This window comes from Methylibium rhizosphaerae (assembly GCF_006386545.1).
Taxonomy (GTDB): domain Bacteria; phylum Pseudomonadota; class Gammaproteobacteria; order Burkholderiales; family Burkholderiaceae_C; genus Pseudorivibacter; species Pseudorivibacter rhizosphaerae.
This window is the reverse complement of the sequence record NZ_SWAR01000024.1, coordinates 1-54,239: the sequence shown is the minus strand read 5'-3', so window position 1 is coordinate 54,239 and position 54,239 is coordinate 1. Positions and strand designations below refer to the sequence as shown.

Here is a 54,239-nt window from a genome sequence, read left to right as displayed (position 1 = left end):
ATGAACTGCTCGGCGTGCAGGTACAGGATCCGTGCGTCGGCCCGGTCGGCCAGCAGGGCGTTGCCGACTGCATGGATCAGGTGGGTCTTGCCCAGCCCGACGCCGCCGTAGATGAACAGCGGGTTGTACATGGCGCCCGGGGCGCCGGCCACATGCAGCGCGGCGGTGCGGGCCATCTGGTTGGCGCGGCCGGGCACCAGCGTGTCGAAGGTGAGGCCGGGGTTCAGCCGGTTCTGGTTCTTGGCCGGGCTGCCGTTGAGGTGCAGTGCCGGCGCCTGCGGCGCTGCCGACGTCGGCATCGACAAGGCCTGTGCCGCGCTCACCGGCTGATGGTGGTTGCCGGCCGGTGTCGCCGGACGGGGCAGCATCTCGCGCGGGGCGAGGGTCAGCTCCAGGCGCACCGGCTTGCCGGCCAGCTCGGCCAGCACCGACTCGATGCGCGGCGCGTACTGCGTGCGGATCCAGTCGAGCTTGAAGCGATTGGGCACGCGCACCGAGGCCACGGCCACGTCGCCCCGATCGCTCACGTCGGCGGCGGGCAGTGGCCGGATCCAGGTGTTGAATTGCTGTTCGGGCAGCTCGGTAGCAAGGCGCTCGCAACCGCGCAGCCACAAGTCTTCGCTCATGTTGTGGACAAGTTCTTCTCGGAGCGGCGGGATTCTACGTGCGCGCCGCCCGGGGAAAGCGGGGTTATCCACAGTTTTTTGTAGAGGGTCAAGACCCCAAGAGACCCGCAATCCGTGGTGTAAGTCGTTGACCAGAAAGGGGGTTTTTGGTGTAATCGCGGGTTTCCCGCAGGGGCGGCTTCAAAGCCTTCGAACAGGCCATGGAGCGTTTTCGAGCCTTGCGGGAATCGTCAAATAGGCGCATTGCAGCGCTGCCGGCCCTCGGCAGATGAGCTTTCCGCGCTTGAGGATCCAACATGAAACGCACTTACCAGCCCTCGAAGGTTCGCCGCGCCCGTACGCACGGTTTCCTCGTCCGCATGAAGACTCGCGGCGGCCGCAAGGTCATCGCTTCGCGCCGCGCCAAGGGCCGCAAGCGTCTGGGCCTGTAAGGCCTGGTTCGGTGCGAACCGAGCCGCTTGCCGATGTTTGCCCGGCCGCAGTCTGGGCTGACCAGCCTTGTTGCGCCGTCGGACTTCCAACGGGTACTGGCCACACGGCCGGTGGCCCGCAGTCCGCACTTCAGCCTCCATCACACCGTGTCTGAGGCCAAAGAGTTGTCAACAGGCACGGCAAGCCCGGCCGCCGGGGCTGTGGAAATTCAGCCCGGCGCTGCTGCGCAGCCATGCTGGCGGCTTGGTCTCGTCGTGCCCAAGCGTCAGGCTCGTCGCGCCGTCACGCGCAACCTGGTCAAGCGCCAGGCGCGCGAAGCCATGCGCCAGCATCTGAGCCAATTGCCGCCCGGCGACTGGGTGGTGCGCCTGCGCGCGCCGGTTGAACGGCAGCAGTTTCCCAGCGCCGCCTCCGCGGCGTTGAAGCTTGCCGTGCGCGGCGAACTCGCCAGCCTCTTCGCCGCAGCGATGGCCCGGCGGCCAGGCTGAAGCAAAAGCCCGCGCTATGCCCCGGTTCAAGCTCTGGCCTCGCCAAGCCTTGATGTGGCCGGTGCGGGCGTATCGCTTCTTCCTGAGCCCCTGGCTCGGGTCGGCCTGCCGCTTCGAGCCGACCTGCTCGGTCTACGCATTGCAGGCGCTGGAGCACCACGGCGCGCTGACCGGCAGCTACCTCGCGACGGCGCGGCTGCTGCGCTGCCACCCCTGGTGCAACGGCGGTCTCGACCCCGTGCCGGCGGCCGCGCCGAAGCTCTTTTCCCGCTTCATCACCGCGTCGCCTGGCGCGGTCAAGCTCCCCTCTCCTTCTCAAGAGTCGTCGTCATGACCGATATGCGCCGCACCGTGTTGTGGGTGGTGTTCACGATGTCGCTGTTCCTGCTGTGGGACGGCTGGAACAAGCACAACGGCAAGCCCTCGTTCTTCAACCCGGCGGCGCCGCGCCCGGCGGCCAGCGCGCCGGCCGATCCCGGTGCGGTCGGCGGCGTGCCGGCTCCCAGTGCCACCGCCCCTGCGCAGCCCGGCGCCGTGCCGGGCGCCGCCGCGGCACCGGCTTCTTCAGCCAAGGTCACGCTGACCACCGACCTGCTGGCCGCCACCTTCGACAGCCAGGGTGGCAACCTCGTGCGCCTGGAACTGCTGCAGCAGAAGGACCAGAACGACCCGGGCAAGAACGTCGTGCTGTTCGATCGTTCGCCGCAGCGCAGCTATTTCGCGCAGTCCGGCCTGATCGGCCCGGGTGCCCTGCCGAACCACCTGACGGTGATGAACGTGGTGCCCGGTGAAACGACCCTGAAGGACGGTGCCGGCAGCGTCAGCGTGAGTTTCGAGTCGCCTGAGCTGAGCGGCGTGAAGCTGCGCAAGACCTACACCCTCAAGCGCGGCGAATACACCATCGATGTGGCGCACGAGGTGGTGAACAACGGCACCGCCGCCGCATCGCCGCAGCTGTATGTGCAGCTGGTGCGCGACGGCAACCCGCCCCCCGGCGAGTCCAGCTTCTACAGCACCTTCACCGGCCCGGCCGTCTACACCGACGTGGCCAAGTTCCAGAAGGTCGAGTTCAAGCACATCGAGAAGGGCGACGCCGACTTCCAGAAGCAGGCCGACAACGGCTGGATCGCGATGGTGCAGCACTACTTCGCATCGGCCTGGCTGCTGCCGCAAGGCCCGCGCGAGTTCCGCACTGCGAAGGTGAGCGACAACCTCTACTCGGTGGCGATGGTGCTGCCGGCCAAGTCGGTTGCGCCCGGCGCCACCGAGAAATTCGAGGCGCGCCTGTTCGCCGGCCCGCAGGAAGAGAAGAAGCTCGAAGCGCTCGCCCCCGGCCTCGAACTGGTGAAGGACTACGGCTGGTTCACCATCCTGGCCAAGCCGCTGTTCTGGCTGCTCGACAAGCTGCACGGCGTGATCGGCAACTGGGGCTGGGCCATCGTCGCGCTGGTGGTGCTGCTGAAGGTCGCCTTCTACTGGCTCAATGCCAGCGCCTACCGCTCGATGGCCAAGATGAAGGCGATCAACCCGCGCGTCATGGAGCTGCGCGAGCGCCTGAAGGACAAGCCGCAGCAGATGCAGCAGGAAATGATGCGCATCTACCGCGAGGAGAAGGTCAATCCGATCGGCGGCTGCCTGCCGATCATGGTGCAGATCCCCTTCTTCATTGCGCTGTACTGGGTGTTGCTGTCGAGCGTCGAGATGCGCAACGCGCCCTGGATCGGCTGGGTCACCGACCTGTCGGTGAAGGATCCGTACTTCATCCTGCCGCTGGTCATGACTGCGTCCACGCTGCTGCAGACCTGGCTGAACCCCACGCCGCCGGATCCGGTGCAGGCCAAGATGATGTGGATCATGCCGCTGGTGTTCTCGGTGATGTTCTTCTTCTTTCCGGCCGGCCTCGTGCTGTACTGGGTCACCAACAACCTGCTGTCGATCGCGCAGCAGTGGTTCATCAACAAGCGGCTGGGCGTGAGCTGAGCCCGAGCGGGTGACGACCACCCCCTCGAGTGCGCGAAGCCTGCGCCAAAAGTCACGCGACCCCCGCGCCTGTGGGGGCGAACGGCGTTGCGCGTGCCGGCCCGTACGCGCAGCATGGAGTCAGCGGGGCCGACCCGGGGGGCGCAGCAGTCAAACGCGACGCACTCGGCTCTGGAGGTTGTCCCGGAACGTCGCTGCTGCAGCGTCCTCCAGACGTGATCAGTCACGACCGGGCACCTCCCTCCGCGCCATCTTCGGCTGCGGCGCATCGCTGACAATCCGGCGATGCTGCCGCGCCACCACGATCCCATCGTTGCCGTTGCCACCGCTCCCGGGCGCGGGGCCGTGGGCATCGTGCGCGTGTCGGGCCGCGACGTCTCGCCCGTCATCGAGGCGGTCTGCGGCCAGCCGCTCAAGCCGCGGCAGGCGCACTACCTCGCATTCCGCGACGCGCAGGGCGAAGCCATCGACCAGGGCCTCGCGCTCCACTTCCCTGCCCCGAACAGCTACACCGGCGAAGACGTGCTCGAGCTGCAGGCGCACGGCGGGCCGGTGGTGCTGCAGCTGCTGCTCGCGCGCTGCCTGGCGGCCGGCGCAGGCATGGGACTGCGGCTGGCCGAGCCCGGCGAGTTCACCGAGCGGGCCTTCCTCAACGACAAGATCGACCTGGCGCAGGCCGAGGCGATCGCCGACCTCATTGAAGCGAGCACCGAGGCGGCCGCGCGTTCGGCCAGCCGATCGCTCGCAGGCGCCTTTTCGAAGGAGATCGAATCGCTGCGCGACCGGCTCATCGAGTTGCGCATGCTGGTCGAGGCCACGCTCGACTTTCCCGAAGAAGAGATCGACTTCCTCGAGAAGGCCGACGCACGCGGCCGCCTCCGCCGGGTGGCGTCGCAGCTCGATGCGGTGCTCGACCGCGCCCAGCAGGGCGCGCTGCTGCGCGAGGGCATCCACGTGGTGCTGGCCGGCCAGCCCAACGTGGGCAAGAGCTCGCTGCTCAATGCGCTGGCCGGCGCCGAGCTCGCGATCGTCACGCCGATTCCCGGCACCACGCGCGACAAGGTCAGCGAAACCATCCAGATCGAAGGCGTGCCGCTGCACGTGATCGACACCGCCGGCCTGCGCGAGGCCGGCGACGAGGTCGAGCGCATCGGCATCGCGCGCAGCTGGGCGGCCATCGAGGCGGCCGACGCGGTGCTGTTCCTGCACGACCTCACCCGGCTGGGCCAGCCCGACTATGAAGCGGCCGAACGCGACATCGAACGGCGGCTGCCGCACGGGGTGGCGCAGCATGCCCGCATCGTGCACGTCTACAACAAGGCCGACGCGCCCGAGGCCGCCGAGCCGCCCTCGCCGGCCGAAGGCGAGCAGTCGGTGCGCCTGTCCGCCAAGACCGGTGCCGGCCTGGCGGAGCTGCGCCGCTGCCTGCTGGCCATTGCCGGCTGGCATGCCGCACCCGAAGGCGTGTTCATCGCGCGCGCCCGCCATGTGCAGGCGCTGCAGGCGGCCCGGCTGCATCTGCAGGAGGCGCAGGCCCGCCTGGCGGAAGCCGACGCCGCTCTCGACCTTTTGGCCGAGGAGCTGCGCCTGGCGCACAACGCGCTGGGCGAGATCACCGGCGCGTTCTCGGCGGACGACCTGCTCGGCGAGATCTTCTCCCGCTTCTGTATCGGCAAGTAAGGCCGGCGGTTTTCGTGCAGGAAGCCACGACGACCGGAGTTCGCCGAGTGATCAGCGGGCCGATCCGGGCACGCCGCTTGTTGTGGGCCGCACACGCGATGCCCATAATTGGGAACAAATTCACACAGCGGCCCGCGCCTCTCCGCGGCGCCGCGACACTCGAGATCGACACGATGGAACTCAACGAACTCGTCCAGGCGGTGCAGTCGCTCAATGCGGAAGATGCCTTTCGCGGGCGGCTCGACGCCCAGCAATGGAAGACGCTGGCGCAGTACCTCACGCGCCACGAGATCCGTGCCGGAGACCTGCTCATCAAGCAGGGCGACAACGACCGTACCGTGTACTTCCTCGGCCAGGGTTCGCTGCAGGTGTTCACCACCGGCGGCCCTCCCGGGTCCAGCCGCATCGCGATCCTGCGCACCGGCTCCATCTGCGGCGAGCCGGGGCTGTTCGCCGACGGGCCACGCACCGCCAACGTCGAGGCCATGACGCCCTGTGTGGTGTGGGCGCTGCGCCTGCCGCGCTTCGAGGAACTGGCCGCCCGCGTGCCGGCCGTCGCGCTCGAAGTGGCGCGTGCCTGCGCCGGCGTCATGGCGGTGCGCATGCGCGCCAACATGTCCAAGCAGATGCCGATTTCTTGACCACCCCCGTAGCGCCTGCGGCGCTCCCCCTCTAGGGGGCGACGCTGGTGGACCGGCAAAGCCGGATCCACGGCGTCCACTCCGATCGACAAGGGCCGCGTTGCGGCCCTTGTCTCTCTTCATTCGGGGTCAGTGGCCTTCGAAGCTCACGAGCGTGAACAGCGGCAGTCCTGCCGCACGGAGCCTGTCCGAACCGTGCAGCTCCGGCAGGTCCACGATCGCGGCGCCCTCGATCACTGTCGCGCCCAGCCGCTGCAGCAGGCGCATGCCGGCCATCATGGTGCCGCCGGTGGCGATCAGGTCGTCGATCAGCACCACGCGGTCGCCGGGTTTCACCGCGTCGGTGTGCAGCTCCACCGTGGCGCTGCCGTATTCCAGCTCGTAGGTCTCTTCGACCGTGGTGAAGGGCAGCTTGCCCTTCTTGCGGATCGGCACGAAGCCGATGTTGAGTTCGTAGGCGAGCACCGAGCCGATGATGAAGCCACGTGCATCCAGCCCGGCGATCACGTTCGGCCGCACGTCGAAGTAGCGGTGCACGAACTCGTCGATCAGCACGCGGAACACCTTCGGGTTCTGCAGCAGCGGCGTGATGTCGCGGAACTGCACACCCGCCTCCGGCCAGTCGGGCACGGTGCGGATGTGCTGCTTGATGAATTCGCGAGGATGCTGGTTCTTGGCCATGGCGGTCTGCCTCTTGCGCCAGTGCGCGCAAACCCCGGGATTCTGGCCTGTCCGCCCGGTGCGCGTCAGCCGGGCATCAACCGTGAAGCAGCCGCGCTTCCGCCAGCAGCAGCGCCTCGGGCTGGCCGGCCAGCACCAGCGTGTCGCCCTCGGCCAGCTCGAACTCGTGGTGAGGCTTCACGACGCGGCCGTTGGCGCGGCGGATCGACATCACGTTCACGTCCAGGCCATCGAGCGACAGCAGCGCCAGCGTGCGCCCCAGGCTGGCCGCGCCGGCGTTGAGCGTGACGCTCTGCAGGCGCGCCTGCTCGCGCTCCTCGATCGTGTCGTCGTCGGCGCCGTGGAAGTAGCCGCGCAGCAGCCCGTAGCGCGCGTCGCGCTGGTCCTGCACCACCCGGATCACGCGCCGCATCGGCACGCCCACCAGGGCCAGCACATGGGAGGCCATCATCAGCGAGCCTTCGATGGCCTCCGGCACCACCTCGGTCGCGCCGGCGGCCTGCAGCTTCTCGAGGTCGGCATCGTCGAGCGTGCGCACGATCACCGGCACCGTCGGTGCGTGTTCATGCACGTGCTGCAGGATCTTCATTGCCGAGGCAGTGTCCTGGTAGCTCACCACCACTGCGCTGGCGCGTGCGAGGCCGGCGGCCATCAGGCTCTGCAGGCGCGCGGCGTCGCCGAACACGACACTCTGGCCGGCCGCGGCGGCCTGCCGCACCCGGTCGGGGTCGAGGTCGAGGGCCATGTACGGAATGCCCTCGCCTTCGAGCAGCCGCGCAAGGTTCTGCCCTGAGCGGCCGTAGCCGCAGATGATCACGTGCGCTTCTGTGCGGATCGACTTCTTGGCAATGGTGGTGAGCGCCACCGACTGCATCAGCCATTCGCTCGAGTACAGCTTCATCACGATGCGGTTGCTGTACATCACGATCAGCGGCGTGGCGAGCATCGACAGCACCATGGCCGCGAGCACCGGGTTGCGCAGCTGCTCCGCGATCAGCTGGTTCTGCGTGGCCAGCGACAGCAGCACGAAACCGAACTCGCCAGCCTGCGCGAGGTACAGGCCGGTGCGAAGCGCCACCCCCGGGCTTGCGCCGAACAGCCGCGCCAGCAGGGTGACAAGGCCGAACTTGAACAGCACCGGCAGCGTCACCATCACGAGCACCAGCGCCCAGCGGTCGAGCAGCGCGGCCCAGTCCAGCTTCATGCCCAGCGTGATGAAGAACAGCCCGAGCAGCACGTCGTGGAACGGCCGGATGTCGGTTTCCACCTGGTGCTTGTATTCGGTCTCGGCGATCAGCATGCCGGCGACGAATGCGCCCAGTGCCAGCGACAGGCCGGCCAGCTCGGTCAGCCAGGCCAGGCCCAGCGTGACCAGCAGCAGGTTCAGGATGAACAGCTCCTCGCTCTTGCGGCGCGCCACCAGCGTGAGCCACCAGCGCATCACCCGCTGCCCACCCGACAGCAGCAGCGCCAGCACGGCGGCTGCCTTCAATGCGGCAAGCGCGAGCGTGTTGAACATGTTGCCGCCTTGCGCGCCGAGTGCGGGGATGAGCACCAGCAGCGGCACCACCGCCAGGTCCTGGAACAGCAGCACGCCCATCACCCGGCGGCCGTGTTCGCTCTCGAGTTCGAGCCGCTCGGCCATCAGCTTCACGACGATGGCGGTGCTGCTCATCGCCAGCGCCGCGCCCAGGGCGATGGCACTGCGCCAGTCGAGCCCCCAGGCCTTGCCGAAGCTGGCCATCCACCAGGCAAGGAAGGCGTTGGCCGCCATGGCCACGAGGATGGTGAACGCGACCTGGCTGAAGCCCAGCCCGAACACCAGCGTGCGCATGCTGCGCAGCTTGGGCAGGTTGAACTCGAGCCCGATCACGAACATCAGGAACACCACGCCGAACTCGGCCAGGTGCTCGATGCTCCTGGCATCGTGGGTGGCCTGCAGCACCAGCGGCCCGATCAGCACGCCGACGGCCAGATAGCCCAGCATCGGCGGCAGCTTCATGCTGCGGAATGCCACGACGCCCAGCACGGCGGCAACCAGGAACAACAGGGCGAGTTCGAGCGTAGTGGCCATTCGGCGGGTGAGTGCAAGGCCTGTGCCCAGAGATGGGGGCGCGCCTAGAATCGCCCGATCCTACCCAAGCAAGACGACGTGTCCCATCCTCTCCCACCCTTCGACGCGCAACGGGCCATCGCCCTGGCGCAGCAGACGCTGGACATCGAGGCGCAGGCCCTGGCCGAAGTGCGCCAGCGCGTGGGTGGTGCGTTTGCGCAGGCCGTCAACCGGGTGCTGCACTGCACCGGTCGGGTGGTGGTCATGGGCATGGGCAAGAGCGGCCATGTCGGGCGCAAGATCGCCGCGACCCTGGCATCCACCGGCACGCCTGCGATGTTCGTGCACCCGGCCGAGGCCAGCCACGGCGACCTCGGCATGGTCACGCAGCACGACGTGGTGCTGGCCATCTCCAACTCCGGCGAAGTGGACGAGCTCACCGCCATCCTGCCGGCGATCAAGCGCCTGGGCGTGCCGGTCATCGCCATGACCGGCCGTGCGCAGTCCACGCTTGCCCGGCATGCCGACGTGGTGCTCGACAACGCGGTGGCCAAGGAGGCCTGCCCGCTGAACCTCGCACCCACCGCCAGCACCACCGCGCAGCTCGCGCTCGGCGACGCACTCGCGGTGGCGCTGCTCGACGCCCGCGGCTTCAAGGAAGAAGACTTCGCCCGTTCGCACCCTGGCGGCTCGCTGGGCCGCAAGCTGCTCACGCATGTGCACGACCTCATGCGCACCGGCGACGCGGTGCCGCGGGTGAGCCCGGACACCGGCTTCACCGCGATGATGCGCGAGATGAGCAACAAGGGCCTGGGTGCCACCGCCGTGGCCGATGAAGCCGGCCGGGTGCTCGGCATCTTCACCGACGGCGACCTGCGCCGCTGCATCGAGCAGGGTCGCGACCTGCGTGAGCTGAAGGCCGGCGACGTGATGCACCGCAACCCCCGCACCATCCGTCATGACGTGCTGGCCGTCGAAGCCGCCGACCTGATGGAAGAGGCACGCATCACCACCGTGCTGGTGGTCGACGAACACGGCGTCCTCGCCGGCGCCATCAACTCCAACGATCTGATGCGCGCCAAGGTCATCTGAGGCACGCGAGCGACTCCGACCGACCGACCATGCGCGAGCTCCAGCCCACGCTTTCGTTCGACCCTGCGCTGCTGCTCAAGGCGCAGGGCATCAAGGCCGCCATCTTCGACGTCGACGGCGTGCTGACCGACGGCCGCATCTACATCGGTGAAGCCGGCGAAGGCTTCAAGGCCTTCTGCACCCTCGACGGCCACGGCCTCAAGCTGCTGGCGCAAGGCGGCATCACGCCCATCGTCATCACCGGTCGCGACGCGCCCGCGGTGCGCCGGCGCATGGCCGACCTCAAGATCGCGCACGCGGTGTACGGCGTGCACGACAAGCTGGCAGCGGCCCAGCAGCTCATGGGCCAGCTCGGCCTCGGCTGGCATGAAATGGCGGCCATCGGCGACGACTGGCCCGACCTGCCGCTCCTGGTGCGGGCCGCCTTTGCTGCCGCGCCGCCGCAGGCGCATGCCGAAGTGAAGGCGGCGGTTCATCACGTCACGCGGGCCGAAAGCGGCTACGGCGCGGCGCGCGAGTTCTGCGACCTGCTGCTGGTGGCGGCCGGCCGCTATGCCGAGCTGCTGCACGGCCACCTCGTCACGCTGGACGACGGTTCCACGTCGCCCAGGGCATGACGGTGCAAGACAGCATCCCGCTGGCCGAGCTGGAGCCGCTGGCTCCGCTCACGCCGCCCACGCAGCGCCGCCGCCGGGCCGGGCCCTGGCATGTGCGGGTCTGGGAAAACATTGCCGTGTCGCTGCCGGCGGTGCTGATGGCCTTGCTGGCCGCGGCCACCTGGTGGCTGGTCAAGAACACGCCGGTGCCCGACCCCGAGCGGCCGTCGGCGCCGCCGCGCCACGTGCCCGACTACGAGATGCAAAAGTTCTCGATGCAGCGCTTCCTGGCCGACGGCGCGCCCAGCGCCAAGGTCGAAGGCGAGGCGCTGCGCCACTACCCCGACACCGACACGCTGGAGATCGACGACGTGCGCCTGCGCGCGGTCGATCCGAAGGGCCTGGTTTCCACCGCCAGCGCGAAACGGGCGCTCGCCAACGGCGACATGAGCGAGGTGCAGCTGATCGGCGCGGCCCGGGTGCTGCGCGAGCCGCCCCCTGGCGCGCCCTCCGGGGAGGCGTTCGAATTCCGCGGCGAGTTCCTGCACCTGTTCACCGACACCGAGCGGGTGCGCTCGCACCTGCCGGTCACGATCATCAGCGGGCGCAGCGAGATCCGCGCCGACAGCCTCGAGTACGACCACCTGACGCAGACCGCCGTGCTGACCGGCCGGGTGAAGGGCAGCATCGCGCCGCAGGCTGCCGCACCGAAGGAAGCCGCGCCATGAAACTGGTCCTCATCACCGGCGCCTCCAGCGGCATCGGGCAAGCGCTCGCGGCGCGCTTCTATCAGGCCGGCTACCGGCTTGCCCTGGTGGCGCGGCGCACCGGCGACATCGCGAGCTGGGCGCAGACCCAGGGCTTCGCCGCCGAACGCGTGGGCGTCTACGCCGCCGACGTGCGCCAGCCCGACAGCATCATTGCCGCGGCGCGCGACTGCATCGCCAAGCAAGGCGTGCCCGACGTCGTGATCGCCAATGCAGGCATCAGCGTGGGCATCGACACCGCGGAGTACGAAGACCTCGAGGTCATGCGCGCCACCTTCGAGACCAACAACCTGGGCGTGGCCGCGACCTTCCACCCTTTCGTGAAACCGATGCGCGAGCGCCGCAGCGGCACCCTGGTGGGTATTGCCAGCGTGGCGGCGATCCGAGGCCTGCCCGGCCACGGCGCCTACTGCGCCAGCAAGGCAGCGGTGGTGAGCTACTGCGAAAGCCTGCGCGGCGAATGCCGCCCGTTCGGGGTCAAGGTCGTCACGGTGGTGCCGGGGTATGTGGCCACGCCGCTGACGGCCGGCAACACCTACCCGATGCCCTTTCTCATGACGCCGGACGAATTTGCCGACCGCGCCTTCGCCGCCATCGAAGCCGGCGCAAGCTACCGCGTCATTCCGTGGCAGATGGGGGTGGTGGCCAAGCTGCTGCGCCTGCTGCCCAATGCCCTGTTCGACCGCGTGCTGGCCGGTCGAGGCCGCAAGAAGCGCCAGGGCGAGGCCTGACGGAGGCACCCCAATGAAAAAGGCGGTGAGCCTCTCGGCCACCGCCTTCTTTCTTGCAGACTTGCCGGCTGATCAGTAGCCGCCGCGACCGCCGCCGCCGTAGCCGCCACCGCCGCTGCGGCCGCCGCCACCACCGCCGTAGCCGCCGCCACCGCTGCGACCACCGCCGCCGCCGTAGCCGCCGCCACCGCCGCCTTCGCGACGGCCGCCGCCGAAGCCGCCGCCGCCACCACCACCGCCGCCACCGTACGGACCACGGAAGCCGCCCGGACGCTCTTCACGGGGGCGGGCTTCGTTGACGACGATGGCACGGCCGGACAGGGGCTGGCCGTTCATGCCTTCGATGGCCGACTGAGCTTCGGAGTCCGAGCCCATTTCAACGAATCCGAAACCTTTCGAGCGGCCAGTGTCGCGGTCCATCATGACCTTGGCCGAGGTGACCGAACCGAACTGCGAGAACGCTTGCTGCAGCTCTTCGTCACGCACGCTGTAGGCAAGGTTGCCTACGTAGAGTTTGTTGCCCATGGATGAGCGCCTTTCCTAGAAACCTGAACAGAGAACCATGTGGAGCTCAACCCATCGGGACCTATTTCCAGAGAAGGCGCGGCTACCAGACACAGGAGCCGGATTATGTGGTAAAGCTCACGCGAGTGCGCTAGCCCGTTTGGCAACTTCGCGCGGAAAGTGTTGTATCTGCGCCGTTTCCAAAGCAGCGGTTGGGGTTTCCCCGTGGGCCCTGCAGCGCACCGCCCGAGGCTGCCGCGGTGCATCAGCGCACCTATGATGGGCGCCTCCCATGAACCCGCCCCAGTCCCTAGGCCCTGCACAGGGCGCTGCGACCTTTCGCATCGCCAGCCTGGTGCCCAGCCTCACCGAACTGCTGGTGGACCTCGGCCTGGGGCACTGTCTGGTGGCACGCACAGGCTTCTGCGTGCACCCGCGCGAGGCGCTGGCCGACGTCCCCAAGGTGGGCGGCACGAAGGACGTGAACCTCGCCAAGCTGCAGCGGCTGGCGCCCAGCCACGTGCTGGTCAACGTCGACGAGAACCGGGCCGAGACGGTGGAGGCGCTGCGTGCCTGGCCGAATCCGCCGCAGGTCATCGTGACCCATCCGCTGGCACCGGCCGACAACCTCATGCTGTTCGGCCAGATGGCCGAGGCCTTCGGTGCGGTGGCGGGCGTTGGCGAGCGGGCAGCGGCCTTGCGGCGCGAACTCGAGCACGAGCTGGCCGTGCTCCACGCGGGGCCGCCGCGCCGCGTGCTGTACCTCATCTGGCGCGAGCCTTGGATGACGGTCGCGCGAGACACCTACATCTCGCAGCTCCTGGCCCATGTGCACTGGCACACCCTGCCCGACGTCACCGGCGGCCCGCACGGGGCCGCCCGCTATCCGGTGGTCGCCGCCGATGCGCCGTGGCTCGCCGACGTGCAGGAAGTGCTGCTGAGCTCGGAGCCGTACCGGTTCGGCGCAGGGCACATGGCCGAAGCACAGGCACTGTGCCCGCAGGCCCGGGTGCTACTGGTCGATGGCGAGCTGCTCAGCTGGTACGGCCCGCGGGCGGCCGAGGGGCTGCGCTACGCCCGCGGACTGGCCCGCGATGCGCTTGCATCGACAGCCTGAGCTCGCCCCCCCGACAATCGCGCCCCATGGATCTCTACAAGCCGCTGATTGCACTCCTGGCCATCGTCAACCCGATCGGCGTGGTGCCCTTCTTCATCCACTTCACCCAGAACTTCAACCGCAAGCAGCGCCAGCGCACCATCCGCGTCAGCGCGTTCACCGCCTTCCTGGTCATCTCGATCAGCTCACTGGTGGGGCTCAAGATCCTGGGCTTCTTCAGCATCTCGCTGGCCTCGTTCCAGGTCGGCGGCGGCACGCTGCTGCTGATCAGCGCCTTGCACATGCTCAATGCGCAGCCGGCGGAGTCCAAGCCCAGCGACGTGAGCGAAGGCAGCCAGAAGGCCGATGCCGGCGACAGCATCGCGGTGGTGCCGCTGACCATTCCGCTGCTCACCGGTCCGGCCACCATCTCCACGATGGTGATCTATGCCGAAAAGACGCGGCACTGGTGGGAGCTGGGGGTGCTGGTGGGCTACGGCGTGGTGGTGGGCGTCGTGACCTTCGTGGTGTTTTCTGCCGCCGGTCGCATCGCCAAGGTCATGGGCCAGACCGGCATCAACGTGATGACGCGGCTGATGGGCCTGATCCTCGCGGCGCTGGCCGTCGAGCTGCTGTCCGACGGGCTGACCAAGCTGTTCCCTGTGCTGGCCAGCCACATCGGCAACTGAGCACCGAACGCCGGTCCCGTTCGGCAAGTTTTTCAACGAGATGTTCTCCGGGCGGCCGGCATCGGCCTGCCGCTCAGGCATGGGGCTTGCCGACTGGCGAGCGAGACCACCATGAACGGATGGAGACACCGATGAAAGACCCTGTTGCCACCCAGCGCGAGTCACGCCGCCTGGAAGGCCGCGGGCATCTGCCCTACGAGCGGGTGCCCACCTACCAGGAGCTGCTCGACGAAGCGCTGGACGAGACCTTCCCCGCCAGCGACCCGATATCCCCCACGGCGGCCATGCATGCCGAACGGCAGATCATGACCGGCCGCGACGACAAGGACTGGACGCTGGTCCCCGGCGCCGACCAGCCGCCGCCCGACCCGAACTGCAAGCGCAGCTAGCTGGAGCAGGACCCGGCGGCCTCCTACAGCAGCCGGGCCTTCAGCTGCAGTGCGAACGCGCCATCCACCGTCCCGACCGACGGGATGTAGACGAGGTTGAGCCCCAGGCGCTGCCACTGCAGCGACAGCGCCGGCACGAACGTCGGGAAGTAGCCGCCGCCCTTCATGCGCGGATAGCCGTTGACCACGCCCACGCTGGCGCCGGCATGCAGCGAAAAGTCTGCCGGCAGATCGAGGCACAGCGGCATCCAGCCCGCCTGCACGTAGTTGCTCGGGCGGTTGCGCGAGTTGCGGTAGTGGCCGGCGTTCAGTTGCCAGTCCTGCCAGTGGCCGCCGCCGTGCCACTCGAATCCGATGCCGGTGTTGTTCTGCTGGTAGCGATCGGCCCGGCGCGTGTGGTGCGACCAGAAGCCGCTGCTCAGCCACCACTGCGCAGCCCCCTCGCCGCCTTCGGCATGGGCTTGCGCGAAGCCGGCGCAGGGCGGCAGCAGCAACGCTGCGAACAACGGCAACAGGCGCAAGGCGGGCGGGTACTGCATGGCAGGGCCTCTTTGACAACACGGGACCGCGCAACCGGTTCGTGCTGCGCGTTGACCGGTGTATCGGGCGCCAGGGCAGCCGCTTGATTTCCTGTTACCCGGGGCAGCGCCATCCCGCGCAGTGCTGCACGCTCGCTGCCTCGAGGCCAGGCGCCGCCGTGACGGAATGCCGGTGCGCCTGCCGGAGCCGATAGCATCCGCGCCATGACGCCTCCTTCGCCGCCTTGCGTGCTGCTGCTCGAAGACGACCCGGCCATCGCGCGCACCGTTGCCTATGCGCTCGAGCGCGACGGGTTCGCCGTGCGGCACGTGCTGCTGGTGCGCGAGGCCGCGGAGCAGCTGCGCAGCGGAGCAGCCGACGTGGCCTTGCTCGACGTGGGGCTGCCCGACGGCAGCGGGCTCGACCTGTGCCGCACGCTGCGGCAGGAGCAGCCGGCCCTGCCCATCGTGCTGCTCACCGCACGCAGCGACGAGACCGACCGCGTGCTCGGGCTCGAGCTGGGTGCCGACGACTACGTCGCCAAGCCCTTCAGTCCCCGCGAGCTGGTGGCCAGGGTGCGCGCGCTGTTGCGGCGTGCACGCGCGACCGCCTCGCCGGTCGCGCCGCCACACGGGCTGTTCGAGCTCGACGAAGCCGGCTCGCGGGTGCGGTATGCCGGCCAGCCGTTGTCGCTCACGCGTCGCGAGCTCGGCCTGCTGCGGGTGCTGCTGCGTTCACCCGGACGCATCCACAGCCGCGAGTCGCTGCTCGACGCGGTGTGGGGCGCCGACGCCGACAGCGGCGACCGCACGGTGGACACGCACGTCAAGACGCTGCGCGCCAAGCTGCGCGAGGTGAAGCCGGAGCTCGATCCCATCGTCACGCATCGGGGGCTGGGGTATTCGCTGGAGCTTCCGGCGTCATGAAGCTGGAGCAACGGAGCGTCGCCTCGTGAAACTCGAGCAACGGAGTAACGCCTCATGAAACTCGGCGTGCGCCTGCTGCTGGGCTTCTTCCTCATCACCGGGCTCGCGGCGTTTTTCGTGCTGCGGGTGTTCGTCGCCGAGGTGAAGCCCAGCGTGCGCGAGGTGATGGAAGACGTGCTGGTGGACACCGCCAACCTGCTGGCCGAGCAGGTGGCCGACGACCTGGCCGCGCTGCCCGAGGGCGCCACGCTGGAGCAGTCGCGGTTTGCCGAGCGTGTGCGCGACTACGCCGCGCGTCCCATCGACGCAAGGATCTGGGGGCTGGCCAAGCGCAGCCTCGACTTCCGCATCTACGTCACCGACGCGCGCGGTCGCGTGGTCTTCGACGCCGGGGCCCGCCAGGGCAGCGCGGTCGGCGCCGACTACTCGCGCTGGCGTGACGTGGCGCTCACCCTGCGCGGCGAATACGGTGCGCGCGCCACCCGCGAGGTGCAGGCCGACGACCGCAGCTCGGTCATGTACGTGGCGGCGCCGGTGCGCCATGAAGGCCAGGTGATCGGCGTGCTCACGGTGGCCAAGCCGGTGGCCACGGTGCAGCCCTTCATCGACCGCGCCGAGCGCAAGATCCTGGTGGCTGGCGCCTGGCTGCTGGGCCTGTCGCTGGCCATCGGCGTGGCCGTCACCGGCTGGCTGGTGTGGTCGATCCGGCGGCTGCGGCGCTATGCACAGCAGGTCGACAGCGGCGGCCGCCGCATCGAGGTGCCGGCCCTGTCGGGCGAACTCGGCGAGCTGGCCAAGGCCATGGACGCCATGCGCACGCGCCTCGACGGGCGCGAGCAGCTCGAACACACGGTGCGTGCGCTGACCCATGAGCTCAAGAGCCCGCTGGCCGCCATCCGCGGCGCGGCCGAGCTGCTGCGCGACCCGCTGCCCGACGCCGATCGCGAAACCTTTGCCCGCCAGATCGAGGAACAGGGCGAACGCCTGCGGCTGCTGGTCGACCGTCTGCTGGAGCTGTCGAAGCTCGAGGGCCGGCGCGCGCTCGAGCATGCCGGCCCGGTGTCGCTCAGCCGCTGCGCCCTGCAGGCCTGGGATGCGCTGCACGCCCGTGCCGACCAGCGCCGCATCGGCCTGCGCTGGCTGTCGCCGCCCGACCCCGGCATCGAAGTGCACGGCGATGCCGAGCTCATCACGCTGGCGATGACCAACCTCTTCGCCAATGCCCTGGACTTCGCACCCGAGGGCAGCGAGCTGGAGGTGGCGGTGGGCTCCGACGGCAGCTTCACGCTGCGCGACCATGGCCCCGGCGTGCCCGACTACGCGCGGGCGCAGCTCGGCCAGCGCTTCTATTCGACCCCCAGGCCCGGCGACCATGCGCCCAAGAGCAGCGGGCTGGGCCTTGCGATCGTGCAGCAGGTGATGGCACTGCACGGCGGCACGTGGAGCGGCGAGCCGGCGCAGCCGGGCTGGCGTGCGCGGCTGCAGTTCACGGCGCCCTGAGCCGGCCGCTTCACGCTCGCTTCACAAACTTCGCGCTCCGCTCACGCGGCGTTGCGACGCTGCAGGCTCCAACAACTCCCGGGAGCCGGAGCGAATGAAGTCACGTCCTTACCTTTTCAAGGCGCTGGCGGTGGGCGGCATCACCTTGCTGCTGTGCGCTGCGCTGGCGCGCATCGGCGGCATCGTCGACGAACGCCAGGGCCGCCAGCATGAAGCCGAACGCAGCGTCGAAACCCGCCTGGCCGGCCGCCAGGCCCTGCTCGGCCCGGTGCTGCACCGCTCGTGCGTCGAGGAATGGGACACCACCGTCGGCGAAGGCAAGGACAGGCGCGTGACCACCGACAAGCGCGAGTTCCGCCTGTCGCTGGCGCCCACGCGGCTGCACATCGACGCCAGCGCTGCGCTGGAGCCGCGCTATCGCGGCCTGTTCAAGGTCAACGCCTATGCCACCAAGGCCACCCTGCAGGCGCAATGGGCCAGCCTTGCGCCGCTGGTGGCGCAGCGCGAGCATGCCGGCTCGCGCCTGGCCTGCGGCGAGCCGATCCTGATGGTGGCCTTGAACGATGCCCGCGGCATCCGGCTCGCCCAGGTGCGGGCCAACGGCAGCAGCCGCCCGGTGCTGCCCGGCACCTTCCATGGCAGCTACCCGCGAGGTTTCCACAGCGTGCTGGCCGGGTCGGGATCGCTGGCCGAGGCGCCGGCGCCGGGCACCGCGCTCACCGCCGACCTGACGCTCGAACTGGTGGGCACCGCAGAGCTCGCGATCGCCCCGGTGGCCGACACGACGTTGGTGCAGCTGCGCTCCGACTGGCCGCACCCCAGCTTCGGCGGGCGGTTCCTGCCGGCCGAACGCGAGGTCCGCAGCGACGGGTTTTCCGCCACCTGGCGCGTCTCGTCGCTGGCCACCACCGCCGCGCAGGACTACACGCGTGGCGCGGAGCTGTGCGCGCCCGCCGGCAACGCGGCCGCCAACCCGTACAACGTGGAACGCTGGGCCGCGGCGGCGGCCGAAGCCGCCGCCGGGCAGAAGCCCAGGGGCTGTGTCGAAACCCTCGATGTCGCCTTCATCGACCCGGTGAACGCCTATTCGCTGAGCGACCGCGCCACCAAGTACGGCCTGCTGTTCATCGCCCTCACCTTCGCCATCGTCGCGATGTGCGAGGTGCTGGGTCGCGTGAAGGTGCATCCGATCCAGTACGCGCTGGTGGGAGCGGCGCTCACCCTGTTCTTCCTGCTGCTGCTCAGCCTGTCGGAGCACCTGGCTTTCGCATGGGCCTATGCCGCGGCCAGTGCCGGTGTGGTGGCCCTGCTGGGCTACTACGGCGCGCACGTGCTGGGCGGCTGGCGTGCCGGCGGCCTGTTCGGCGGCGGGGCTGCGCTGCTGTACGGCGTGCTCTACGTGCTGCTGCAGATGGAGCAGACCGCCCTCGTGATGGGGTCGCTGCTGCTGTTCGGCGTGCTCGGTGCGGTGATGGTGCTCACGCGGCGGGTGGACTGGTATGCGCTGCTCGGGCGCGATGCCGCCGCGTCAGGCGGTTGAGGCCGGCTGCGACGCAGGCGTCTCGCGGGCCAGGCGCATCACGGTGACGCCCACGCGCAGCTGCCGCAGCGACGGCATCACCAGCGTGCAGTCCGCATAGGGCGTCGTCAGCGGTGTGCCGGCGTCCCAGCCGAGCACGGTGCCGGCTTCGGCGACACGCTGGCCGTTGCGCCAGGGCTCGGCGAACCGCACGTCGAGGCTCGCGGCAACCAGCGCGTCGGTCACCGTCAGCACCGCCTGCCGGCCCGGCGCCGGCAGGCGCCATGAGGGCGGCAAGGCGGACGGCGCCACCACTCCGCTGGCCGCCAGAAAGCGCGCCAGCATGTCGAGCGCCACGTCGCGGCTGGACAGCGCTCCGTGGTGGCCGCATTCGACCAGCAGCGCCCGCGAGGTGCCGTCATCGGCGCTGCCGAACCGGCCGTGGTCGCGCAGGCGCCGGCCGTCGCGGTGCCCGGCATCGACGATCACGCAGCGCGGCGCGCCCAGTTCGCGGGCCAGCTCGATGTTGCGCGGCAGCAGGCCGGTCAGCAGCAAGGGCTCGCCGGGCTCGTGCATCGAATGCAGGTCGAGCAGCCAGTCGGCCTGCTCCACCCACGGCAACAGCTGTCTCGCCCGGCGCCGCTCGGCACTGCTGGCGGGCGCATCGACCAGGCCCGGGCCCCACACGCGATTCAGGTCTTCATCGACAAAACGAGAAGCATCCGGCGACCGCTGGTCGAAGCGGTCGAAGGCCTCGAGATTGCAGAAGGCCAGCGTCAGCGAGCCGCGCTGCGGTCGCAGCTTCACCTCCAGCGCGGCCAGCAGGGCCCAGGCGCCGCACAGCTCGTTGCCATGAACCAGCGCGGTGACCAGCACGTTCGGCCCGGGTTGCGCCGAGGCAAAACGCCACACGCCTTCGGTGCCGGTGTTGCCGTGACGCCAGTCGCCCAGCGAGGGCACGGGCAGGTCGAACGGCAGTGGAGGAAGGGGACCTTCATTCATTGCGGATCTTCGCGAAGTCGACGATGCGGGCGTACTTTTCCTGCTCGGCCTTCAGGTAGGTCGCCAGCTGCTCGTCCGGCTTGCCTTCGGGGGGCGCCGGGCGCGCGCCGGCTTCCTCGAGCTTCCTGCGCAGCTCGGGCGAGGCCACCGCCTCCTGGAAGGCCTGGCCGAGCCGGGCGGCCACCGGCTGCGGCAGCCTGGCGGGCGCGAACAGTCCGAACCAGATGCCGATGTTGACCTTGCGGAACGACGGGTGCTCCGACAGCGCCGGGATGTCCGGCGTGGCGGGTGCGCGCCGGGCGTCGGTGGTGCCCAGCGCCGCCACGCTGCCGGCGCGGATGTGCGGCAGGCCGCTCGACAGCACGAACACGCCGAAGTCCAGCTGGCCGCCCAGCAGGTCGGTGGTGAGCGGCCCCACGCCGCGGTACGGGATGTGCACCATGAACAGCCCGCCGGACTGCTTGAGCATTTCTCCGGCCAGGTGCAGCGCGGTGCCCATGCCCGAGCTGCCATAGCTGAACTTGCCCGGGCTGCCCTTCACCACCCGCACGAAGTCGTCGAGTGACCTGACCTTCGTATGGGGTGCGGCCACCAGCACCATGGGCTGCGTGGCGACGAGGCCGATCGGCGAGAAGTCGCGCTGGCCGTCATAGGCCAGCGCCGGGTTGACCAGCTTGCTGATGGCCATTTCGTTGTTCGACGCCAGCAGCAGCTTGTAGCCGTCCGGGGCCGCCTTGGCGACCCGCTGCGCACCGATCGTGCCGCCGGCGCCGCCGATGTTCTCGATCACGACCGCCTGGCCGAGGCGCCTGGCCAGTTCCGGCGCGAGCGTGCGGGCCACCAGGTCCACGCTGCCGCCGGGCGGGTAGCCCACCACCAGCGTGATCGGCTTCGAGGGGTAGTCCGACTGTGCGGCTGCCGCGCCGCAAAGGCCGGCCGCCAGCCAGGCGGCCAGGGTGGTCGTGATCCAGGAACGTCGCTGCTGCATGCTGCCTCGCCGGGTTCAGTGGTGTGCGACCAGTGTGGACGGGCCCGGGGCGTGGCCGGTGCCGAAGCGGCACGGGAACGTGCCGAACGGGTGCCGGCAAGGCTACTGGTCGGTGGCGGCCCACACCGCTTCGAGCAGCGGCGACTGGCGCGCCCGCGGGCGGTACAGCCTCACCTGGAAATGCACCTCCTCGCTGCGAGCCCCCAGCGGCACCAGCAGGCGGTTCTTGCAGGCGGCGGCGACCATCGACCACGGCAGCCAGGCCACGCCCAGCCCCTTGAGCACGAACTCCTGGATCGCATCGGCCGAGTCGCAGACATAGCGCGTGCGCCCGGCGGCGCCGGGCATGCCGCGCTGCAGGTGTTCGCGCACCAGCGCCCCCAGCGACAGCGAGGCCGCATAGGCGATCAGCGGGCCGTCCTGCAGCCCGTGCAAAGCGCGGCCCTGGGCATTCGCGCGCGACACCGGCACCAGCCGGTCGTTGGCCAGGGTGAGGTGCCGGAAGCGCTGGCTGCTCAACCGCACCGACGTGGCCGGGTGCTCGTAGCAGCACACGAAGTCGGCTTCGCCGCGTTCCAGCAAGGCTGCCACCTCGGTCATGGCGCGTGTATGCACCTCGACCCGCTGCCCGTGCAGCGGCTGGCGCGGGCGCGACAGCCGCGCCAGCCAGTCGGCCACGAGGGTGCGCGCCAGCGTGCGCCCCGTCGCCACGCGCACCACCTCGCCCGCCAGCGCCGGGTGACGGCTGCGCAGCAGGTCGCGGGTCTGGAGCAGTCCGTCGAGCAGCGCCTGGCTCTGCTGCAGCAAGGCGAGCCCCGCGGGCGTGAGCTGCACCGGCGTGCGGCGGCGTTCCACCAGCGGCACGCCCGCCCAGGCTTCGAGCGTGCGGATGCGGCGGCCGAAGGCCGGATGCGTGACGTGCCGCACTTCGGCCGCGCGCACGAAGCTGCGCTCGTCGGCCAGGGCCCTCAGGTCTTCGAGCAGTTTCAGGTCCACGCGGGCATTGTCATGCGCGCGCCGTCCTGTGCCTCAGCGCTGCGTGCCGCGCACCGCGGCCGACACCAGGCTTTCGATCTCGCCGGTGATGCGCGTCAGCGTGTCGGCCACCACCGCGAACTCGCGGCCCACGGCGCCGGCGCGTGCCGCGCTCACCTGCGCGTTGAAGGCCACGATGCGGGCCTGCTTCGCGATGGTCTGGATGTCGGCCATCAGCGCCTGCTGGCGCTGGTGCTGCACCACCGCATGGCGCGCGGCCTCGGCTTCGTAGATCTGCGTCAGCCGGTTCAGCAGGTCGAGCATGGGGCTGCTCGAGGCCACGAGTTCCTGCTGGAGCGCTTCGGCGCCGCGCAGTCCGTCTTCGATGGCCGCCAGCGTGCGTTCAGTGAGGGCGATGAATTCGCGGATGCGCGCATCGCCTTGCAATGCACCGAAATAGGCCTCGCGAATGGCCGCGAAATGGGCTCCGGGCAGTTGCGGGCTGCCATGCACGAGGCCGGCATGGCTCACGGTGAACAGCGCCAGCGCCTCTCGTGCCGTGCTGCCGGCGCCCTGCTGTCCGCGCGCGGACAGCAGGGCCTGCAGCACGATGCGCTGCGACAGCATGCGCTGCCGTCCGGCGAGGTTGATGAGCGCGCCGAGCTTGTCGCCAGACACCTCGGGTGCGACAGGCGGCTTGCCGCTCGCGCGGGCCGCAGCGGGTGCGCCGGGGGGCGGAAGGGTCGCGGCATGCATGGCAACGGTGCAGGTGGATGGGTTTGCGCATCCCCTTGCACGATCCGTTCCCCGACGGGCCCCTGGAGCCGCCATGAGCGAAGCCGCTCGCGGCAAGCGGTACTACGTCACGCGCGAATAGGTGAAGTGGTGGCGCGCGTCAAGGGCATGTCCTTGGCATATGGCGCGGCACTGGGCGCCGATAACGTTCGCCGCGTTCGATCAACGCGGGTGGCGAGTGAAAGGCGAGGGATACATGCAGTGCAGGCGCTCGGCGGAGCGCAGCCGCGGCAGGTGTCGCCGCGGCGCTGTCAGGCCATCGGGGGAGCCCATGGGAGATGGCCTGTTGCTTGGGGGCCCGGCCTGGTAGGGGCCGGGCCCCGGAGCAAGTGCGAAGTGCGTACAGGAGCGGTCGCGGCTACGACCCCAGCCGCCCGGCCCTGAAGTCTTCAACCGCCTGGAAGATCTCCTCGTGCGTATTCATCACGAACGGGCCGTATTGGGCGATCGGTTCGTTCAGCGGCCGGCCGGCGATCAGCAGCGCCTTCGCGTCTTCGCTGGCCGAGAGCACCACGCCGTCGCTGCCGGCCGTGTTGGCCAGGATGGCCATGCGCTGCGCGCCCACTTCGGTGCGAGCCTCACCCTGGCCGACGAACACCGTGCCCCGGTACACGTACACGAAGGCATTGTGCGAAGCCGGCAGCGCCTGCTCGAAGCTCGAGCCGGCGGTGAAGTGCAGGTCGAGGTACAGCGGCAACGTCGCCTCGCGCTGCATGGCGCCCGCCACGCCGTGGCTCGTGCCGGCGATCACCCGTGCCGTCACGCCGCCGGGCGTGTCGAACTGCGGGATCTCCTCGCTTGCGATGTCGCGGTACCACGGGTCGCACAGCTTGTCCTTGCCCGGCAGGTTGAGCCACAGCTGGAACCCTTCCATCACGCCGTCCTGCTGCTCCGGCATTTCAGAGTGCACCAGCCCGCGGCCGGCGGTCATCCATTGCACGCCGCCGTTGCGCAGCAGGCCTTCGTGGCCGGCGCTGTCCTTGTGCCGCATGCGGCCGGCGATCATGTAGGTCACCGTCTCGAAACCGCGGTGAGGGTGGTCGGGAAAGCCGGCGCCGTAGTCCTTCGGGTCGTCGCTCGCGAAGTTGTCGAGCATCAGGAAGGGGTCGAGGCGGCGCTGCAGTGGCTGCGTCAGCACCCGGGTGAGCTTCACGCCGGCCCCGTCGCGCGTGGGCATGCCGGTCACCAGACGCTCGACGCGGCGGGGTGCGGTCACGGTTTCAGCGGCGGTGGTCATTCTGTCTCTCCAGTCTTCGGGGGGCGGCGGCTCGTGGCCGACCCCGCACTTCAACACATCAGGCAATCGCGGCGATGTCGCGTTGTGCGCTGGCCAGGCCAGCGTCGGCCGCTTCGGGGCCCATGTTCAGCCCTTCGGCGTAGATGAACTGCACGTCGTTCATGCCCAGGAAGCCCAGCACCATCTTGATCCACGGCACCTGGCTGTCGGCGGGCGTGTCGCGGTACTGGCCGCCGCGCGTCAGCACGGCGTAGACCTTCTTGCCCTTGAGCAGGCCTTCAGGGCCCTGCGCGGTGTAGCGGAAGGTCGTGCCGGCCCGGGCGATGGCGTCGATCCAGTTCTTGAACTGCGCGGTCACGCCGAAGTTGTACATCGGCACGGCCAGCACCAGCACGTCGGCCGCCTGCACCTCGGCAATCAGCGCATCGTCCTGCGCCACGCGGGCGGCTTGCTCGGCGCTGCGTTGCTCGGCCGGCGTGAACAGCGCGCCCAGCGCAGCTTCATCGAGCACCGGCAGCGGCCGGGTGGTGAGGTCGCGCAGCGTCAGCGTGGCGCCCGGGTTGGCGGCCAGCAGGCGTTCGCTCAGCTCGTTGGCCAGGCGGGTCGATTGGGAGCCCTGGCCGTTTTCGTAGCGGCGGGCGCTGGTATTGATTTGCAGGATGTTCATGAGGCGGCTCCAGCGGAAGAAGGGGTTGCGATGGAGTCAATGTATTTGTGCCACCCGTGTTTAAAAAGGTGGTCCAATGGATAAGTTCGTTCCATTGATGGAACAGACTGGGGCGGGCGCCGCCCCGGAGGACGCCAAATGATCGATCCCAACGACCTGGCCCTGTTTGCCCGCGTGGCCGAAGCGGGCAGTTTCACCAAGGCGGCAGAGCGGCTGAAATTGCCCAAGTCCACCGTCTCGCGGCGGCTGTCTGCGCTCGAAACCCAGCTCGGCGAGCGGTTGCTGCAGCGCACGACCCGCAAGCTCACCCTCACCGAGTTCGGCCAGGCCCTGCTCGACCATGCGCGGCAGGTGGTGGCCGAGGTGGACGCCGTGGCGGCGCTGGCCATGCATCGGCAGGCCCAGCCCAGCGGGCGCCTGCGAGTCACTGCGCCAGCCGACTTCGCGCCCGAGGTGATGCCCCGCGTGCTGGCCGAATTCATCGAGCGCTACCCGGCCATCACGCTCGAGATGGATCTCACGCCGCGCCGGGTGGACCTCATCTCCGAAGGCTTCGACGTGGCGCTGCGCATGGGCGAGCTGGCCGACGACAGCCAGCTCGCGGCGCGGCGGCTGGTGTCGATGACGACCGGCCTGTATGCCGCGCCTGCGCTGTTGGCGCGCCAGGGCGAGCCGGTGTCGCCGGAGGCGCTGCCGCACATGGACGGCCTGCTGGTGCTGTCGCGCACCGGTGAGCCCATGCCATGGAAGCTGACCCGTGGCGAAGAGCGCTGGCAAGGCCTGCCGATGCCTCGCGCGGTGATCAACGCCCCGGCCGTGCTGCTCAAGCTCGCCTGCGAAGGCTGCGGCATCGTGGCCACCGCCGAAATGATTGCCGAGCCTCACGTGAAAAGCGGTGCGCTCGTGCGTGTGCTGCCCCAGTGGTGTCTGGCCCCGGTCGATGCGTGGGCGGTGTTTCCCGGGCGCCGGCTCATGCCGGCCAAGACGCGGGTGTTCATCGACGCCGTGGCCGCCGGCATCACCGGCGCCTGCGAAGTGGCCGAGCGGCGGCGCCAGGCGCAGGCGCAGGCGCAGGCGCAGGCTGCCTGACCCGGACGAACCGGCCGCACAAAGGCAAGGGCCCCGCAGCGCACATCCGCTGCGGGGCCCGGGCGTGGTCAGCAACCGTGCTGTATCAACCGCTCACGATCTGCAGCTGGTTGTCCACACGGCTCACGCCCGAAACAGTGCTGGCGACCTGCTCGGCACGCTGCTTGTCGGCCATGCTCTTGACCTCGCCCTTGAGCACCACCGTGCCGTCCTTGCTGTCGACGTTGATGCCCAGCGTCTTGAGGTCAGGCTCCTTGATCAGCGCTGCCTTCACCGATGCGGTGAGGCTGGCGTCGTCCACCGCGTTGGCCATCTTGTCGGTCTGGCGCTCGATCGCCTGGCCGGCCTGTTCGCTCTTCTGCTCGATGGTCTGGCCAGCCTGCTCGGAGCGCTGCTCCATGCGGGCGGTGGCCTCGTCGAGCTTCTGGCCGGCGGTCTGGCCATCGTCGTCGCGGTTGTTGCAGCCGGCCAGGCCCATCAGCAAGGCCGCGCTCACGGCGCTCAGGCTGAGCAGCCGCAGTTGCTTGGTGGTCGGTTGGGACATGGAAACCTCCTGGGGTCGAGTGGAACGCTGGCGCGTCGGGCGCAAGGCCCGGTGCGCACACCCAAACCTTAGGGCCGTGCGGAACGGGTCGCCGTCATCCAGCTGCGCGTCGCCTTGTCGGCCTGTTCTGACGGCTCGTCCGGCAACACGTCGGCCGGCACCGCCGCGGTCGCGGGCAGCGACACGGTGAAGGTGGTGCCCCTGCCCTTGATGCTGTGCACCTCGATGGCGCCGCCCATCTGCTCGAGCAGCAGCTTCACCACCACCAGGCCAAGCCCGGTACCCGGCACGCTGGCGGCGGGCGCCAACCGCTTGAACGGCCGGAACAGCTGCTCCAGTTCCTGCGCGTCGAGGCCCTCGCCCTCGTCGCGTACGCTCACCGTCACCTGGTCGCCGACCTCGGCATGCTCGATCACCAGCACGCCGCCGCGGCGGTTGTACTTGCAGGCATTGCTGAAGAGGTTGACGAACACCTGCTCGAGCCGCTGCGCGTCGGCCACCACGTGCAGCGGCTGCGCGGGCAGCCCGTGCACCACCTGCACGTCATACGACTGGCGCTCCTTGTCGACGAGGCGCAGTGCCGCGTCGACCACCGGCTGCAATGCCATCGGGCGCAGCGACATCGAGAAGTTGCCGGAGTCGATGTGGGTGATGTCGAGCACGTCTTCCACCAGCCGCAGCAGGTGCTCGCCGGCTTCACCGATGTGCTGCACCCGCGCACGCTGGGCAGGCGCCAGCGGTTGCGACGCGTCGGCCAGCATCAGCTGCGAGAAGCCGAGCACCGCATTGAGCGGCGTGCGCAGCTCATGGCTCAGGCGCGACAGGAACTCGATGCGTGCACGGGCCACCCGCTCGGCTGCCGCCTTGTCGAGCGCCAGCTGGGTGTTCTGCACTTCGTCGGTCACGTCGCGCACCACGCCCAGCATGCGCGCCGCCTGCTGCACGCCGGCGTCGCGGTACAGCAGGCCGGTCACCGCCAGGTGGCGCTCGGCGCCGTCGCTCGGGCGCCGGATGCGGTAGCGCTGCTTGAACAGCTCGCCGCTGGCCACCGCCTGGGCCAGGGCCGTTCGCACCGGCATCCGATCATCGGGATGCAGCAGCTTGCGCAGCTCGCTGCGCAGCAGGCGCAACCCTTCGGCCCGGAAGTCGAAGCCATAGGCCGCCGCTGCCCGCGCGTCGAGGAACACTTCATCGCTGTCGAGGTTCCAGTCGAACAGACCGAGGCCGTCACTGGCGGTGGCCAGTGTCCAGCGCTGGTTGGCCTGGGCCAGCTGCTGCTGCGCCTGCTGGTGGCGCAGCAGCCCGCGGCGCCCGAGGGCCACACCCGCCATGGCGAGCAATGCCGCCAGCCCCAGCGTCACCGCGCACAGTAGCCACACCACGGCCCGCGAGGCGGTGCCGAGCGAGGCCGAAAAGCGCCGCTCCTGCGCGATCAGCCGCGACTCCAGCGCATCGAGCTGCGCCATCGCGTCGATCCGCTCCGCGGCGGACAGGCTTTCACGGCCATCCAGGCGGCGCGACAGGCGCGCGCCCAGGGCCACCAGTTCCGCGATGAGCCGGTCGCCCTCGACCCAGGCCTCCACCGCGTCGCGCATCAGCGGCGTGCCGCTGCAGCAGCGGTACATCCACACCATCGCCGGCACGTCGCCCGCATGGTTGCCGCCGCGCAGGAAACCGTCTCGCGCGGCGGTCAGGTCGGCCGGCCTGCGATCGAGCGCTTCCCGCGCTTCGCGGTCGCCCAGGGGGACCTCGAGTGCCTCGGTGAAACGGGCATGGGCGCCGGCGCTGCCGGTCACCGCATACAGCCGCAGCTGCGCAACGGCAACGCTGCGCCCCTTGGACCACAGGCTCTCGCCGCCGACGTAGGCCCTCACCCCGGAAAGCGCATAGAAGCCGGCCACGCTCAGCAAGGCCAGCAGCGCGGTGGCCGCCACGAAGGGACCGAGCACGCGCGCCATCGACACCCGGTGCTCGAACGCCGGAACCGGCGCCTGCGGCGCATCGGCGGCGGCGACCGGCGGGGCGGTGCGCTCGTCCAGCGGGCCGGACAGCAGCCCGCCTTTTCCCTGAGTAGTGCTGGTCACGTTGCGTGTGTCTGCGTGAAGCGCGATGAGCGTAGCGCAAGGCCCCGCGCATGTGTCAGGCAATCGCTACAGTGCAGCCATGGATGCCCCGTTCCAGTTGCCGATTTCACACCGCCGTCGCTTGCGGGAGATCTGGCGCTCCGCCGGCTGGCCCTGCCAGGACCTGATCGAGATCGACCTGCTGGCCGCTGGCCTGCTGCAACGCGTGCAGGACCCCGATGGCCGCGAGCGCCTGCGGGTCAGCGACAGCGGCGTGCAGGTGCTGGCGCACACCCTGCAGAGCAATCGGAGTGCCTTGAGCGCCCATGAGGCGCTGGTGGCCCGCGTGGCGCTCGAGATGCAGCGGGCCGGGCGCATCGCCTGGCGCGGCCTGAGCCTGCGCGCCCGCATCGAGCAGGCTCAGGCCGAGGCGGCACCCGCCGTGCTGCCGCTCGATCCCGAAGGCGCTCCGCCGCCGGACGGTGGCCGGCCGCATCGCTGGGTGATGGCCATGCCCGACGTCTACTCGATCCGCAACACCACCGTCGAGGACTACTGCTGCCCCATCGTGCATGAGGTCAAGGTGCGCCGCGCCGACCTGCAGAGCGACCTGCGCAATGCCGCCAAGCGCGCGGCCTACCTCGACCTGTGCAGCGAGTGCTGGTACGTGCTGGCCGAAGGCATTGCCGAGCCGGACGAAGTGCCGCCCGAATGCGGCGTGCTGGTCGCCAGGCCGGCGGCCGGCGGCGGCACCGTGCTCGACGTGGCGCGGCCCGCGCCGCGCCGGGCCATGCGCCTGCCCTTCGGCGTGTGGCTCGCCCTGGCCAAGGCCACGCCGGTGCCTGCGCCGCTGGACGAGGCACAAGGCTGGCTGGGCGACCCCGACGCGCTGTAGCCGGTTGCGCCGCCCCACAATCGCCCCACCGTGGACTTCCGTCACTGAAACATGAACACCTCATGGTTCACCTCGGCACGCCGCCTCACCCTGGCGGTGCTGCTCGCGACGGCGGCGCTGCCGCCACTGCACGCGGCCGCGCCTTCGGCCGGCGTGGCCTGGCGAAACGCCGCAACCGATGCCGACATCGAGCGCGCCTTCACGCTGGCCCGCAACGAACGCAAGCCGGTGCTGCTGTACTGGGGCGCCAGGTGGTGTCCGCCGTGCAACCAGCTCAAGGCCACGCTGTTCAACCGGCAGGACTTCATCGCGCAGTCGCGCGCCTTCGTCGCGATCCATGTCGACGGCGACCAGCCCGGCGCGCAGAAGCTGGGCGCGCGCTTCAAGGTGAGCGGCTACCCGACGCTGGTGCTCATGTCGCCGGCCGGCACCGAGATCACCCGCCTGCCCGGCGAGGTGGATGCCCCCCAGGTGATGGAGCTGCTGCAGCTGGGCCTGGCCGGCGGCCGGCCGGTCAAGGCGGTGCTGGCCGATGCCCGCGCCGGCAAGCCGATCGGCGCCAACGAATGGCGCCTGCTCGCCTTCTATTCCTGGGAAACCGACGAAGAGAGGCTGCTCCCGCAGGCCGAGCTGCAGCCGGCACTGGCGAAGCTGGCCGCCGCGGCTGCGGCCGGTGACGCGGAAACCTCCACCCGCCTGTGGCTGAAGGCGCTGGCGGCCGGCGAAGAGGGCAAGCCGCCGGCGTTCAAGCCCGAGGCGGCCTTGCGTGAACGGGTGCTGCAGCTGCTGGCCGACCCGGCGGCCGCCCGTGCGCAGATGGACGTGCTGAGCAACAACACCCGCCGCCTCGTGCTGGCACTGGCCAGCCCGGACGCCGCTGCGAACCAGGCCTTGCGCAATGCGTTCGACGCCGCGCTGCGGCGTTTCGAGGCCGATGCCACGCTGTCGCGCGCCGACCGCATGAGCGCCAGCATCGCCCGCGTGGAACTCGCGCGCATCGAGCTGCCGCGCCAGGAACTCCACCCCCGCCTGCCCGAGCCCTTGCTGGCCGACGTGCGGGCACAGGTGGCACGCGCCGACCGCGAGATCACCGATGGCTACGAACGCCAGGCGGTCATCACCTCCGCCGGCTACCTGCTCGGCCGCGCCGGCCTGTGGGACGAGTCCGATGCCCTGCTGAAGGCCGGCGTCGCCCGCAGCCACTCGCCCTACTACCTGATGAGCCAGCTCGGCGGCAATGCCCGCAAGCTCGGCAGGAAGGACGAAGCCCTGCGCTGGTACGGGCAGGCCTTCGACACGAGCGAAGGCCCGGCCACACGGCTGCAATGGGGCGCCAGCTACCTCGACGCCCTGGTCGACCTGGCGCCTCAGGACGGGCAGCGCATCGAGCGCATCGCCGGCCAGCTGTTCGCCGAAGCCGGCCAGCAGCAAGGCGCCTTCCATGAGCGCAATGCCAAGGCGCTGCAGCGGGTGGGCCGCAAGCTCGTGGCCTGGAATGCCGACGGCAGCCACGCGGCCAGCCTCAGGCGCCTGCAAGGGCAGCTCGACGCGCTGTGCCGCAAGCTCGGAAAGGGCGACCCGCAGCGCGCCACCTGCGAAGGGTTGCTCAAGCCGGAGAAGGCCGCCGCGAAGGGGGCCAGCGCATGAGTGCCGGGCCGAAGCTGTGGTGGGAGGACTTCGAGGTCGGCAGCGCGCATGAATTCGGCGGGCACACCCTCACCCGGGACGAGATCGTGCGCTTCGCGAGCGAGTTCGACCCGCAGCCGTTTCACCTGGACGAGGAGGTGGCCCGGCAGTCGCTGTTCGGCGCGCTGGCCGCCAGCGGCTGGCACACCTGCTCGCTGGTGATGCGCATGATGTGCGACGCCTACCTGCTCGACTCGGCGAGCCTGGGCTCTCCCGGCCTCGAGAACATCCGCTGGCTGAAGCCGGTGCTGGTGGGCGACACGCTGTCGGTGCGCATGGAAGTGCTCGAGGCCCGCGTGATGAACAGCCGGCCGACCGTGGGCCTCGTGCGCTCGCGCTGGGAGGCCCTCAACCAGCGCAACGAGGCGGTACTCAGCATGGAAGGCTGGGGGATGTTCCGGCGGCGGCCGCAGTAGCGGCGAGTGCCGGCTGCCGAGACGGCACGGTTGCCCGTTCGATGGTGCGTGTGTATTATCGCGTGTAATACACGAGGTTCTGCCCATGCGAACGATCTCCGTCCGACTCGACGATCACACCGACGCTGTGTTGTCGGCCTATTGCGAGCGCCATGGCCTGACCCAGACAAGTGCTCTCAAGGCGGCCATCGAGCACCTGGCCGAGTCGCATCGGCCTACTCCGGCGGAGCTCGCCGCGCAGCTTGGGCTCATTGGCGGCTTCCGCAGCGCCGAGCGCGACCTGGGCGAGATGCATTCGAAGCGCGTGAAAGAGCGGCTGCTCGCACGGCAGAAGCGCGACGCGATGCCGCCTGCGCAGGGGACGGCCGTTGGCCGCCGCGGCCCTGCGGCGCGCTGAGGTGGCGCGTATTCCCTCCCGTCTCCTGGTCGATACCGGCCCGCTGGTTGCTTGGCTCGATGCAGCCGATGCCCATCACGAACGGGTGCGTGAGTTCTTCGAGGGTTTCACCGGCGAACTGCTCTGCACATGGCCGGTGCTCACCGAGGTGTGCCATCTCGTGCCGGAGCGCATGGTGGCGAACTTCCTTCGGTGGGCGGGCTCGGGCGGGCTCACGGTCGTGGAGGTGCCGGCGGCGGTTCTGATCGGCTTGGCCGACCGCATGGACAAGTACGCCGATCTGCCGATGGACCTGGCCGATGCAACGCTGGTCTGGCTGGCCGAGTCGCAGGGCGTGCTCGACATCGCGACGCTGGATCGGCGTGACTTCGGCGTCTATCGCACCGAGCGCGGCAAGGCGCTGCGCAACGTGCTCGATGCCGGCCCGCACAAGGCACCGCCGCGGCGCAAACGAGGTTAGAAGCCTGCGGGCTTGAGCGCCACCACCTTCACCGGCGCTCCGGCCGCGTGTCCTTCCGCCAGCACCCGCGCCCGCAACTGCCCGCACCCGCCCTCCACGTCCTGCCCGGCCGAATGGCGCAGCTTGGTCAGCACGCCGCGGCGGTGCAGGTAGCGCGCCATCTCGGCCGCGCGCTCCCATGACGGGCGCCGGTACGGCAGGTCCGGCACCGCGTTGTACGGGATCATGTTCATGATCGCGTAGCGCCCCTTGAGCAGCGCGACGATGCCGTCGAGCTCCTCGGTGCTGTCGTTGATGCCTTCGAGCAGCGTCCACTGGTACTGGATCGGGTAGCCGGTCGCTCGGGCGTAACGCTCGCCCTGCTCCACCAGCTCGGCCGGGTCGATGCGCGGTGCGCGCGGCATGAGCCGGGCCCGCAGCTCGGCCCGGGTGGAGTGCAGCGACAGCGCCAGAGCCGGCTTCACCCGGCCCTGCGGCAGGCGCTCGAACACGCGCGCATCGCCCACGGTGGAGAACACCAGGTTCTTGTGGCCGATGCCGCCGGCCGTGCCCAGCAGGTCGATCGCCTCGAGCACGTTGTCGAGGTTGTGCGAGGGCTCGCCCATGCCCATGAACACCACCTTCTTCACGGCGCGCTTCGTGCGCGCCAGCACCACCTGCGCCACGATCTCGGCGCTGCCGAGCTGGCGCAGCAGGCCATCGCGGCCGGTCATGCAGAACACGCAGCCGACCGCGCAACCAGCCTGCGTGGACACGCACAGGCCGTCGCGGGGCAGCAGCACGCTCTCGACCGTCTGGCCGTCGGCCAGCGCCACCAGCAGGCGGGCCGAGCCGTCCTCGCCCGGGTGTTCGGACTGCAGCCGCGCCAGCGCGGCCAGCTCGTCGCCGAGCGCGGGCAGCGCGTCGCTCAGCTCGGCGGGCAGCAGGTGGCCACGGCCGCGCCGGCCGTGGCCTGCCGGCAGGGCGTTGGCCCACTGGCGCAGCACGCGTTCCTCATGGCAGGGCTTGGCACCGAGCGCCTGCAGGCGCTGGCGGATCTGTTCGATGCGCATCACGACTCACTCTTCGAGCCCCGCATTGTCCGTCGCCACCGGCATTTTTTGCGGCAGCGGTCGTTGCAGGTCCGTGGCAAGCGGCGTCGCCAGGCGGCGACTGCCTGCGCCGCCTGCGCCTGTCGTGAAGCGCTTCACGGGCTGGGCACACCGTTTGCGCCGGGGGATTGGCAAACCTCTCACCAACCGTTGAAGGAGACCCCCATGCGACAACGAATTTCCGAAGTGATGACCCGTGACGTGCGTGTGCTGTCGCCGCAGGACACCCTGCAGCGCGCCGCGCAGGCGATGGACGAGCTCAATGTCGGCGCGGTGCCGGTCTGCGAGGGCGGCAAGCTGGTGGGCATGCTGACCGACCGGGACATCACGGTGCGGGCCGTGGCTGGCGGCATGGACGGCGCGTCGCCGATCAAGGAGGTGATGACCGAGCAGGTGCGCTGGTGCTTCGAGGACCAGCAGGTCGACGAGGTGATGCAGCAGATGGGCGACGTGCAGATCCGCCGCATGCCGGTGGTGGACCGGCAGCAGCGGCTGGTGGGCATCGTGTCGCTCGGCGACCTGGCCACGCGGCATGCGGACGGCCAGGAGGTCGGCCACACGCTCGAAAGCATCTCGTCGCCTTCGGAGCCCGACCGTTCCACCACCGGCAACACCGGTGCGCGCAACGGGGGCAGCGTGAAGAGCGGCGGCAGCGAATCGCGGGCGAGCCGCCACCACTGATCGCCCCGGCGCCCGCCGCTTCGGGTGCGGAACCCGCCGCCGGCACCCGGAGGAGCAGAACGGCCCCACAAGTGCGGGGCCGTTGAGTACGATGCGCATCACCATGCCCATCGATCCTGCGCTGCGTTCGCTCGACACCGACATCCCCGCCTGCCCGCAGGTGCTCGTGCAGCTGTCGCTGCTCATGAACGATGAAGGCGCCAACACCCAGGCCATCGCCGGACTCATCGAGGGCGACATGGCGCTGGCATCGGCGGTGGTGCGCGCGGTCAACACCGCCATGTTCGGCCTGCTGCGCCGCGTGGAAACCGTGCGCGATGCGGTGCGCTACCTCGGCACGCGCGAGGTCTCGGCCATCACCTTCGAGATGGGCCTGCGGGCGGCGTTTCCGCCCGGGCCGCTGCTCGACGCGCTGTGGCAGCGCGCCGGCCAGCGCGGGCTGGTGATGGGCCGTGCCGCCGCGCAGCTCGACATCGACCCCTGGCTGGCCCACACCGCCGGTCTGTTCGCCGAAAGCGGGCAGGCCGTGCTGTATGCCCACGACCCCACCCGCTATGCCGCGCTGGCGGCCACCACGGCGCAGGGCAGCCCGGAACGTCTGGCCGCCGAGATCGAGGCCTTCGGCGTGAGCCATGCGGCGCTCGGTGCCGCGCTCTGCCATGCCTGGGGGGTGGCAAGCGAAGTGGCCGAAGCGGTGCTGCTGCGGCCGCTGCCGGCGGGCGGCTGGCCGGGGCAGGCTTCGCCGGCGGTGCACCAGCTGCTGGCGCTCGGCGCCGTGGTGGACGGTCAGCTGGAGAACCCTGCGCAGGGCACCGAGGCGCTCGAAGGCGTGGCGTTCGAGGCGCTGGCGCGTGGCGGCGGCATGGAGCCCGCGCAACTGCGGAACGCGGTCACGCAGGCGATGGAGCGGCTTGCCGACGCGGGCTGAGCCGACACAGGGAGCACACATGGCAACGGTTCGAGGGGGCAGCCGGCGCGTCCTGCTGGTGGTGGACGTGCAGGTGGGGGTCGTGCAGGAGGCGTGGGACGCCTCACGCGTGGTGGCCAACGTGGCCCTTGCGGTCGAGCGCGCCCGCGCCGCGGGCGTGCCGGTGATCTGGGTCCAGCATGCCGACGCCGACCTGCCCCACGGCAGCCCGGCGTGGCAATGGGTGCCCGAGCTGGTGCCGGGCGACGCGGAGGTGCGCATCGAGAAGCAGTTCAATTCGGCCTTCGAGGAGACCCCCCTCGAGGCCGAGCTGGCGAGGCTGGGCGCTGCGCACATCGTGCTGGCCGGGGCGGCCACCAACTGGTGCATCCGCGCCACCGCCTACGCTGCACTGGAGCGCGGCTACGACCTCACCCTGCTGAAGGACGCGCACACCACCGGCACCATGGAGCTCGACGACGGCTCGAAGATCGAAGCCGACACCGTGGTGCGCGAGCTGAACGTCGCGATGACGTGGCTGAGCTACCCGGGCCGCCGCAACGGCACGGCAGCGGCCGCGGAGGTGGTGTTCAGCGAGCGTTGACCTGGTCGGCCCGCAGCAATCGCAACGCTGCCGTCGCGCCGGCCGCCACGCTGTCGATCACCGGCACCGCAAGCCCTTTGCCCATCGCGCCTGCCAGCCCCGCCAGGCCGGCGCCGCCCAGCACCACACGGGCCGCTTCCGGGTGGCGCTGCAATGCCTGCTGCGCCAGCGCGTGCAGCGCGGCCGCGGTGTCGGCCGCGTCTGCCGCCGCGAGCGCTGCGCCGTCGTCGGGCAGGGTGTAGATGCCCGCCACCGCAGCGTCGAGCTGCCAGGCGCGCGCGAAGCGCCACAGCATCGGCTCCCAGGCCGCGCCGCCGGTCACGATGACGCAAGGGCCGTGCGCCTGCGCGGCCCGCAGGGCCGCCTCGGCCAGGCCGATCACCGGGCGCCCGCTCGCCTCGCGCAGCGCTGCCACGCCGGGGTCGCCGAAGCAGCCGACCAGCACCGCGTCGGCCGCGCCGTGGGCGGCCGCATCGGCCTCGTAGGCGTCGAGCACCGCATGGGCTGCCACCGCGTAGCTCGTCTCGCTCGCGATGTAGGCGGCGCCGAAACGGGCGGTCGCGGCCGATACCTGCACCGCATCGCCGGGCGGCAGGGCGCCGCGCACCGCGGCCATGAGCCGCGCGGTCACCGCCGCCGACGTGTTGGGGTTGAGCACCAGCAGGCGCGGCATGCCGGCGTCAGCCCCTGCCTGCCGCGGTGCGCCGCCGCGTGCGCGGCGGCAGCGCGGGTGGCGACAGCAGCTGCACCAGGTCGGCCACCGGTGCGCCGGGCCCGTGGAAGTGCAGGTCGCCTTCGAGCGCGGTGAGGTGCTGCTGCATCAGCCGCGCCCCGGCTTCGGCCTGGCCCCCTTCGATGGCCGCGAGCAGCGCACGGTGATCGTGGCAGCCGCAGGCCGTGTCCACCCGCAAGGGTCCCTGCCGGCGCAGCGGCGCACGTCCGTGCGGACCGCCGTAGGTCATGAGCACGAGCGACGTGCGCGACACGAGCTCGTGCATCAGCCGCTGCAGCGTGTGATGCCCCGCGCCTTCGGCGATGAGCAGGTGGAATTCGCCGGACAGGCGGATCGCCGCATGCCGGTCGCCCGCGGCATGCGCCGCCTCTTCGCCGGCGATGTTGGCCGCCAGGGCCGCGCGCTGTCCGGCGCTCGCGTGTTCGATGAACCGGGCCAGCAGCGTCGGCTCGACCAGGCGGCGCACCTCGAACACCTCGCGCGACTCCTGCACGCTGGGCTGGGCGATCGAGGCGCCGCGGTTCGGCGCCAGGGTCACGATCTGTTCGTTGGCCAGGCGGATCAGCACCTGCCGCACCCGCGTGCGCGACACCCCGAAGGCCTGGCCCAGCTTGTCTTCGACCAGCTTCGTGCCGGGTGCGAGGCGGTGGTCCATCACCGCGGCGACGATGCGCTGGTGGATCTCGGCATCGGTGATGACCACACCCCGATCGCCGCGTACGGCGAGTCGACCTTCCGGGAGGGTCGGGCCTTGCTTGGGGCGGCCCGGCGCGGCGGCCCGCCTCATGGGTGCGCCTTCCCGCGCCGGCGCAGCCAGGCGGCCGCGCCCAGTGCGATGGCGATCACCACGAACGACACCCCGGTGGTCAAGGTGCCCAGCGCGTAGATGGCCGGCGTGGTGACGGTGGTGGTGAGGCCCTGCAGCTCCAGCGGCAGCGTGTTCACGTCGCCGATGGCCTGCGACGAACGGGCGATCTCGTCCCAGCTCAGGGTGAAGCCGAACATGCCCACGCCCACCACCGACGGGCCGATGAGCGGCAGCACCACATGCCGGAAGCCCTGCCACGGCGTGGCGCCCAGGTCGGTGGCCGCTTCCTCGTAGGCCGGGTTGAAGCGGTTGAACACCGCGAACATGATCAGCAGCCCGAAGGGCAGCGTCCAGGTGAGGTGCGAGCCCAGGCCCGAGGTGTACAGGCCCATCGCGGTGGCATAGCCTTCGAGCAGCGTTTCAGCGCCCAGGCCCTCGAGCAATGCCTTCACGCCGGCGTCGATGAGGCGGAACTGCAGCGCGATGCCGAGCGACACGATGATCGACGGCATGATGAGGCTGGCCACGGTGACGTAGAACAGCGCCGAGCCCGAGGCCGAGCCCTGCAGCCCCGGCTTGCGGAAGGCGAGCCCCGCCAGCAGCGACAGCACGATGGTGAACGTGGCCACCAGCGTGCCCAGCGCCACCGAACGCCGCAGCGCCGCCCAGATGTCCACCACCCCCAGCCCTTCGATGAGCTGCGCATACCAGTGCAGCGACCAGCCGCGCATCGGGAAGGTGAGGCCGCCCTCGGGCCCCTGGAAGCTCAGCACGAAGATGGTGAGCACCGGGCCGTAGAGGAACAGCACGAAAAGCGCGAAGAAGGCGGCCAGCGGCCAGAAGGCGCGGGAGCGGCGTTCACTCATCGACAGCACCTCGACGCCATGTTTGTTGCCGCGCCGCAGGCGCTACGGGGGTGGGTCATAGCTCCTTGCGCAGGTCGACGAGGCGGTTGAGCGCCACGATGATGAGCAGCACCACCGCCAGCAGCACCACCGCGTTGGCCGCGGCGAGCGGGAATTGCAGGTAGGAGGTCTGCACCTGGATGGTCTTGCCCACCGAGGCGATCTGCTGGCCGCCCATCACGCCCACCGTCACGAAGTCGCCCATCACGATGGTGATCACGAAGATCGAGCCGATGAGGATGCCGGTGCGCGACAGCGGCACCACCACGTTCCACAGCGTCTGCCAGGCGCTCGCGCCGGCGTCGGTGGCGGCCTCGATGAGCGAGCGGTCGATGCGCATCATCGAATTGAAGATGGGCACGATCATGAACATGGTGTAGAGGTGCACGAAGGCCAGCACCACCGAGAAGTCTGAGAACAGCAGCCATTCGACGGGCTCGCTCGTGAGGCCTGCGGCCTGCAGCGTCTGGTTCACCAGGCCGTTGCGGCCCAGCAGCGGCACCCACGAGATCATGCGGATCACGTTGGAGGTCCAGAACGGGATGGTGCACACCACGAAGAGCACCGTCTGCGCGGTGAGCGAGCGCACGTGGAAGGCCAGGAAGTAGGCGATGGCAAAACCGATCACCAGCGTGAGCGCCCAGGTCACCAGGCTGAACTTGATCGTCGAGGCATAGGTCTTCAGCGTGACGCAGGGGTCCTGCAGGCTGGCGCAGCCTTCGAACAGCGTGGCGTAGTTCTGGAAGGTAAAGCCGGGGATGAGCTCGTAGTCCGAAAGCGGCCAGAAGCTCACCGCGGCGATGAGCAGCAGCGGGGCGATGAAGAACAGCAGCATCACCGCGGTGAAGGGGGTGGCCTGGAGCCAGGCGGGTGGTGCACGCTTCATGTCGGTGGTGAAGCTCGAAGCCTCCGGTGTGAGTAAGGGGCAGGCATCTGCTGTGGTCGTGGATGTCACCCGACGGGCCGCCGCGCCGGGCCGCCCCCAAGCAAGGCCCGCCCCCTCGTGGAGGGGTGCCCCGCGTACCCGCGGGGCGGGGTGTCGTCATCTAGGCTGCGACGAACTCGTTCCACTTCTGCACCATGTACGTGTTCTCGTCCATGATCGCGTTCCAGCAGGCGATGCCGCCCATGCGCTGCTCGTACGAGCCGCCGTCGCGCACCTTGCCCGCCTTCTCGAGCACCTGGCCGTTCGGCGCCTTGATGTCCTTCTCGGCGGGCTTGCCTTCCATCCAGTAGGCCCACTCGTACGGCTCCATCTTGGCCTTGGCCGTCTCGAGCACCGCGCTGTAGTAGCCCTGGCGGTTGAGGTAGGCGCCGGCCCAGCCGTCGAGGAACCAGTTGATGAACTCGTAGGCCGCGTCGAGCTTCTTGCCGCTCAGCGTGGCCGGCAGGCCGAAGCCGGCAGCCCAGGCGCGATAGCCTTCCTTCAGCGGCTGGAAGGTGCAGGCCAGGCCCTTGGTGCGCACCGCCGTCACCGCCGGCGACCACATCGACTGGATCACCACCTCGCCCGACGCCATGAGGTTCACGCTTTCGTTGAAGTCCTTCCACAGCGAGCGGAACTGGCCGGCCTTCTTGGCCTCGATGAGCGTCTTGATGGTGAGGTCGATTTCCTTCTTCGTCATGTTCCCCTTGTCGGGGTACTTGTACAGGCCCATCGCCTCCACCACCATCGCCGCGTCCATGATGCCGATCGAGGGGATGTTCAGGATGGCGGCCTTGCCCTTGAACTCCGGGTTCAGCAGCTCCTTCCAGCTCTCGATGGGCCGCTTGATGAGGTCGGGCCGGATGCCCAGCGTGTCGGCGTTGTAGACGGTCGGGATCAGCGACATGAACTGCGTGGGCGACTTGGCGAAGACCTTGGACTTCTCGCCTTCGAGGAACATCACCTTCCTGGGCGCGGTGCCCTGGTCGCCCACCTTCTTGCCGCCGACCTCGCCGCGGGTGAACAGCGGCGTGATCTTGTCGGCGTTCTTGATGCGCTTCGCGTCGATGCCCTTCAGGTTGCCGGTGGGCACGATCTTCTTCAGCGAGAAGTACTCGGTGTCGATCAGGTCGAAGGAGTTGGGCGCGGTGACGGCGCGCTTGGTCACGTCGTCGGTGTTCACCGCCACGTACTGGATCTCGATGCCGGTGTCGGCCTTGAACTTGTCGGCGATGGCCTTGTCCTGGTTCACCGCGGTGCCCAGGTAGCGCAGCACGATCTTTTCCTGCGCATGGATGGCGGGCGCGATGCCCGTGGCCAGGATGCCGGCGGTGCCTTGCAGCAGCAGCCGGCGTTGTGCGTCGTGACGGTCGGACATGGCTCTCTCTCCTGTTGAGGGGTGAACGATCGGGATGGGGCGGCCTTTCAGGCCGCGAGGCGGTGGACGTCGGCGGCGTCCCAGTGCGCATGGGCGCCGTCGCCGGGCTGCCAGGGCGCGGCGTCGAAGGCGGCCTCGCTCAGCATCACGCTGAGCTCCGGCGCCGCGGCGCCGGCGTCGAGGGTGAGCATCACGAAAGTGCCCTGGTACTCGACGTTGCGCACGGTCGCGGCAAGGCTGGTCGGCCCGGTGGGCAGGGGCGCGCGCGACAGCCGCGTCCTGTCGGCGCGCACCGCGATGCGGCCTTCGCCGTGCGGCGCCGGCAGCACGTTGTGGCCGCCCATGAAGCGCGCGACGAATTCGGTGCGCGGCGTGTTGAACACCTCATGCGGCGAGCCGCTCTGCTCGATGCGGCCCTGGTTCATCACCACCACCTGGTCGGCCAGCGCCATGGCTTCTTCCTGCGAATGCGTCACGTGGATGAAGCTCATGCCCAGGCTCTTCTGCCAGCCCTTGAGCTCGGCGCGCATGCGGATGCGCAGGAAGGGGTCGAGTGCCGACAGCGGCTCGTCGAGCAGCAGCAGGCGCGGCTCGGTGATCAGCGCGCGGGCCAGCGCCACGCGCTGCTGCTGGCCGCCGGACAGCTCGGCCGGCTTGCGCTGCGCCAGGGCCCCGAGCGACACCCGCTCCAGCAGCTCGGCCGCGCGGGCGTTGCGCTCGGCCTTCGCCATGCCGCGCATCTTCAGGCTGAAGGCCACGTTGTCGAGCGCGCTCAGGTGGGGAAAGAGCGCATAGCTCTGGAACATCATCGCGGTGCCGCGGGCCGAAGCCGGCAGCGCGGTGATGTTGCGCCCGCCCAGCACGATGTCGCCGTCGCTCGCCGCCTCGTGGCCCGCGATCATGCGCAGCGTCGAGGTCTTGCCGCAGCCCGAGGGCCCGAGCAGGCAGCAGTAGCTGCCTGCAGCCACCTTGAGGTCGATGTGGTCCACGGCCGGCGCACCGTGGCCTGCGCCGCCATAGCGCTTGACCAGGCGCACGAGCTCCAGATCGGGCCGCGCGGCCATCGCGACGGCAGGTTCCAGCGAAGCTGAGATCACGGTGACCCCTCCTGGACGTTGGCCGTTTGCAAGGCATGTGCCATGGGCCTCGGCCCTGGCCGGGCGGGTTTGCGCACCATCCGTTGCCAGATTGCATACAAAATTCGTGCGCGTTGCATGCAATTGGTGCGTCGCGCACAGCGCCCGTACAGCGGCCACGCACCCGAGCCGCGCGCTAAAGTCGCGCGCCATGCCCGCGCCCGACGCACCCGCCCTGCTGCAGCTCCAGCACCTCGACAAGCGCTACGCCAGCGGCACGCTCGCGCTGCGCGACCTGTCGCTGGCGATCGGCCGGCACGAGTTCGTGAGCCTGCTGGGCCCTTCGGGCTGCGGCAAGAGCACCGTGCTGCGGCTGCTCGCCGGGCTGGACGTGCCGACGGCCGGCCAGGTGCAGTGGGCGCCGCATGCGCAGGAGATGGGGCTGGACGTGGGCTTCGTGTTCCAGGAGCCCACGCTGCTGCCCTGGGCCAGCGTGGCCGACAACGTGGCGCTGCCGCTCAAGCTGCAGCGGCGCAGGCGCGTGGAGATCGAGGCGCTCGTGGGGCCGGCGTTGCAGGCGGTGGGGCTGGCCGACTTCGCGGCCGCCTTTCCGCGCGAGCTGTCGGGCGGCATGAAGATGCGCGTGTCGCTGGCGCGCGCGCTGGTCGCGCGGCCTTCGCTGCTGCTGCTTGACGAGCCGTTCGCCGCGCTCGACGAGATCACCCGCTTCAGGCTCAACCAGGACCTGCTGGCGCTGTGGCAGCGCGGCTTCACCGGCGTGTTCGTCACGCACAGCGTCTACGAGGCGGTGTTCCTGAGCCAGCGCATCGTGGTGATGGCGCCGCGCCCGGGGCGGGTGGTCGACGAGATCGCCGTGGACCTGCCCTACCCGCGCAACGAGGCCACCCGCCATACGCCGCGCTACGTGGAGCTGTGCGTGACGGTGTCGCGCGCGCTGCAGGCGGCCAGCGAGCAGGAGGCCGGCCAGCATGCGTGAGCCCATGCGCCGGGCGGCGCCGGTGGTGGCCGTGCTCGTGTTCCTGCTCGGCTGGGAAGGGCTGGTGCGCGCCTATGAGGTGCCGCACTACCTGCTGCCGGCCCCCAGCCTGGTGCTGGCCACCCTGTGGGCGAACTTCGGCTCGCTGATGCAGAGCTGGTGGGTCACCGTGAGCATCACCTTTGCCGCGCTGGCGCTGGCCGTGCTGGGCGGCGTGCTGCTCGCGTCGCTGTTCGCGCTGTCGCGCTGGGTCGAATGGAGCCTCACGCCGTTCGCCGTGGTGCTGCAGGTCACGCCCATCATCGCGATCGCGCCGCTGATCATGATCCTCACCGACAGCGCGCTGGCCACGGTGCTGATCTGCGCCTGGATCGTCGCCTTCTTCCCGATCCTCGCCAACACCGTGACCGGCCTGCGCAGCGCCGACGCGAACCTGCGCGACCTGTTCCAGCTCTATCGCGCGAGCCGCTGGCAGCTGCTGCGCCACCTGCTGATCCCGAGCGCGCTGCCCTACTTCCTGACCGGGCTCAAGATCGCCGGCGGCCTCTCGCTCATCGGCGCCGTGGTGGCCGAGTTCACCGCCGGCGCGGCCGGGCGAGACACCGGGCTCGCCTCGCGCATCCTCGAGGCGGCCTTCCGCACCGAGATCCCGAAGATGTTCGCCGCGCTGCTGCTGGTGTCGCTCACCGGCGTGGCGATCTACCTGCTCTTCGCAGGCCTCGCCCGCCTGGTGCTGGGCCGCTGGCACGACAGCGAAGCCGGTCCGCGCCGCTGACCACCGACGGCCGGTTCCCGGCCGTGTTTCAAATGAAATACGGCGCCTCCCAGGCGTCATGCGCCGTCGACAGGGCCTGCCAACCATGGCTCCATCGTGCTCCGGCACTTCCTGTTCAAGGAGAAAGGCCATGTCGAACCGCCTCCAGCAGCATTCCCTCCTCGGGCGGGCCGCCGCCATCGTTTCGGGGCGGCCTGCGTTCCTGGCAGCGCTGGGCTCGGCCATCGCCAGCCTGCTGCTGTCGGGCTGCGCCGAACCGGTCACGCGCACCACCCATGTGTACGAGGCGCCGGGCTACCCGTCGCGCTCGCCGGTGATGAGCACGCGTTTCGGCACCGTCGAACGCATCGACGTGATCGAGACCGAACACGGCGACAGCGGCGGCGGCGCGGTGCTGGGTGCGCTCGTCGGCGGCGTGGTCGGCAACCAGATCGGCCATGGCGCCGGACGCGCGGCGGCCACGGCCCTCGGGGCCTTCGGCGGCGCCGTGGTGGGCGACCATGTCGAGCGCAACGACGCGGCCGCCCGCAGCGGCACCGTCTACCGGGTGTTCGTGCAGTTCGACGACGGCGGCCATCGCCACTTCGACTACCGCTCGCTCGACGGCCTGCACGCCGGCGACCGGGTGCGACTGCAGTACGGCATGCTCGACCGCGCGTGAGCGACCATGGGCTTGACGTGGCGGGGCGCATCGCGCGCCCTGGCGGCGCTGGCGCTGTGCGCCTCCTGCGGCCTCGCGCTGGCCGGACCGCCCGCGCGCGCGGGCCGACTCGCCGGCCTGTGGGGCGGCGTGACGCTGCGCGAAACCCCCACGGCAGCCGCGGCCCCCGCGCTGCTCAACTGGCCGGTCGGCACGGGCAACGTGCTGGCCACCGGAGAGGCGGGCCGCGCCGAGGTGTGGATCGGCTCCAGCGCGCTGCGCCTTGACGTGCGCACCGAAGTGCGCATCGAGCGGCTCGACGACGACGAGCTGCGACTGCGGCTGCTGCGCGGCAGCCTCGCGTTGCGCACGGCCACGACCGAGGCGGTGCGCCTCACCCGCGTGGCCGCAGCCGGCGGCACCTGGCAGCCGGTCGAGCCGGGGGAGTTCCGGCTCGATGCCGCAGGCGGCAGCCGCGCCGCCTCGGCCACCGCCTGGCGCGGCTCGGTGGTGTTCGAAGCCGACGGCCCCATCGCCGGGCGCCTGCGTGTGAACGCCGGCCAGCGAGGCGAAAGCGCCGGCGCCGCCTGGCACATGGGGCCGCCGGCGGACGACGACTTCCGCCATTTCGTCGCCCGGCGCGACGCCGCCTTCGACGGCCGCATCGCCGCACGCCACGTCTCGCCCGAGATGACCGGCATCGAAGACCTCGACAGCCATGGCCGCTGGCGGCAGACCGCCGAGTTCGGCGCCGTGTGGGTGCCCTCGGTGGACGAGGGCTGGGCGCCCTACCGCCAGGGCCGCTGGCGCCGCATCGAACCCTGGGGCTGGACCTGGATCGACGATGCGCCCTGGGGCTTCGCGCCCTTCCACTACGGCCGCTGGGTGCGGTGGAGCGGGCACTGGTGCTGGCTGCCGGGCAGCTACGTCGCGCGCCCGGCCTGGGCGCCGGCCGCGCCGGTGCTGATGCAGGCGCCGGCTGCCGGCGCGCCGCCCGCCAGATGACGGCCACGATTACATCTGTCATGCGGCCCCTGCGGCATGCAACCCGCCCACAAAGCCGCCTGCCGAGCATCACTCCAACGCATCGCATCGGGTGCGTTGTCTTCAACCAAGCAAGGAGTGATGCACATGAAGTCCCGTCTCAACCAGGTCCTCTTCGCGACCGCCGTGGCCCTGGGCAGCGCTGGCGCGGCCCAGGCCGCCGAAGGCTTCTATGCCGGCGGCGCCCTGGGCACGCCCGACTACCACAGCAGCATCGCCGGCATCAGCGGTGACGGCAGCGGCGTCGGCGGCAAGCTGTTCGGCGGCTACCAGTTCACCCCCAACTTCGCGGTCGAGGCCGGCGCCTTCGACCTCGGCCACCTCGACAGCGCCAGCGGCCACGTCAAGACCTATGGCGGCTACCTCGACGCGGTGGGCAGCTACGAGTTCGCGCCGAAGTGGACGGTGCTGGGCACCGCCGGCCTGGCCCAGGCCAAGTTCAGCACCAGCAACGGCGACGACAACAGCCCGGGCGTGAAGCTCGGTGCCGGCCTGCAGTACGACGTGGCCCAAAACGTGGCGGTGCGCGCGCAGTACGACCGCTATCGCTTCAGCGATGCCTTCGACACCAAACCCAGCGTCGGCGAGCTGTCGCTCGGCGTGAAGGTCGGCTTCTGACGCAGGGCTCGCCCGCCGTTCGAAGCTCCCGGGGCGCCCGCAGGGGCCGCCCCTTTTCCGCAACTGGCACAGGAGTGATCACCATGGACACCGTTTCGCGAATCACACGTTCGATGCTCGGCGGCGCGGCCGCGCTGCTGCTGGGGGCCGCCGCATCGGCCGCACCGGCGGCGACACCGCACTACATCAACGGCGGCGTGGGCCGCGAGCAGGCGCGCGAGATGCGCCACGAAGCCGGCCGCTACGACCTGCGCATGACCTTCTCCGAGGGCCGCCACAACGCCTATGCGAGCGGCGTGAAGCTCGACATCGCCAATGCCCGCGGCAAGCGGGTGCTCGCCCTCAAGGACGCCGGCCCGCTGACCGACGTGCAGCTGCCGCCCGGCCGCTACCGTGTGCAGGCCCGCTTCGGCGACATGACGCGGGTGCAGCATGTGGAGGTGGCACATGGCAAGCCGGTGGACCTCTTCGTGCACTTCCCGCATGACGCCGCCTGAGCCTCGCGGCCCTGCCGGCGGGGCGGGGCCGCTGCGCGAAGCCTGGCGCATGGCCGCCTTCTGGCGCGGCGATCGCCGGGCCTGGCTGCAGCTGGCCGCCATCGTGGCGCTGTGCCTGGCCGCCGTGTGGATCAACGTGCGCCTGAGCGCGTGGAACAACGCCTTCTACGACGCGCTGCAGGCCCGCAAGCTCGACGAGTTCTGGCGCCAGGTGGGCGTGTTCGGCCTGCTGGCTGCCGCCTACATCGCGATCGCGGTGGTGCGCCTGGTGATGCAGCAGCGGCTCGTGATGCGCTGGCGCACCAGCCTCACCGACCAGCTGCTGGGTGCGTGGCTCGCGCCAGGCACGCCCTACCGCCTGGCCGGCGCCAGCGCTTCGCCCGACAACCCAGACCAGCGCATCGCCGACGACGTGCGCAGCTTCACCAGCAGCTCCCTCGAGCTGGCCCTCGGCCTGCTCAATGCGAGCGTCACGCTGGTGTCCTTCGTGGCCATCCTGTGGAACCTGTCGGGAAGCCTCACGCTCCCGGGACTTGGCTGGGCGGTGCCCGGCTACATGGTGTGGGTGGCTCTTGCCTATTCGGCCGCGGGCACGCTGCTCGTGCAGCGCCTGGGTGCACCGCTGGTGCCCACCAACGTGCGCCAGCAGCAGGTCGAGGCCGACTTCCGCTATGCGCTGGTGCAGGTACGCGACCATGCCGAGGCCATCGCGCTCGCCCGCGGTGAAGCAGCCGAGGGCCAGCGCCTGCGGCACCGCTTTGCGGCCATCGCCGCCAACTGGAGCGACCTCATCCGCTACACCAAGCGGCTCACCTGGTTCAGCGCCGGCTACGACCAGCTGGCCAGCGTGTTCCCGCTGCTGGCGGCCGCGCCGCGTTTCTTTGCCAACGAGCTGCAGCTGGGCGGGCTCATGCAGACCGCGCAAGCCTTCGGCCAGGTCCAGGGCTCGCTCAGCTGGTTCATCGGCGCCTATGCAAGCGTGGCCGACTGGCGCGCCACCGTGCTGCGACTGGCCGGCTTTCGTGCGGCGGTCGAGCATGCCGCGCCCCCTGCCGGCACGGCGCAGGAATCGCTGCGGCCTGCGCTGCTTGCACGTGGCCTGGCGGTGGCACGGCCGGGGGACGATGCGACGCTGCTCGAGGTGCCCGAGCTGTCGTTGCACCCCGGCGAATGGCTGCTGGTGACCGGTGCCTCGGGCAGCGGCAAGAGTTCGCTGCTGCGCACGCTGGCCGGGTTGTGGCCGGCCGGCGGCGGCCAGCTCCAGCTGCCCGATGCGGCGGTGATGTTCGTGCCGCAGCGGCCCTATCTCGCGCAGGCGAGCCTGGCCGCGCTGCTGGCCTGCCCGCACCAGCCCGGGCGCTTCAGCCGCGCAGCCATGCGGCAGGCGCTCGAACGGGTGGGTCTGGGCGGGCTCGCCGGCTCGCTCGACGACGAGGGCGCCGCCTGGGCCCGCCGGCTCTCGCCCGGCGAGCAGCAGCGGCTGCAGTTCGCGCGCCTGCACCTGCAGCAGCCGGACTGGATCGTGCTCGACGAGGCCACCTCGGCGCTCGATGCAAAGGCCCAGCAGGAGCTGCTGCGGCAGCTGCGGGACGGCCTGCCGGCCGCGGCGGTGCTGTCCATCGGCCACCGCGACGAGCTGGCCCCGCTGCACGACCGGGTGCTGTGCGTGCAGCGCGGCGTACTGCGGCCGCGCGCTGCCGCAGTGCGTTCGGTCGTGCCGGACGGGGCGCTCGCGCAATGACACCAACCTGGCGCCGCGCGTCTGCGCCGCCTCGGGGAATACACGATGGTGCCGAGGTTATGCCCCGGCGCGATACTGGGTCGCAGGGAGCGGGCGTCAGCCGTACCGGGTTGACTTCGGTGCGGCTGCGGCTTTTTGCATCACCTGTGCAAGCTTCACGATGGACCTGACCCGCTGGTTGTCGACCCGCCGCCGCACGCCACCGCACGACAGCCACCCGGGCCCCTGGAGTTCCAGCCAGGCGACCTCGGTCGAGCGCCTGCCGACGCCCACCCGCGACGGCGGGCAGGGCCTGAGGCTGTTCCGCCACCTGCTGGGCGCGTTCGCGTCGCTGCTTGTCGTGGCCATCGTGTACCTGTATGCGGCCGCGGGCCGGGTCGACTTCGCCGTGGCCCATGGGTTCGCGCTGCTGGCCGCGCTGGGTGTGCTGGTCTTCACCGTCTGCATCGCCACCGGCTTCAACCGCCGCTTCGCCGACCCGAGCCTCACCGGCGCGCAGATGATGACCTCCGGCCTCGCGCTGGCCTACCTCGCCTATGCCGCGAGCGACTTCCGGTCGCTGCAGCTGCCGTTCTACATGGTCGCGCTGCTGTTCGGCGCGTTCCGACTGTCGATCCGCCAGCAACTGGCGATCAGCGTCTATTTCGTGGCCAGCTTCGCGGCGGCCATGGCGGCCAGCGGCACGGGCATGCAAGGCATGCCGCGCCAGGGGGCGCCCAGCGGCTGGCTTCTCACCGTGCACCTCGCCCTGCTGCTGGTGCTGATGTCGCTGATCGGCGGCTACGTCAACAGCGTGCGGGCCCGCCTTCGCACCACCAACGGCAAGCTGCAGCAGGCGCTCGAGAAGATCGAGCGCATCGCCACCTACGACGAGCTCACCGGCCTGTACAACCGCCGCATCATCCACCAGATGGCCGCCAAGGAAACCAAGCGCGCGCAGCGCAACGGCTCGAGCCTGTGCGTGGCCATGCTGGACGCCGACCACTTCAAGCGATTCAACGACCAGTACGGCCATGCCGCCGGCGACGAGGTGCTGCGCATGCTGAGCCGCTGCCTGCAGGGCACCCTGCGTGAATCCGAATACGTGGGGCGCTACGGCGGCGAGGAATTTCTCATCGTGCTGCCCGAAACCACGCCCGAGCGGGCGCAGGCGCCGCTGCAGCGGCTGCGCCAGGCGATCGGCAGCGCGCCGATCGAGGGGCTGCCCGGCGACGTGCGGGTCACCGTGTCGATCGGCGTCACCGAGCACCATCGCGGCGAAGACATCCAGGCCACCATCAAGCGAGCCGACGCCGCGCTCTACCAGGCCAAGCACGAAGGGCGCGACCGGGTGGTGTGGGCCAAGGGCTAGTGCGGGCCGCCAAGGTCCCAATTCATTCACCGCGGAGGCGCGGAGGGCGCGGAGATTCGCGGAGGGAATGGAGGTCTCGCGAACAACACCCCCGTTCGCCCTGAGGTATCGAAGGGCCGCGGCGGTCTGCGCAGGGCTTCGATACCTCAGCCCGAACGGAGAATGGCTGTGCGCCACGGGCGCGATCCCGATTCATCCTCCGCGCCTCCGCGCCTCCGCGGTGAAGGTATTCGGCAACTCAGGCGCCACCGCCGGCCGTTCAGTACAGCGTCTGCACCTCGGCGTCGAACAGGTAGCCCGCGCCCCGCTCGGTGAGGATGAGCCGGGGCCGGGAGGCATCGACTTCGATCTTGCGGCGCAGCCGCAGGATCTGCACGTCGATCGTGCGGTCGTAGACCTCGGCCTCGTGCAGGCGTGACATCGACAGCAGCTGGTCGCGCGACAGCACGCGGCGAGGCGCGCCGCAGAAGGCGGCCAGCAGGTTGAATTCGCCGTTGGACAGCTCGATCGGCTCGCCGCCCTGGGGCGACAGCAGCCTGCGCGTGCGCAGGTTCAGCTCCCAGCCGTTGAAGCGGTAGGCGCGCCGGCTGCCGTCGCGCTCGGGCAGCAGCGCCTGCACCTGGTAGCGGCGCAGCACCGCGCGCAGCCGCGCCAGCAGTTCACGGTTCGAGAACGGCTTGGTGACGTAGTCGTCGGCGCCCAGCTCCAGGCCCATCACCCGGTCGGCCTCTTCGTTGCGGCCGGTCAGCAGCACCACCGGCAGCGTGCCGCGCTCGCGCAGCTGGCGGGTGAGCGCGATGCCGTCCTCGCCGGGCAGTCGCAGGTCCAGCACCACGAGGTCGATCGCCTCGCGGTCCAGCCGCTCCAGCATCTCGCGGCCGCTGGCCACCGCGCTCACCCGCAGGTCGTTGGCACCCAGGTAGTCGGTCAGCAGTTCGCGGATCGCCGGGTCGTCGTCGACGACCAGGATGTGCGCGGGCAGCGGTGCGTTCATGTCCAGACGGCAGTGGCAGCAGGGAAGCGAAGCCGCATCGTAGCGGCTGGGCGCCGCTGCGCGGCATGGCACGATCGGCGCATGGCCGCCGCCCACACCCCTCCCCCCGCCCAGCGGCTGCACCCGGCCGTGCTGGTGGTGCTGGCGCTGGCCGCCCTCATGACGCTGGCGGTCGTGGTGACGCTGTGGCACCTGCGGCGCGACACGCTGGCCATCGAGACGCGCGGCCTGCAGACCCTGGCCAGCGCATCGGCCGACGAGCTCGAGCGCGGCCTGCAGGGCGTGCTGCTGGCGCTGCAGGCGACCCGTGACGACCTGCGCGAGGCGCGGCTGCAGCCGCAGCCGGCCAGCGAGGAGGCGGCGGCCCAGCTGCACCGCCGCGCGACGCTGATCCCGCTGCTGCGCACGCTGTGGGTGGTCGACCGCTCCGGCCGCCTGCTGGCTGCGTCCACCCCCGCCGCGGTGCCGGCGATCGAGGCCTTCCATCCGGCCGCCGGCGACGACGAGGCCGACGCGGCCCGGGTCAGCGAACCCTTCGCCGACCTGGCCAGCCACGAAACTTCGGTGGCGGTGGCGCTGCGATTCGTCGGGCCGGACGGCGCCTTCGGCGGCTGGGTGGTGGCGCAGCTGCCGGCCGGCGGGCTGCTGGGCGCATTTCCGGCCGCCGAGCCGGCACCCGACACCCGGCTGGCCATCTACCGGCGCGACGGCCTGCGCCTGGCCGGCGAGGCGGCACCCGCCGACGGCCGCGAGCGCCTGGCGGCGCGCCGTCGCATCGAGGCGCTGTCGTTCGAGCTGGTGATGACCCGCGACGTGGATGCGGTGCTGGCGCGCTGGCGCGAGCTGGCCCGCATCGCCGGGGCGACCTCGAGCGGCGTGCTGCTCATCGTGGCCGCGCTGCTGTGGCGCATGCTGCGCGCCGAACGCTCGCGCCGGCTCGTGCAGCAGCAGCTGAAGGAGCGCGGCGAACATGCCCGGCGCCTGGAGCACAAGCTCGCCCGCAGCCAGAAGCTCGACGCGCTGGGCACCCTGGCCGGCGGCGTGGCGCACGACTTCAACAACATCCTGGCCGCGGTGGCCGGCTTCGGCGACATGGCGCGGCAGGCCGCGGCCGAAGGCAGCCAGCAGGCGCGCCACCTCGACCGGGTGCTCGAGGCGGCCGAGCGCGGCAAGGCGGTGGTCGATCGCATCCTCACCTTCAGCCGCGGCGGCCTGCGGCCGGCCACGGTGTTCGCGGTGCAGCCGGTGGTCGAGCAGGTGCTGGGCCTGCTGGCCGCCTCGGCCGGCGAGCGGCTGCAGATCGAGCGCGACATGGCGGAGCAGCCGCCGCTGCTCGTGCGCGGCGATGCCACCGGCCTGTTCGAGGCGGTGGCCAACCTGTGCACCAACGCCATGCAGGCCATGCCCGACGGCGGCGTGCTGCGGGTGTCGGTGCGGCCCCTGCGATTCGACGCCGAGCACTGGACCTCGCACGGCCGGCTGGACGCCGGCGAGTGCGTGGCCATCGAGGTGGCGGACACCGGCCGCGGCATCGCGCCCGAGATCATGGAGCGGCTGTTCGAGCCCTTCTTCACCACGCGCGGCCAGGCCGGCACCGGGCTGGGGTTGGCCGTGGTGCACGGCGTGGTGGCCGAGTTCGGCGGCGCGGTCGACGTGCGCAGCCGGCCGGACGAAGGCAGCACCTTCTGCCTGCTGCTGCCGCGGGTGACGGGCGTGACGGTCGAGGCGCCGCCGCCGGGCGTGGCGGTCGCCGGAGCGAAGCCCTTGCCGCCCGGCCGGGGCCAGCGCGTCCTGGTGGTCGACGACGAACCGGCGCTGGTGGCGCTCGCCGAGGAATGGATCGCCGGCATGGGTTACGAGCCGGTGGGCTTTTCCGATGCGCGGCTCGCACTGGCCGAGCTGCAGGCCGACCCCGGGCGCTTCGACCTGCTGCTCACCGACGAGGTGATGCCGGGGCTTGCGGGCACCGCGCTCGCGCAGCAGGCCCGGCGCCTGCGCGGCGACCTGCCGGTGCTGCTGACCAGCGGCTATGGCGGCCCCGACCTGCTGCGCCGCGCGGCCGCCGCCGGCGTGAGCCAGGTGCTCGCCAAGCCGCTCGGGGCGCTCGAGCTGCAGCAGGCGATCGAGCGGGCGCTGCAGGGTGCGGCGGTGCCATCGGCCTGACCGCACCGCCGGACGCGATGGCGGCAGCGCGGCGGGTTGCCTATCATCCGGGCGCATCGCCGGCCCCGCCCGCCGCTCCACCCGAGGACTCCCCATGCGTGCACCCCTGAAGCTCGTTCCCCTGGCCCTGCTGTCGCTGGCCGCGCTCGGCGCCGCCGCCCAGGAAAAGATCGTGTTCGCCACCAACTGGAAGGCTCAGGCCGCGCACGGCGGCTTCTACCAGGCGCTGGCCGACGGCACCTACAGGAAGTACGGTCTGGAGGTCGAGATCCGCCAGGGCGGCCCGCAGGTCAACAACCGCCCGCTGCTGCCCGCCGGCAAGATCGACTTCCTCATGACCGGCAACCTGCTGCACAGCTTCGACAACGTGAAGAACGGCGTGCCGGTGGTGACGGTGGCCTCGATGTTCCAGAAGGACCCGCAGGCCCTGTTCGCCCACCCCAACCAGGGCTATCGCAAGTTCAGCGATCTCAAGGGTGCGCCCACCGCCTTCATTGCCAAGGACGCGCAGTTCTCGTGGTGGGCCTGGCTCAAGGCCGACTACGGCTTCAACGACAAGCAGCTCAAGCCCTACAACTACAACCTGGGCCCGTTCCTGGCCGACAAGAAGAGCATCCAGCAGGGCTATGCGGTCGAGGAGCCGATCAGCATCGAAAAGCAGGGCGGCTTCAAGCCGCTCGTCTTCCTGCTGGCCGACCACGGCTACTCCACCTACTCCACCACCATCGAGGCGCGGCTGGACACGGTGCAGAAGAAGCCCGAGCTGGTGAAGAAGTTCGTCGAGGCGTCGATCCTCGGCTGGGTCAACTACCTGTACGGCGACCGCAAGGCGGCCGATGCGCTGATCAAGCGCGACAACCCCGAGATGACCGACGAGCTGATCGCCAAGTCCATCCAGCTGATGAAGGACCTGGGCATCGTCGACTCGGGCGACGCCGCCACGCTGGGCGTGGGTGCGATGAAGCCCCAGCGGGTGAAGGACTTCCACGACAAGATGGTCAAGGCCGGCCTCTACAAGCCCGGCGAGGTCGACCTGTCGAAGGTGGCCGTCTACGACTTCGTCAACAAGGGCGTGGGTGTGGAGCTGAAGAAGAAGCTCACGGCCGCGAAGTGACCCGATGGCGCGCGCGCTTTACACGCCTTGACATGCCGGCAGCGCGGCCGCAACCACAGGCGCTCATCGTGCGGGCCTGGCGGCCGGAGACCTGCACATGACGTACCGATTCATCGCTTCACGCTCGCTGGCCAGCGCGGCCGCCCTTGCCGCCGCGCTGGCCGCAGGCTGCTTGCCTTCGCACGCGGCCCTGGTCGAGGCGACAGCGCCGCTGGCGGCTGCCGCCCCCCGGCAGGACAGCTGGTGGGCGGCGCTGCACGAGCCGGCGCTCAACACGCTCATCGATGCCGCGCTGCGCCGCTCCCTGGTCGGCCAGGCCCACCCCGACTTCCAGGAGGAGACGTCGGCGACCCCGCTGCCGGCGCGCATTGCCGGGCTCTACCTCGGCGCCCGCGTCACGGGCGTGCGGCTCCTGATGGCTCGCGAGCTGGGCGCGAGCCTGGCGCGCCAGAAGCAGCTGCTCGCGGCCGATGGGCCGCGGCAGGTGGCGGCCGATGGGCCGCGGCAGGTGGCGGCCGACGCGCTGGCGCAACTCGACGCCCGCGCCGCCACGGCCGGGGCCCTGGTGCAGCACCTGTCCACGCAGCAGGCCCAACTCGTGCAGGTCATGGCGCGCCTGTGCCTCGTGCCGGCCGACGAGCTGGCCCGGGCGCTGGCGCCGGCGCTGTCGAACCCGGTCGCGCCCGTCGTGGTGGCGGCCCCGGACGGCGAGGCGGCGCCACCGGTGCTTCAGGGCGGCGTGCGCAGTACGGCGCTGCTTTCCGAGACGGTGGCGGCGCGGCGCCAGGAACTGGACGCCGTGCGCAAGCGTCTCTCGCTCGGCGAGGCCTCGGAGTACGAGCTGCAGGAGAGCTTCCAGCGCCTGCTGGCCGACGGCGACCGGCTGGTCACCGCCCGCGGCCTGCTGACCCTGCAGTGGATCGAACGGCAGGCCGGCGGCGCGCCGCAGGACTAGGTGTGAAGAGTCAAGAGGTTCTTTCGCGATCTCTTGATTCGGGACATGGGAGGCAAGCAGCCGATGCCGTGGTGAGGACGGTGCCAGTTGTAGAAGTGATTCCAAGCTGGCAGGGCGGC

57 protein-coding genes and 1 pseudogene (1 of these 58 running past the window's edge) are annotated in these 54,239 nt (G+C 70.5%); 36 read left to right on the top strand and 22 right to left on the bottom strand.

The genetic code is table 11. The annotated features are described in order from the left end of the window. On the bottom strand, nt 1-626 hold the 5' end (the start) of the coding sequence (dnaA, locus tag E8D38_RS17460; protein WP_140633792.1) for a chromosomal replication initiator protein DnaA. The gene continues 784 nt to the left of window position 1, outside the view; only the first 626 of its 1,410 coding nucleotides appear in the window; its start codon is at nt 624-626; the stop codon falls past the left edge of the window. Between the two features lie 296 nt (nt 627-922). Between dnaA and rpmH the strand changes: the two genes are divergently transcribed. The 6 genes from rpmH (at nt 923) to E8D38_RS17430 (ending at nt 5,847) form a co-directional block, all read left to right on the top strand. Continuing rightward, nucleotides 923-1,057, top strand: a complete 135-nt coding sequence (rpmH, locus tag E8D38_RS17455) for a 50S ribosomal protein L34 (RefSeq protein ID WP_140633789.1) — start codon at nt 923-925, stop codon at nt 1,055-1,057. Nucleotides 1,058-1,090: 33 nt separating this feature from the next. Continuing rightward, on the top strand, nt 1,091-1,546 hold the full coding sequence (gene rnpA / locus E8D38_RS17450; RefSeq protein WP_140633786.1) for a ribonuclease P protein component: 456 nt from the start codon (nt 1,091-1,093) through the stop codon (nt 1,544-1,546). A gap of 16 nt (nt 1,547-1,562) precedes the next feature. Beyond that, nucleotides 1,563-1,880, top strand: coding sequence for a membrane protein insertion efficiency factor YidD (yidD, locus tag E8D38_RS17445; protein WP_140633783.1), 318 nt, complete (start codon nt 1,563-1,565; stop codon nt 1,878-1,880). Further along, a complete protein-coding gene (gene yidC, locus E8D38_RS17440; RefSeq protein ID WP_140633780.1) occupies nt 1,877-3,526 on the top strand; it encodes a membrane protein insertase YidC in 1,650 nt (549 codons plus the stop codon). The genes yidD and yidC overlap by 4 nt, the downstream gene beginning before the upstream one ends. 285 nt (nt 3,527-3,811) lie before the next feature. Next, nucleotides 3,812-5,206: a tRNA uridine-5-carboxymethylaminomethyl(34) synthesis GTPase MnmE gene (mnmE, locus tag E8D38_RS17435; protein ID WP_140633777.1), complete on the top strand. Its 1,395-nt coding sequence runs from the start codon at nt 3,812-3,814 to the stop codon at nt 5,204-5,206. 173 nt (nt 5,207-5,379) lie between these two features. Continuing rightward, nucleotides 5,380-5,847 (top strand): cyclic nucleotide-binding domain-containing protein, encoded by a 468-nt coding sequence (locus E8D38_RS17430; RefSeq protein ID WP_140633774.1) that lies wholly within the window; start codon nt 5,380-5,382, stop codon nt 5,845-5,847. 129 nt (nt 5,848-5,976) lie between these two features. Here E8D38_RS17430 and E8D38_RS17425 read toward each other — a convergent pair whose 3' ends face one another. Both E8D38_RS17425 and E8D38_RS17420 read right to left on the bottom strand, forming a co-directional pair. Continuing rightward, nucleotides 5,977-6,528, bottom strand: coding sequence for an adenine phosphoribosyltransferase (locus tag E8D38_RS17425; RefSeq protein WP_140633771.1), 552 nt, complete (start codon nt 6,526-6,528; stop codon nt 5,977-5,979). 76 nt (nt 6,529-6,604) lie between these two features. Further along, nucleotides 6,605-8,602, bottom strand: coding sequence for a monovalent cation:proton antiporter family protein (locus E8D38_RS17420; protein ID WP_140633768.1), 1,998 nt, complete (start codon nt 8,600-8,602; stop codon nt 6,605-6,607). 78 nt (nt 8,603-8,680) lie between these two features. Between E8D38_RS17420 and E8D38_RS17415 the strand changes: the two genes are divergently transcribed. Genes E8D38_RS17415 through E8D38_RS17400 form a run of 4 tightly spaced genes read left to right on the top strand, consistent with a single transcriptional unit; the run spans nt 8,681 to nt 11,767 of the window. Then, the gene (locus E8D38_RS17415) at nt 8,681-9,673 is read left to right on the top strand and encodes a KpsF/GutQ family sugar-phosphate isomerase (protein WP_140633765.1); all 993 of its coding nucleotides are present in this window, start codon (nt 8,681-8,683) and stop codon (nt 9,671-9,673) included. 29 nt (nt 9,674-9,702) lie between these two features. After that, the gene (locus E8D38_RS17410) at nt 9,703-10,290 is read left to right on the top strand and encodes a KdsC family phosphatase (protein WP_140633762.1); all 588 of its coding nucleotides are present in this window, start codon (nt 9,703-9,705) and stop codon (nt 10,288-10,290) included. Then, nucleotides 10,287-10,997, top strand: a complete 711-nt coding sequence (gene lptC / locus E8D38_RS17405; protein WP_140633758.1) for an LPS export ABC transporter periplasmic protein LptC — start codon at nt 10,287-10,289, stop codon at nt 10,995-10,997. Before E8D38_RS17410 ends, lptC begins: the two co-directional genes overlap by 4 nt. Beyond that, nucleotides 10,994-11,767 carry an SDR family oxidoreductase gene (locus E8D38_RS17400; protein ID WP_140633755.1) on the top strand — a complete coding sequence of 258 codons (774 nt, stop codon included), beginning with the start codon at nt 10,994-10,996 and terminating at the stop codon, nt 11,765-11,767. The genes lptC and E8D38_RS17400 overlap by 4 nt, the downstream gene beginning before the upstream one ends. Nucleotides 11,768-11,839: 72 nt before the next feature. Here E8D38_RS17400 and E8D38_RS17395 read toward each other — a convergent pair whose 3' ends face one another. Next, complete coding sequence (locus tag E8D38_RS17395; RefSeq protein WP_140633752.1) at nt 11,840-12,292, bottom strand: RNA recognition motif domain-containing protein; 453 nt, start codon at nt 12,290-12,292, stop codon at nt 11,840-11,842. Nucleotides 12,293-12,563: 271 nt separating this feature from the next. Between E8D38_RS17395 and E8D38_RS17390 the strand changes: the two genes are divergently transcribed. The 3 genes from E8D38_RS17390 to E8D38_RS17380 all read left to right on the top strand — a co-directional run bounded on the left by E8D38_RS17390 (nt 12,564) and on the right by E8D38_RS17380 (nt 14,445). Further along, the gene (locus E8D38_RS17390) at nt 12,564-13,388 is read left to right on the top strand and encodes a helical backbone metal receptor (protein ID WP_140633749.1); all 825 of its coding nucleotides are present in this window, start codon (nt 12,564-12,566) and stop codon (nt 13,386-13,388) included. A 26-nt stretch (nt 13,389-13,414) separates the two neighbouring features. Next, entirely contained in the window at nt 13,415-14,056 is a 642-nt protein-coding gene (locus E8D38_RS17385; RefSeq protein ID WP_140633746.1) for a MarC family protein, read from the top strand. Nucleotides 14,057-14,187: 131 nt separating this feature from the next. Next, nucleotides 14,188-14,445, top strand: a complete 258-nt coding sequence (locus tag E8D38_RS17380; protein ID WP_140633743.1) for a hypothetical protein — start codon at nt 14,188-14,190, stop codon at nt 14,443-14,445. A gap of 23 nt (nt 14,446-14,468) precedes the next feature. On the opposite strand, the gene E8D38_RS17375 is transcribed toward E8D38_RS17380, so the two are convergent. Then, nucleotides 14,469-14,984, bottom strand: coding sequence for a hypothetical protein (locus E8D38_RS17375; RefSeq protein ID WP_140633740.1), 516 nt, complete (start codon nt 14,982-14,984; stop codon nt 14,469-14,471). A gap of 204 nt (nt 14,985-15,188) precedes the next feature. Here E8D38_RS17375 and creB point away from each other — a divergent pair, with 204 nt between their 5' ends. The 3 genes from creB (at nt 15,189) to creD (ending at nt 18,930) form a co-directional block, all read left to right on the top strand. Next, a complete protein-coding gene (creB, locus tag E8D38_RS17370; RefSeq protein ID WP_140633736.1) occupies nt 15,189-15,890 on the top strand; it encodes a two-component system response regulator CreB in 702 nt (233 codons plus the stop codon). Nucleotides 15,891-15,944: 54 nt separating this feature from the next. Beyond that, nucleotides 15,945-17,390 carry a two-component system sensor histidine kinase CreC gene (creC, locus tag E8D38_RS17365; RefSeq protein WP_140633733.1) on the top strand — a complete coding sequence of 482 codons (1,446 nt, stop codon included), beginning with the start codon at nt 15,945-15,947 and terminating at the stop codon, nt 17,388-17,390. 94 nt (nt 17,391-17,484) lie between these two features. Then, a complete protein-coding gene (gene creD / locus E8D38_RS17360) occupies nt 17,485-18,930 on the top strand; it encodes a cell envelope integrity protein CreD (protein ID WP_140633730.1) in 1,446 nt (481 codons plus the stop codon). Here the strand turns inward: creD and E8D38_RS17355 are convergent. The 6 genes from E8D38_RS17355 to E8D38_RS17330 form a co-directional block, all read right to left on the bottom strand. Further along, nucleotides 18,919-19,887 (bottom strand): M14 family metallopeptidase, encoded by a 969-nt coding sequence (locus E8D38_RS17355; protein WP_140633896.1) that lies wholly within the window; start codon nt 19,885-19,887, stop codon nt 18,919-18,921. The two genes, creD and E8D38_RS17355, sit on opposite strands and share 12 nt — an antisense overlap. Before the next feature lie 16 nt (nt 19,888-19,903). After that, complete coding sequence (locus E8D38_RS17350) at nt 19,904-20,899, bottom strand: Bug family tripartite tricarboxylate transporter substrate binding protein (RefSeq protein WP_140633727.1); 996 nt, start codon at nt 20,897-20,899, stop codon at nt 19,904-19,906. A gap of 102 nt (nt 20,900-21,001) precedes the next feature. Next, on the bottom strand, nt 21,002-21,895 hold the full coding sequence (locus tag E8D38_RS17345; protein WP_140633724.1) for a LysR family transcriptional regulator: 894 nt from the start codon (nt 21,893-21,895) through the stop codon (nt 21,002-21,004). A 33-nt stretch (nt 21,896-21,928) separates the two neighbouring features. After that, nucleotides 21,929-22,630, bottom strand: a complete 702-nt coding sequence (locus E8D38_RS29335) for a type IV pili methyl-accepting chemotaxis transducer N-terminal domain-containing protein (protein WP_140633721.1) — start codon at nt 22,628-22,630, stop codon at nt 21,929-21,931. A 397-nt stretch (nt 22,631-23,027) separates the two neighbouring features. Then, nucleotides 23,028-23,906, bottom strand: a complete 879-nt coding sequence (locus tag E8D38_RS17335) for a pirin family protein (RefSeq protein ID WP_140633718.1) — start codon at nt 23,904-23,906, stop codon at nt 23,028-23,030. A gap of 58 nt (nt 23,907-23,964) precedes the next feature. Next, a complete protein-coding gene (locus E8D38_RS17330) occupies nt 23,965-24,573 on the bottom strand; it encodes an FMN-dependent NADH-azoreductase (protein WP_140633715.1) in 609 nt (202 codons plus the stop codon). Between the two features lie 138 nt (nt 24,574-24,711). Here E8D38_RS17330 and E8D38_RS17325 point away from each other — a divergent pair, with 138 nt between their 5' ends. Then, nucleotides 24,712-25,662: a LysR family transcriptional regulator gene (locus tag E8D38_RS17325; protein ID WP_140633712.1), complete on the top strand. Its 951-nt coding sequence runs from the start codon at nt 24,712-24,714 to the stop codon at nt 25,660-25,662. Between the two features lie 85 nt (nt 25,663-25,747). On the opposite strand, the gene E8D38_RS17320 is transcribed toward E8D38_RS17325, so the two are convergent. Then, nucleotides 25,748-26,206, bottom strand: a complete 459-nt coding sequence (locus E8D38_RS17320; RefSeq protein WP_140633709.1) for a BON domain-containing protein — start codon at nt 26,204-26,206, stop codon at nt 25,748-25,750. A gap of 68 nt (nt 26,207-26,274) precedes the next feature. Continuing rightward, nucleotides 26,275-28,290, bottom strand: a complete 2,016-nt coding sequence (locus E8D38_RS17315) for a sensor histidine kinase (protein ID WP_140633706.1) — start codon at nt 28,288-28,290, stop codon at nt 26,275-26,277. A gap of 79 nt (nt 28,291-28,369) precedes the next feature. Between E8D38_RS17315 and E8D38_RS17310 the strand changes: the two genes are divergently transcribed. The 5 genes from E8D38_RS17310 to E8D38_RS17290 all read left to right on the top strand — a co-directional run bounded on the left by E8D38_RS17310 (nt 28,370) and on the right by E8D38_RS17290 (nt 32,123). After that, nucleotides 28,370-29,164 carry a hypothetical protein gene (locus tag E8D38_RS17310; protein WP_140633701.1) on the top strand — a complete coding sequence of 265 codons (795 nt, stop codon included), beginning with the start codon at nt 28,370-28,372 and terminating at the stop codon, nt 29,162-29,164. A 51-nt stretch (nt 29,165-29,215) separates the two neighbouring features. After that, nucleotides 29,216-30,811, top strand: coding sequence for a thioredoxin family protein (locus E8D38_RS17305; protein WP_140633698.1), 1,596 nt, complete (start codon nt 29,216-29,218; stop codon nt 30,809-30,811). Beyond that, a complete protein-coding gene (locus tag E8D38_RS17300) occupies nt 30,808-31,266 on the top strand; it encodes a MaoC family dehydratase (RefSeq protein ID WP_140633695.1) in 459 nt (152 codons plus the stop codon). Before E8D38_RS17305 ends, E8D38_RS17300 begins: the two co-directional genes overlap by 4 nt. 85 nt (nt 31,267-31,351) lie before the next feature. Next, nucleotides 31,352-31,663, top strand: coding sequence for a hypothetical protein (locus E8D38_RS17295; RefSeq protein WP_140633692.1), 312 nt, complete (start codon nt 31,352-31,354; stop codon nt 31,661-31,663). Beyond that, on the top strand, nt 31,635-32,123 hold the full coding sequence (locus E8D38_RS17290) for a type II toxin-antitoxin system VapC family toxin (protein ID WP_219851778.1): 489 nt from the start codon (nt 31,635-31,637) through the stop codon (nt 32,121-32,123). The genes E8D38_RS17295 and E8D38_RS17290 overlap by 29 nt, the downstream gene beginning before the upstream one ends. On the opposite strand, the gene E8D38_RS17285 is transcribed toward E8D38_RS17290, so the two are convergent. Beyond that, nucleotides 32,120-33,175, bottom strand: a complete 1,056-nt coding sequence (locus E8D38_RS17285) for an RNA methyltransferase (protein ID WP_140633689.1) — start codon at nt 33,173-33,175, stop codon at nt 32,120-32,122. The genes E8D38_RS17290 and E8D38_RS17285 overlap by 4 nt on opposite strands. A 204-nt stretch (nt 33,176-33,379) precedes the next feature. Here E8D38_RS17285 and E8D38_RS17280 point away from each other — a divergent pair, with 204 nt between their 5' ends. From E8D38_RS17280 to E8D38_RS17270, 3 genes are all read left to right on the top strand, one after another. Continuing rightward, nucleotides 33,380-33,895 (top strand): CBS domain-containing protein, encoded by a 516-nt coding sequence (locus E8D38_RS17280; protein WP_342779573.1) that lies wholly within the window; start codon nt 33,380-33,382, stop codon nt 33,893-33,895. Nucleotides 33,896-33,998: 103 nt separating this feature from the next. Further along, complete coding sequence (locus E8D38_RS17275) at nt 33,999-34,823, top strand: HDOD domain-containing protein (RefSeq protein ID WP_140633685.1); 825 nt, start codon at nt 33,999-34,001, stop codon at nt 34,821-34,823. Nucleotides 34,824-34,842: 19 nt separating this feature from the next. Beyond that, nucleotides 34,843-35,406 (top strand): cysteine hydrolase family protein, encoded by a 564-nt coding sequence (locus E8D38_RS17270; RefSeq protein WP_140633682.1) that lies wholly within the window; start codon nt 34,843-34,845, stop codon nt 35,404-35,406. On the opposite strand, the gene E8D38_RS17265 is transcribed toward E8D38_RS17270, so the two are convergent. The 6 genes from E8D38_RS17265 to E8D38_RS17240 all read right to left on the bottom strand — a co-directional run bounded on the left by E8D38_RS17265 (nt 35,393) and on the right by E8D38_RS17240 (nt 41,219). Further along, nucleotides 35,393-36,079: an aspartate/glutamate racemase family protein gene (locus tag E8D38_RS17265; protein WP_140633679.1), complete on the bottom strand. Its 687-nt coding sequence runs from the start codon at nt 36,077-36,079 to the stop codon at nt 35,393-35,395. The two genes, E8D38_RS17270 and E8D38_RS17265, sit on opposite strands and share 14 nt — an antisense overlap. Nucleotides 36,080-36,086: 7 nt before the next feature. Beyond that, nucleotides 36,087-36,926, bottom strand: coding sequence for a GntR family transcriptional regulator (locus tag E8D38_RS17260; RefSeq protein WP_140633676.1), 840 nt, complete (start codon nt 36,924-36,926; stop codon nt 36,087-36,089). After that, entirely contained in the window at nt 36,923-37,813 is an 891-nt protein-coding gene (locus E8D38_RS17255; RefSeq protein ID WP_140633672.1) for an ABC transporter permease, read from the bottom strand. The genes E8D38_RS17260 and E8D38_RS17255 overlap by 4 nt, the downstream gene beginning before the upstream one ends. A gap of 55 nt (nt 37,814-37,868) precedes the next feature. Further along, nucleotides 37,869-38,738, bottom strand: a complete 870-nt coding sequence (locus E8D38_RS17250) for an ABC transporter permease (RefSeq protein WP_140633669.1) — start codon at nt 38,736-38,738, stop codon at nt 37,869-37,871. Nucleotides 38,739-38,898: 160 nt separating this feature from the next. Continuing rightward, a complete protein-coding gene (locus E8D38_RS17245; protein ID WP_140633666.1) occupies nt 38,899-40,155 on the bottom strand; it encodes an ABC transporter substrate-binding protein in 1,257 nt (418 codons plus the stop codon). A 47-nt stretch (nt 40,156-40,202) separates the two neighbouring features. Then, on the bottom strand, nt 40,203-41,219 hold the full coding sequence (locus E8D38_RS17240; RefSeq protein ID WP_140633893.1) for an ABC transporter ATP-binding protein: 1,017 nt from the start codon (nt 41,217-41,219) through the stop codon (nt 40,203-40,205). A 223-nt stretch (nt 41,220-41,442) separates the two neighbouring features. Between E8D38_RS17240 and E8D38_RS17235 the strand changes: the two genes are divergently transcribed. The 8 genes from E8D38_RS17235 to E8D38_RS17200 all read left to right on the top strand — a co-directional run bounded on the left by E8D38_RS17235 (nt 41,443) and on the right by E8D38_RS17200 (nt 48,894). Further along, on the top strand, nt 41,443-42,228 hold the full coding sequence (locus tag E8D38_RS17235; protein WP_140633663.1) for an ABC transporter ATP-binding protein: 786 nt from the start codon (nt 41,443-41,445) through the stop codon (nt 42,226-42,228). Beyond that, complete coding sequence (locus E8D38_RS17230) at nt 42,221-43,003, top strand: ABC transporter permease (RefSeq protein ID WP_140633660.1); 783 nt, start codon at nt 42,221-42,223, stop codon at nt 43,001-43,003. Before E8D38_RS17235 ends, E8D38_RS17230 begins: the two co-directional genes overlap by 8 nt. A gap of 130 nt (nt 43,004-43,133) precedes the next feature. After that, complete coding sequence (locus tag E8D38_RS29005) at nt 43,134-43,664, top strand: outer membrane lipoprotein (protein WP_246099541.1); 531 nt, start codon at nt 43,134-43,136, stop codon at nt 43,662-43,664. Between the two features lie 6 nt (nt 43,665-43,670). Further along, entirely contained in the window at nt 43,671-44,648 is a 978-nt protein-coding gene (locus E8D38_RS17220) for a DUF6600 domain-containing protein (RefSeq protein ID WP_140633657.1), read from the top strand. Nucleotides 44,649-44,774: 126 nt separating this feature from the next. Beyond that, on the top strand, nt 44,775-45,305 hold the full coding sequence (locus E8D38_RS17215) for an outer membrane beta-barrel protein (protein WP_181179197.1): 531 nt from the start codon (nt 44,775-44,777) through the stop codon (nt 45,303-45,305). A gap of 83 nt (nt 45,306-45,388) precedes the next feature. Continuing rightward, nucleotides 45,389-45,802, top strand: coding sequence for a hypothetical protein (locus E8D38_RS17210; protein ID WP_140633651.1), 414 nt, complete (start codon nt 45,389-45,391; stop codon nt 45,800-45,802). Beyond that, the gene (locus tag E8D38_RS17205) at nt 45,789-47,543 is read left to right on the top strand and encodes an ABC transporter ATP-binding protein/permease (protein WP_140633648.1); all 1,755 of its coding nucleotides are present in this window, start codon (nt 45,789-45,791) and stop codon (nt 47,541-47,543) included. Before E8D38_RS17210 ends, E8D38_RS17205 begins: the two co-directional genes overlap by 14 nt. Before the next feature lie 160 nt (nt 47,544-47,703). Then, the gene (locus tag E8D38_RS17200; protein WP_140633645.1) at nt 47,704-48,894 is read left to right on the top strand and encodes a GGDEF domain-containing protein; all 1,191 of its coding nucleotides are present in this window, start codon (nt 47,704-47,706) and stop codon (nt 48,892-48,894) included. 259 nt (nt 48,895-49,153) lie between these two features. Here the strand turns inward: E8D38_RS17200 and E8D38_RS17195 are convergent, their stop codons facing one another. Continuing rightward, on the bottom strand, nt 49,154-49,888 hold the full coding sequence (locus tag E8D38_RS17195; protein ID WP_140633642.1) for a response regulator: 735 nt from the start codon (nt 49,886-49,888) through the stop codon (nt 49,154-49,156). Between the two features lie 81 nt (nt 49,889-49,969). Here E8D38_RS17195 and E8D38_RS17190 point away from each other — a divergent pair, with 81 nt between their 5' ends. From E8D38_RS17190 to E8D38_RS17180, 3 genes are all read left to right on the top strand, one after another. After that, nucleotides 49,970-52,051 (top strand): ATP-binding protein, encoded by a 2,082-nt coding sequence (locus E8D38_RS17190; RefSeq protein ID WP_140633639.1) that lies wholly within the window; start codon nt 49,970-49,972, stop codon nt 52,049-52,051. 94 nt (nt 52,052-52,145) lie between these two features. Next, the gene (locus E8D38_RS17185; protein ID WP_140633636.1) at nt 52,146-53,165 is read left to right on the top strand and encodes an ABC transporter substrate-binding protein; all 1,020 of its coding nucleotides are present in this window, start codon (nt 52,146-52,148) and stop codon (nt 53,163-53,165) included. Nucleotides 53,166-53,262: 97 nt separating this feature from the next. Next, complete coding sequence (locus E8D38_RS17180) at nt 53,263-54,120, top strand: hypothetical protein (protein ID WP_140633633.1); 858 nt, start codon at nt 53,263-53,265, stop codon at nt 54,118-54,120. Here E8D38_RS17180 and E8D38_RS29000 read toward each other — a convergent pair. Beyond that, a pseudogene (locus tag E8D38_RS29000) lies at nt 54,117-54,239 on the bottom strand (IS481 family transposase); the annotation flags it as partial. The gene E8D38_RS17180 and the pseudogene E8D38_RS29000 overlap by 4 nt on opposite strands.

Coding starts and splice junctions, on each gene's coding strand:
- rpmH (WP_140633789.1), top strand. CDS start 923: ATGAAACGCACTTACCAGCCCTCGAAGGTTCGCCGCGCCCGTACGCAC.
- rnpA (WP_140633786.1), top strand. CDS start 1,091: ATGTTTGCCCGGCCGCAGTCTGGGCTGACCAGCCTTGTTGCGCCGTCG.
- yidD (WP_140633783.1), top strand. CDS start 1,563: ATGCCCCGGTTCAAGCTCTGGCCTCGCCAAGCCTTGATGTGGCCGGTG.
- yidC (WP_140633780.1), top strand. CDS start 1,877: ATGACCGATATGCGCCGCACCGTGTTGTGGGTGGTGTTCACGATGTCG.
- mnmE (WP_140633777.1), top strand. CDS start 3,812: ATGCTGCCGCGCCACCACGATCCCATCGTTGCCGTTGCCACCGCTCCC.
- E8D38_RS17430 (WP_140633774.1), top strand. CDS start 5,380: ATGGAACTCAACGAACTCGTCCAGGCGGTGCAGTCGCTCAATGCGGAA.
- E8D38_RS17425 (WP_140633771.1), bottom strand. CDS start 6,528: ATGGCCAAGAACCAGCATCCTCGCGAATTCATCAAGCAGCACATCCGC.
- E8D38_RS17420 (WP_140633768.1), bottom strand. CDS start 8,602: ATGGCCACTACGCTCGAACTCGCCCTGTTGTTCCTGGTTGCCGCCGTG.
- E8D38_RS17410 (WP_140633762.1), top strand. CDS start 9,703: ATGCGCGAGCTCCAGCCCACGCTTTCGTTCGACCCTGCGCTGCTGCTC.
- lptC (WP_140633758.1), top strand. CDS start 10,287: ATGACGGTGCAAGACAGCATCCCGCTGGCCGAGCTGGAGCCGCTGGCT.
- E8D38_RS17400 (WP_140633755.1), top strand. CDS start 10,994: ATGAAACTGGTCCTCATCACCGGCGCCTCCAGCGGCATCGGGCAAGCG.
- E8D38_RS17395 (WP_140633752.1), bottom strand. CDS start 12,292: ATGGGCAACAAACTCTACGTAGGCAACCTTGCCTACAGCGTGCGTGAC.
- E8D38_RS17390 (WP_140633749.1), top strand. CDS start 12,564: ATGAACCCGCCCCAGTCCCTAGGCCCTGCACAGGGCGCTGCGACCTTT.
- E8D38_RS17385 (WP_140633746.1), top strand. CDS start 13,415: ATGGATCTCTACAAGCCGCTGATTGCACTCCTGGCCATCGTCAACCCG.
- E8D38_RS17380 (WP_140633743.1), top strand. CDS start 14,188: ATGAAAGACCCTGTTGCCACCCAGCGCGAGTCACGCCGCCTGGAAGGC.
- E8D38_RS17375 (WP_140633740.1), bottom strand. CDS start 14,984: ATGCAGTACCCGCCCGCCTTGCGCCTGTTGCCGTTGTTCGCAGCGTTG.
- creB (WP_140633736.1), top strand. CDS start 15,189: ATGACGCCTCCTTCGCCGCCTTGCGTGCTGCTGCTCGAAGACGACCCG.
- creC (WP_140633733.1), top strand. CDS start 15,945: ATGAAACTCGGCGTGCGCCTGCTGCTGGGCTTCTTCCTCATCACCGGG.
- creD (WP_140633730.1), top strand. CDS start 17,485: ATGAAGTCACGTCCTTACCTTTTCAAGGCGCTGGCGGTGGGCGGCATC.
- E8D38_RS17350 (WP_140633727.1), bottom strand. CDS start 20,899: ATGCAGCAGCGACGTTCCTGGATCACGACCACCCTGGCCGCCTGGCTG.
- E8D38_RS29335 (WP_140633721.1), bottom strand. CDS start 22,630: ATGCATGCCGCGACCCTTCCGCCCCCCGGCGCACCCGCTGCGGCCCGC.
- E8D38_RS17335 (WP_140633718.1), bottom strand. CDS start 23,906: ATGACCACCGCCGCTGAAACCGTGACCGCACCCCGCCGCGTCGAGCGT.
- E8D38_RS17330 (WP_140633715.1), bottom strand. CDS start 24,573: ATGAACATCCTGCAAATCAATACCAGCGCCCGCCGCTACGAAAACGGC.
- E8D38_RS17325 (WP_140633712.1), top strand. CDS start 24,712: ATGATCGATCCCAACGACCTGGCCCTGTTTGCCCGCGTGGCCGAAGCG.
- E8D38_RS17320 (WP_140633709.1), bottom strand. CDS start 26,206: ATGTCCCAACCGACCACCAAGCAACTGCGGCTGCTCAGCCTGAGCGCC.
- E8D38_RS17310 (WP_140633701.1), top strand. CDS start 28,370: ATGGATGCCCCGTTCCAGTTGCCGATTTCACACCGCCGTCGCTTGCGG.
- E8D38_RS17305 (WP_140633698.1), top strand. CDS start 29,216: ATGAACACCTCATGGTTCACCTCGGCACGCCGCCTCACCCTGGCGGTG.
- E8D38_RS17300 (WP_140633695.1), top strand. CDS start 30,808: ATGAGTGCCGGGCCGAAGCTGTGGTGGGAGGACTTCGAGGTCGGCAGC.
- E8D38_RS17295 (WP_140633692.1), top strand. CDS start 31,352: ATGCGAACGATCTCCGTCCGACTCGACGATCACACCGACGCTGTGTTG.
- E8D38_RS17285 (WP_140633689.1), bottom strand. CDS start 33,175: ATGCGCATCGAACAGATCCGCCAGCGCCTGCAGGCGCTCGGTGCCAAG.
- E8D38_RS17280 (WP_342779573.1), top strand. CDS start 33,380: ATGCGACAACGAATTTCCGAAGTGATGACCCGTGACGTGCGTGTGCTG.
- E8D38_RS17275 (WP_140633685.1), top strand. CDS start 33,999: ATGCCCATCGATCCTGCGCTGCGTTCGCTCGACACCGACATCCCCGCC.
- E8D38_RS17270 (WP_140633682.1), top strand. CDS start 34,843: ATGGCAACGGTTCGAGGGGGCAGCCGGCGCGTCCTGCTGGTGGTGGAC.
- E8D38_RS17265 (WP_140633679.1), bottom strand. CDS start 36,079: ATGCCGCGCCTGCTGGTGCTCAACCCCAACACGTCGGCGGCGGTGACC.
- E8D38_RS17260 (WP_140633676.1), bottom strand. CDS start 36,926: ATGAGGCGGGCCGCCGCGCCGGGCCGCCCCAAGCAAGGCCCGACCCTC.
- E8D38_RS17255 (WP_140633672.1), bottom strand. CDS start 37,813: ATGAGTGAACGCCGCTCCCGCGCCTTCTGGCCGCTGGCCGCCTTCTTC.
- E8D38_RS17250 (WP_140633669.1), bottom strand. CDS start 38,738: ATGAAGCGTGCACCACCCGCCTGGCTCCAGGCCACCCCCTTCACCGCG.
- E8D38_RS17245 (WP_140633666.1), bottom strand. CDS start 40,155: ATGTCCGACCGTCACGACGCACAACGCCGGCTGCTGCTGCAAGGCACC.
- E8D38_RS17240 (WP_140633893.1), bottom strand. CDS start 41,219: ATGGCCGCGCGGCCCGATCTGGAGCTCGTGCGCCTGGTCAAGCGCTAT.
- E8D38_RS17235 (WP_140633663.1), top strand. CDS start 41,443: ATGCCCGCGCCCGACGCACCCGCCCTGCTGCAGCTCCAGCACCTCGAC.
- E8D38_RS17230 (WP_140633660.1), top strand. CDS start 42,221: ATGCGTGAGCCCATGCGCCGGGCGGCGCCGGTGGTGGCCGTGCTCGTG.
- E8D38_RS29005 (WP_246099541.1), top strand. CDS start 43,134: ATGTCGAACCGCCTCCAGCAGCATTCCCTCCTCGGGCGGGCCGCCGCC.
- E8D38_RS17220 (WP_140633657.1), top strand. CDS start 43,671: ATGGGCTTGACGTGGCGGGGCGCATCGCGCGCCCTGGCGGCGCTGGCG.
- E8D38_RS17215 (WP_181179197.1), top strand. CDS start 44,775: ATGAAGTCCCGTCTCAACCAGGTCCTCTTCGCGACCGCCGTGGCCCTG.
- E8D38_RS17210 (WP_140633651.1), top strand. CDS start 45,389: ATGGACACCGTTTCGCGAATCACACGTTCGATGCTCGGCGGCGCGGCC.
- E8D38_RS17205 (WP_140633648.1), top strand. CDS start 45,789: ATGACGCCGCCTGAGCCTCGCGGCCCTGCCGGCGGGGCGGGGCCGCTG.
- E8D38_RS17200 (WP_140633645.1), top strand. CDS start 47,704: ATGGACCTGACCCGCTGGTTGTCGACCCGCCGCCGCACGCCACCGCAC.
- E8D38_RS17195 (WP_140633642.1), bottom strand. CDS start 49,888: ATGAACGCACCGCTGCCCGCGCACATCCTGGTCGTCGACGACGACCCG.
- E8D38_RS17190 (WP_140633639.1), top strand. CDS start 49,970: ATGGCCGCCGCCCACACCCCTCCCCCCGCCCAGCGGCTGCACCCGGCC.
- E8D38_RS17185 (WP_140633636.1), top strand. CDS start 52,146: ATGCGTGCACCCCTGAAGCTCGTTCCCCTGGCCCTGCTGTCGCTGGCC.
- E8D38_RS17180 (WP_140633633.1), top strand. CDS start 53,263: ATGACGTACCGATTCATCGCTTCACGCTCGCTGGCCAGCGCGGCCGCC.